Origin of the sequence: Komagataeibacter sp. SM21 (genome assembly GCF_041402665.1) — a bacterium.
GTDB lineage: Bacteria > Pseudomonadota > Alphaproteobacteria > Acetobacterales > Acetobacteraceae > Komagataeibacter > Komagataeibacter saccharivorans.
The window spans coordinates 171,413-227,972 of the sequence record NZ_JBGLOV010000002.1 but is presented as its reverse complement, the minus strand read 5'-3'; the positions used below and the strand labels follow the sequence as shown (position 1 = coordinate 227,972).

Below are 56,560 nucleotides of genomic sequence, written 5' to 3'. Positions count from 1 at the left end.
GAACACCGACCATACGCTTGAGGAAGTCGGCCAGCAGTTCAACGTGACCCGCGAACGTATCCGCCAGATCGAGGCGAAGGCGCTGCGCAAGCTCAAGCACCCCAGCCGCAGCCGCAAGCTGCGGTCCTTCCTTGATGATAACTGAGGTTCCATGTCCTGCCGCCCGTGATGAACCGGGCGGCGATGGAACGCGGATCGGTGTGGATGTAACCTTCCTGTGCATGGACAGGCAGCCGCCGGGATCGCCGCCAGCCCTGCCGGATGGCTATACGATCCGTCCGGTCACACATCCCACCGTGGGGTGGTACCGCGAAATGTACGACGCGGTGGGTCGCGATTACTGCTGGTGGCTGCGTCGTCTCATGTCGGATGCGCAGCTTGCGAACCTGCTGGCCGATCCGGGTATTGGTGTGCATGTGCTGTATGAGGGCGACAGGGTGGCCGGTTTTTGCGAACTGGACGCCCGCTACAGCCCCGATGTGAACATCGCCTATTTCGGCCTGCTGCCTGCATGGATAGGGCGCGGGGTCGGGCGGATTTTCCTGCACCAGATGATCGCGCGCGCATGGCAGGCGCATCCGGCCGCGGTCCGGGTCAATACGTGTTCGGCCGATCATCCGCGCGCACTGCCCAATTATCTTCGCGCGGGGTTCCTCAAGGTCAGGACCGTGCGCGAAATATGGGACATTCCCGATGCGCTGGGCCTGCCGCTACCCCGGCGGCTGCGCGTGGCCTGACGGGGCGGGCGCACTTTTCCCTTGTTTATTGGTGGGGTTTGTGTTTCAAACCGCTCCTTCCCTGCCGGATGCGTGGCATCGCGTCCGGCTATACCCGTGCCCCTCGGGGCGAAATGGCGGACCGTGTCCGTCCATGCGGGGTTGAAGTGATCCGAAGGGAGTACCAATGCCGTTGTATGAAATCGTGCTGATCGCACGTAATGACGTGTCGCAGCAGCAGGTCGAAGCCATTGCTGATGGCATCGCGACCCAGGCAGAAGCGGAATCCGGTTCCGTAAAGAAGCGTGAATACTGGGGCCTGCGTACGCTGGCTTACCGTATCAAGAAGAACCGCAAGGGGCATTACATGCTTCTGGGTCTTGACGCGTCTCCTGCCGCCATCAAGGAAATCGAGCGTCAGCTCGGCCTGAACGAGGACGTCCTGCGCGTGCTCACCCTGCGTGTGGACGAGATTGACGAAGCTCCCTCCGTCATCCTGTCGCGCAAGGGCGATGAGCGTGAGCGTGGCTTCCGTGGGCCCAAGCCCGCAGGCCGGTTCGAAAGCGGGCGTCCGCGCCGCAATTTCGATGACCGCGAAGAGTTCCGCGCCCGTAACGAGCGTGAAGAGCAGCAGCGCGCCAGCGCCAGCGCTGAAGCGGAGTAAGAGCTGATGTCCGAATCTACCGAGATCAATCCCGCCGCCCGCCGCGTTGCGGTTGGTGCGCGCCGTCCGTTCTACCGTCGTCGCAAGTCCTGCCCGTTCTCCGGCCCGAACGCGCCGAAGATCGACTACAAGGACGTGCGTCTGCTGAGCCGCTTCCTGTCCGAGCGTGGCAAGATCGTTCCCAGCCGTATCACGGCCGTATCCGCCAAGAAGCAGCGTGAGCTGGCCCAGGCCATCAAGCGTGCGCGTTTCCTGGCGTTGCTGCCCTACATTGTAAGCTGAGGGAGGCAGGAACATGTCCGCAGTAGAACTCATTCTGCTCCAGCGCGTCGAGAAGCTGGGCCAGATGGGCGAGATCGTAACGGTGAAGCCGGGCTATGCCCGTAACTTCCTCCTGCCCCAGGGCAAGGCGATCCGCGCCAACGCACATAACCGCGAGCGTTTCGAGCGTGAGCGCGTGCAGCTTGAGGCGCAGAACCTCAAGAACCGCGAGGAGGCCGAGCGCCTGTCCGAGCGCATGCACGGCCTGTCCGTCATCCTGATCCGTCAGGCTGGCGACAGCGGCAGCCTGTATGGCTCCGTCACTACCCGTGACATCGCAGAAGCCGCGACGAAGGCTGGTCTGACCATCACCCGTAACCAGGTGGTCCTGCCCGAGCCGATCAAGCAGCTTGGCCTGTATGACGTGCGCGTCGCCCTGCACCCGGAAGTGGCGATGCAGGTGACCGTGAACGTCGCGCGTTCCGAAGAAGAAGCGGAACGTCAGGCACGCGGTGAGGAAATCGGCGTCGAGCGCGACGACGAACCGGCACTGGTCGAAGAAGACACGCTGACCGAAGGCGGGGTTTCGGAAGAAACCGCCGTTGAGGAAGCGCCGGCTGAATAACTGATCCGTTCCGGCGCCCTGCGAGGGGTGTCGGATCTGGTTGCGAAAGCCCGGAAGAGGAAACTCTTCCGGGCTTTTGTCGTTTTCGGGGCGTGTGCGGTCCGCCCGTACGGACAGGCGGGGAGAAAGCCGATGGCGTCTGTATTGCTGGACCGGGCCTTTGCGCATTTCATCACGGTTGGGCGGCTGGATGTGTATTATCCCGGTGGCGACAGGCGGGTCTATACGGGCCAGCCCGGCCCCCATGCCGCCATGTGGATTGCCGACCCCGCTACCTGCCGCGCCCTGCTGCTGGACCCCGCGCTGAAGGTTGGGGAAGCCTATATGGCCGGTCACCTGCGTCCGGTGGACTGTTCGCTGTACGAATTGCTGCATGTGCTCATGCTCAACGTGATGCGGCGCAGCCCGGCGGGAGAACGTTTTTTCTCCTCGCTGCGCTACATGGCGCGCAAATGGCTGCAGAACAACACCCTGCGGCGCGCGCGGCGTAACGTCGCCCACCATTATGATCTGGACAGCAGGCTGTACCGATTGTTCCTTGATGAGGACATGCAGTATTCCTGTGGCTATTTTCCCACCGGCTATGAAACGCTGGCACAGGCGCAGGCCGCGAAGAAACATCATCTTGCCGCCAAGCTGCACCTGACACGACCGGGCATGAGCGTACTGGATGTGGGCTGCGGCTGGGGTGGAATGGCGCTTACGCTGGGGCGTGACTATGGCGCGCAGGTGACGGGCATCACCCTGTCGGTGGAACAGTTGCACATTGCACGCCGCCGCGCGCGTGAGGCCGGGCTGGATGACCGGGTGCGTTTTGAACTGCTGGATTATCGTGCGGTCAGGCGTCAGTACGACCGCATCATTTCCATCGGCATGTTCGAGCATGTCGGCGTCGCGCATTACGGTTCATTTTTTTCCACCATGCGCCAGGCCCTCAAACCCCGTGGTGTGATGGTGCTGCATTCCATCGGGCGCGTGGAGGGGCCAAATGTGACCAACCCATGGATAGATCGCTACATTTTCCCCGGCGGGTATTCCCCTGCGGTAAGCGAGGCGGTCGGGGCGGTTGAACGCGCGGGGCTATGGCTGACGGATTGTGAGATATGGCGGCTGCATTATGCCCGTACCATCGCCCACTGGCGCAGCCGTTTCGCCGCGCAGCGTGCCGCCATTGCACGGATGTATGATGAACGGTTCTGCCGGATGTTCGAATTCTACCTGTGCGTATCCGAACTCGCCTTCCGCGTGCAGGGGCATCTCAATTTCCAGTTGCAGCTAACGCGGGAGATTGATGCCGTGCCTCTGGCGCGGGATTACATGCTGGGTCCCGAACCGGTGGAGCAGCAGGTTTCCTGCCCCGTAATGGAGCCGGTATCCTATGCCGGGGCGGCAGTCCTGCGGGCATGAAGGCGGGCAAGCCTATCAAATTCCGCAATATCCAGTGTTTCCGCCCGGCGGCTGCCATCAATGCCTGCTTCAGTCAGCAGGGCTTCGCCCCCGACTGATTTCAGCGCCCCGCGCAGCATCTTGCGCCGCTGGCCAAAGGCCGCCGCCGTAATCTGTTCCATCGCGCGGAACAGGGTGGCGTCAGGCTGCTGTGCATGGGGGATCAGGCCCACTACGGCGGAATGGACCTTGGGCGGCGGTGAAAACGCACCGGGCGGGATATGCATAAGCATCCCGCAACGGCATGTCCATTGCGCCAGAACGCCCAGCCGCCCGTAATGGTCGGAACCGGGGGCCGCGCAGATGCGCTCCGCCACTTCCTGCTGGAACATGAGCGTCAGGCGCGACCATGCGCTGGCCTGCCGCAGCCAGCCAACCAGAAGCGGCGTGCCGACATTATAGGGCAGGTTGGCAATGATCTGGCGTGGCGCGGGGCACAGCGTGGTCAGGTCACGGCGCATGGCGTCGGCTTCGACCACCTGCAGGCGGTCCGGCATAAGGGCCGCCAGTTCCGTAATGATTGCCACGGCGCGGGTATCGACTTCCACCGCCGTAATGCTGGCGGCATCCGAGTCCAGCAGCGCGCGGGTCAGACCACCGGGGCCGGGTCCCACCTCAACGATATGCTGTCCCGCCAGATCCCCCGCCAGGGACGTGATCCGCGCCGTAATGGCCGGGTCCAGCAGAAAGTGCTGGCCCAGCGCCTTGCGTGCATCCAGTCCGTGCCGCGCGATCGTCTGGCGCAGCGGCTCAAGGCCCTTCAGCCCTTCCGGTAAAGTCATGTCCGCGTTCAGGACTTGGAGCGCATATCGATGATCGCGCGGCGCTGGAGGTCACGATTGAGCTGGCGCGATGTCTGTTCCACACGTTCGTTCAGCAGGTGGTCGGCGATTTCGCTGGGGGTCTGGATGGCGATGTTGCGTTCCTCACGTTTGCATACCATCAGCACGGCGATGCCATCTTCCGACACCAGCGGCTGGCTGGGCTGGCCGACGGGCAGGGGCTCAAGCACTTCACGCATGCGCGGATTGAGGCGGTTGAGCAGCAGTTCCCCCGGATCGGAAGGATGCTTTTCACCCAGCTTCTTGTTCTGGGCTTCCACCTGATCGCAGTTCTTGGCGTTGGCGACAAAGGCGTTGGCCGAATCCAGCATGCTTTTCTGCTGGTCTGTCGGGTTTTCCGGGTCAAGCGGGCTTTCGAAGGGGAAGAAAGCCTGACGCATGGACAGGATTGTCGCCATCTGGTGGCCCACCGTGCGGCGTTCGGCAATGGTGGCGATGACGTAGCCGCCCGCCACGCGGATGGCGTTGGAAATCGCGCCATCGGGCATCTGGCGTGCTACGGCCACGACCTGCGGGTCCAGCCCGTCTTCCTGCGTCCAGCCCATCATGCCACCTTCCAGCGCGCTCTGCCCCTGCGAAAACTGGGCGGCGACGATGGGGAACGGCGCGCCTTCACGCAGTTCCTGAATGATGGTTTCGGTGAATTTCAGTTCGTTTTCGGTGTGGCGTGGATCGTCAACGGGAATGAATATCTCGCTGATCATGTATTCCGGCTTGCCGTCCTCCCGCTTCAGCGCCTCGGTCCGCTGTTCGATCTCGGCTGCGGTGATGCGGCCACGTTCGCCCGTTTCCTGTCGCAGCACCTGCGACCAGCCAAGCTGCACGCGGATCTGGTCGATCAGTGTCGTCAGCGAGACGCCATCTTCCGCCAGTTTGTTGCGCAGCGCATTTTCCGGCATGCCGTTGCGCTGCTCGATCCCGGCGATGGCGTCGGCAATCTGCTTGATGGGCACGTTGATGTGGCGGTCGAGCATTTCCTGCATGCGCAGCCGTTCGTCAATCAGCTGCCGCACGATCTGCGGGCGCAGGCGCTCCATCACGTCATCGCTGACATCAAGGCCGGAGGAAAGGGCGAACAGCCGCCCGCGCGTATCGACATCACGCTTGGTCAGGACCGATCCGTTGACGGTGGCGATGATGGCGTCCTGTTCTTCCGCCGCCTGTGCCTGCTGCGCGATGGAGCGGGCGCTGCGTGCCGCCGCGGCCTGTTCATGCCCGGCCAGCGCCAGACAGGCCAGCAGGCCGGCGGTCAGCGCGCGGCCTGCACGCCTGCGTCGCGGTGCGGGGGAGGGTACGGCGCCACGGGTGGCGGGGAAGAAGGACATCCGGCTCGGTCTTTCACGCATCAGGTCAGCCATTCATACCAAATGTACCGATGGTTTTGAACGTAAGGGAGAACATTACGGTCGAATTGCTCTGTTGGCCACCAATGGTGGTGTACTGCTTGAGATACATGACATCCAGCCCGAAGCAGTCATTCTGGAACCCGGCGTCCCCACCCACCGACACGCTTTCCTTGCGCGACAGGCTGCGGCGCAGATAGGCGGCCAGATGCCAGTTCTGCCAGTTCGAGGCCGCGCCCACCGTCAGTTCGCTGACCGGTGTGTAATAAACGGCAGGCGGCGTGTTGGCGTAGGACCGCTGGGCATAATAGTAATAGGACGTCACCGGTTCATACAGATAGCCACCCGTCACGCGGAAATGGCGGAAACCCGTGCTGCCCAGCGCATCGGCGAAATCCACCTTCCCGGCGTATGGATCAAGCCGCATCTTGCCGTCGAAATCGAAAAACTGGTTGGGCACGACATGCGTGCCCATCACCAGATCCGACAGGTGATGGCTCAGGCCGGAATAGGGAATGCGGTCATGTTCGACATGTTCCTGAAAGCTTTCGCCAATCAGCATGTCGATCTGGTGGCCGTTCCATGTCCAGTTGTTGTGCAGCCCGATATTGGCGCGCAGCCCCCCGTCCAGCCGGTCGGTGCCCGGATAGCGGTTGATGGAGAACAGGGTCGAATCCGTGAATTCGTAGGTCAGGCTGTCCTCGTTGGGAATATTGCGCGAAGAACTGTTCCCCGTATTGGGCGCGGCAAGGATCTGCACGATCGGCTCCAGTATCTGGGTGCCGGTATTATGGTTGAAACTGCGCAGGAAGGGCCAGTTCATTTTCAGCCCGACCGTGGGCAGCACCTGTCCTTCGACCTGCGCGCGGGTGGCGGCGGCGTAATTGGGCTGCTGGTAAAGCGATGTGGCGCGGTGGATCGCAGATTCCACATGCAGCGTCAGGTTCCAGATCTGCCCCAGCGAGTTGTGGAAAGGCCGGTCCCAGTTAAGCGAAAGCTGCCCGCGCTGGTCTGACGTGCCATTGTCACGATAGACATAAAAATCGGTCGTATCGAGGCTGAACCGCCCGCCCCATGCGTCCGGTTTGCCAAAATAGCTGTAGGTGTAGCGCGGCAGGACCCATGGCAGGTCCTGATTGTGGATGATGCCCTGATTCAGGCCCTGATAGCCTTCGGCGTCGATGCGGGAATACGATCCGGTGCCGAAGCCTTCAAGATAGACATTGGAATTGAGCGTATCCTGCCCGTAGCCGCTTACGCGGTAGTCGCGCATGTAGTTGGGCGAACTGGCCCAGCGGATGTTCGCCCCCGCGCGCCATGTCTTGTTGATGGATACCTGTCCACTGCCGAAGAAGTAGCCCTGCACGCCATGGTTGTCGTTGCTGTCGACCGTCTGGCCGAAGGTGTTGACGTAATCAATGTCGTGATGCGTGTCATAGGCGATGCCGGCATTGATGTTGACGCGCGCATTGCGGAAATAGCGGCGGTAGACCGAACTGAGTTCAGGCCCCGTGCGGGTGGAGAACAGCCCTTCCAGCGTGATGTCCGACTGTTTGTCCAGCACCCAGTAATAGGGAATGGTGACATACGTGCCCAGGTAGCGGTTATGCGGCGTGAATCCCGGTGTCAGGAAGCCGCTCTGCCGCCGGACGGACGGATCGGTCATGGAGAAGGTGGGCAGGTAGAACACCGGCACGCCGAAGAAATCGACAAACGCATCGCGGAATTCCAGCCGCTTGTGCTGCATGTCATGCGTGGCGTCATAAGCGCGTAGCTGCCAGAACGGCGCGCGTTCGGGATGGCGGGCGCACACTTCGCACGCGGTATAGACCACGCGGGTCAGGTCGCTGAGCTTGCCGCCGGTGCGGCGCACCCCGTTGGCCGCCAGCCGGGCGTTATCGAACATCTGGGCATACATGCGCGTCATGATCCCGTCGCGCATGCCGTTGCTCAGTTCCGCGTAATCGGTGAACAGCACGGTTCCGTCCGGCTCGACCATCGCCACGTTGCCGCGTGCGGAAGCCACGCCGGTATTGCGGTCATATATGACCTTGTCCGCCCGCATGATCTGATCGTTCTGCCAGATCTGGACATTGCCGGTCCATGTGGCGATGCCGTTGCGGCTGTCATACGACACATGATCGGCCTGAAAGGTCATCGGGTCGCTATTGGATACCGTGCCGGAAAAACTGACCGGGGCCTGTGGCTGGCTTTTGGGGGCATGGATGGGCTGGGTGCGCTTGGGCGCGTCCGCACGGGCCGGGTTGCCCGTGCCCAGCCCGGATACGATCCCGCCCAGCATCGTCGCCGCAAGCAAAAACCCGCGCGGGAACCGCCGCATGGCGGCGATGGGCCGCCGGGTAAGCGGCGCGCGCGGGGAAGGGGCGGGACGGGACATTAACCGTCCTCTAGATGAAGAAGTAGCGTGACCGCAAGACAAAGCCCCGCCCCCGTTGGTGCCCAGGCGGCGAGAAGGGGGGGAAGTGCGCCCGTTTCACCAAACTGCGCCGCGATCTTGGATATGGCGAACAGCGCAAAACCGGCCGCCACGCCAAAGCTTATCATGCGCACGACCCCGCCGCGCCGCGCGGGCCGCATGGAAAATCCCGCCGCCACCAGCGCCATGGTACCCGACAGTACGGGCAGCGTCAGCAGGGTCTGGAAATGCAGCCGATGGCGGATGGTGGAAAAGCCTGAACGCTCAAGCTGGCGGATGAAACCCGGCAGCGCCCAGACAGACAGTGTATCAGGCGAGGCAAAGCTTTCCTCAACCCCCGCCAGTGTCAGGTCGGCGGGCAGCGTCATGTGGCCCATGTCCTGCGGCATTTCATCGGGGCGGAGCTGGCGCGTGGAATCCAGTATCCACCGGCCGCGGCCCAGATAGCCGCTTTCGGCCTCCAGCCGGGTCAGCAGGCTGTCATCAGGCCCCATGCGAAAGACCGTGACGCCGCCAAGGTGCAGCACGCCGCCGTGCAGCTTGACGCGTCGGGCGTGAATGATGTCCACGCCATGGTCCACCAGCCCGTTATCGCCCTGGCGCAGCCATAGCGTGCCACCGCTCAGGTTCAGGGACTTGCCGTTATTGTCGCGCAGGTACTGCCGGTCCAGCGCTTCCGCCCGCCGGTACATGACGGATGACAGGGGCGAGATGCAGGTGGTGGCCGTCGCCCCGATCAGGACCGCGCAGATGACGGGCCCCGCCAGGAACTGCCATGCCGAAATCCCCGCCGCCCGCGCCACGACCAGTTCCGATGTGCGCGCCAGCCGCCAGAAGCAGATGATCCCGCCCAGCAGCACGCCGAAGGGCAGGATTTCAAGGCAGGCGAAAGGCACATGCAGGAAGGCGATCTCACTGACCAGCGACGTGGGCACGTTGGGTCGCGTCGAAACCCGGCGCAGCAGGTCGATGAAATCGAACATCGTTATCAGCGCGGTCAGGAAGGCGATCACCGCCAGCGTGGCGAAAGTGAACTGCCGCGCGATATAGAACGAGAGGGTGAAGGCGGGTTTCATGCGCGCGGGCCACGCACGGCCCGGGCAGTCGGGCGGTCCGAACGGAATTCCGGCACGAACAGGATGGCCGCGCAGACCAGCCCCGGACCCAGCGTGCAGATCCACATGAGCGGCATGAGCTGCAGGTTGCGCGAGGCGAGGTTCTGCACCAGCAGCGTCAGCGCCTGCACCGCCACGACCCCGAGGATGGCCAGCACAGGGCGCAGGATGCTGGCCTGCCGGGAATAATTGCCGCCCATGGCGCCAACCAGCCCGATCATGGCGAAGGAAAAGGCGCAGAACGGCGTGCTGAGCCTGCGCCAGGCCTCGATGAACATCTTGCTTTCGTCACGTCGGGAATACAGGCGCATGTCGGGATGAAGTAGTTCCGCAATCGAAAGTTCATTGGCGTCCGGCTGGCGCGTATGCGACCCGTGCGGACTGGACAGGTCTATGGTGTTGCGCGCGAAGGTCAGCACGTTCAGCCGCCCGGTATGGCTGTCGATTTCCTGCCGTGATCCGTTGAACAGCACCACGCGGGGCTGATCGCCGGTGACGAGCAGGTTGCCGTCTTCCGCAAGGATCGTCGCTTCCGCTCCCGGCGTGCGGTCATCTTCCACCATGATGCCATGCAGCGTGCCGTCCTTGTCGCGTGCGCGGATATAGACGGTCATGTTGTCCGATACCTGCGTGAATACCCCATCCTGTATCAGGAAGGCGGCCATGCGGTTGCGTATCTGGAATTCGTACTGGCGGAAGGCGTGGTACGAAACCGGCACGATCCATATGTTCAGGATCAGGCACAGCCCCGTGGCAATGCTGGCGCACAGCAGTCCCGGCCGCGCCATCATGACGGGGGACAGCCCCGCCGCCTGCATGACGGTCAGTTCCCGGTCGGTGCCCAGGCGCTGGTAGATGAACTGCACCACCACGAAGGTCGTGATCGGCAGGATGACCGCGACGAAGGACGGAATAAGCAGGCTGGTCAGTTCAAGGAACACGCGCAGCGAAAGCCCGCGTCCCACCACCAGCGATACGAAATGCAGCGACTGCGTCAGCCAGATCAGCACCGCCAGCGCGCCCGTGCTGGCCACCAGCGCCAGCAGGAGCTGACGCAGTACGTAGCGGTCCAGAATCGACAGGCGCAGCGCAAGGCGGTCGGGAACGGGGCGGGCGACAGGCATGCCCCTGTCTAGCCCCGTTCCCGCCGGGGCAAAAGGGGTGATCCCCTGCGGCATGGGTGTGGGAACAGTCTGTTACGCGCGGTCGCGCGGGCCGTTCCGTCAGGCCCCCTGCGTGGCGGGGGGCAGGACCTTGCCGGGATTCATCAGGTTGCGGGGATCAAGCGCTGTCTTGATATGGCGCATGGCCGCCAGTTCCGCGCCCCCGCGCCACGACGGCATCATGTAGGGCTTGAGCTGGCCCACCCCATGCTCGGCGGAGAAGGAACCATCCAGTTCCTTCACGATCGCGGACACCGTATCCATGATGTCGTGGCTGCGCGCAAGGAAGGCTTCCGGCGCCATGCCTTCGGGCTGGACAAGGTTGAAGTGGATGTTGCCATCGCCCATGTGGCCGAACGGGGCGGGGCGGATGCCGGGTATCAGCGCCTCGCACGCGCTGGTGGCGCGTGTAATCAGTTCGGGCACATGGGTTACGGGAACCGAGACGTCGTTCTTGACGCTGGCGCCCGCGCGGCGCTGGGCTTCGGCATGTTCCTCGCGCAGTTTCCACAGCCCGGCGCGCTGGCTTTCGCTTTCGGCTATGACGGCATCGGTAATGATGCCTTCTTCCAGCGCTTCTCCCAGAACGGATTCCGTGAACTCACGCAGGTCGGCATCGGGGCGGGGGGTGGCAAGTTCAAGCAGTACATAGGCCGGGGCGGTTTCCTCCAGCGGCAGGCCTGCGCCGGGGATAAGGTCTGTAACCAGTTCCATGCCGGTGCCCGACATGAACTCGAACGCCTGCAGCAGTGACGGATCGCGCGAACGCAGCAGCCCCAGCAGGTCCAGCGCGGCGCTGGCGTCTTCCACCGCACACAGGGCGGCGTCGATTTCGCGCGGCTGGGGATGAAGCTGCAGGATGGCGGTGGTGATGAATCCCAGCGTCCCTTCCGATCCCACCAGCAACTGCCGCAGGGCGTAGCCGGTATTGTCCTTGCGCAGGCGGCGCAGCCCGTTGAATACGCTGCCATCGGGCATGACCGCTTCCAGCCCCAGCGTCAGTTCGCGTGCGTTGCCGTAGCGCAGCGTGTTGTTGCCCCCGGCATTGGTGGCCAGCACGCCGCCGATCTGGGCCGACCCTTCGGATGAAATGGACAGCGGCAGCATGAAACCGGCTTCCCACGCGGCGTCCTGTGCCGCTTTCAGCGTGACCCCGGCTTCGATTTCCATGGTCAGGTCGCGCGGGTCGATGCCGCGGATACGGTTCATGCGCGACAGGCAGATGACAACCTCGCGCCCCGTATCATCAGGCGTTGCACCGCCCACCATGCTGGTATTGCCGCCCTGCGGCACCATGGGAACATCATGCGCCACACACAGGCGTACGATGGCGGCCAGTTCGTCCGTGCTGGCGGGGCGCAGCACGGCCAGCGCGCGGCCATGGTACAGGCTGCGCCAGTCGGTGCAGAAGGGGGCGATATCCGTCGCATCCGTCAGCACGCCCGCAGGCCCCAGTATTTCGCTGAAGCGGGCGATCAGGTCATGACGTGCCAGTGCGGGGGAGGGAGATGCGGTCATGACAACATGCTTCCGGAATAGAGGGGATGGGAGAGCGGCATGAGAAAGGCCTGCCCGTTCTCCACCCCGTCATGGTGGACCGGGGGGTAGGCGGCGCTGGCCTGCGCGGGGCTGCTCGATACAAGGGTGTGCCACATTTCCGTCAGGGCAAAGCCGGTCAGCACGCCCACGGCCACCGCAACCACCAGCCCGCCCGACCGGCGCGGGGCCTGACGGGTCTGCACGATGGACAGGGCGGCCTGCGTTTCGGCCCGTGCCTGCTGCGTCTGGTACAGTTCCGAACGCAGGGCGGCGTTGTGGGCGCGCGCGTCGCGCAGCTCCAGATCCAGCTTGCGGATGCTGTCCGTCAGCTTGGAAATGCGCGCGTGCGACTCCTGTATTTCCTTTGCCGCCGCCGTGCCGGTCTTTGTGCTGCGGGGCGCGCGCGGCTTGGGCGGGGCCTTGGGCGGCGGGTTGGGGGCAATGGCTGAAAAAAGGTTCTTCAGTGCGCCGCCCGTAACCTGATTCTTCTTTGCCCGCGCCCGGATGGCGGCCAGTGCGTTTTCCGACTGGCCTGCATGTTCCTCCAGCACAAGTGCAAGGATATCCGAAAGGATTTTCAGTTCCTTGGGATCGAATGTGTCGCTCATTTCGGGCACCGGGGTCGGATCATGCGGTTAAAAACCATTACGGACGCGGACTGGCAGCACGGATCAGCCGGTCACGGATGGCACGGCCCAGACCATGTCCGGGTACATGCTGCACCGCAATCCTGACCAGCCCACGGCGGCGTCCCTCCATATCAAGAAACCGCAGCCCCGCGAAGAGGCGTGCCGCCGCTTCATGCAAATCGGCGGTTCTGCTCAGATTCCACACCAGCGGGCTGCCCGGCAGTTCGCTGCCAAATGCCAGCAGCGCCTCGTCACTGGCAACCGTATCGGCATCCAGCCGCACCGGCAGGCCCGGCGCATAATGCGACGAAAGCTGCCCGGGGGCGGAGGGATTGATGTCATTACTGCCCGCAGGAGTGACAAGTGGCGCGCCGCAGGCGTCTTCCAGCGCCTCAAGCGTGATGCCACCGGGGCGCAGCAGGACAGGGCGCTCCCCGCTCAGGTCGACGATGGTGCTTTCCACTCCCACCCGGCACGGTCCGCAATCCAGCACGGCGTCAATCCGGCCATCCAGCCCCGCCAGCACATGCTGCGCATCGGATGGGCTGACCCGGCCCGATGGATTGGCCGAAGGGGCGACAACGGGAAAGCCGCATGCCGCCAGCAGGGCCTGTGTGGTCGCCCCGGCGGGCACGCGCACCCCTGCCGTCGGCAGGCCGGCGGTCGCGATGGTGGAAATGGCGCATCCTTCCGCACGGGGCAGGACAAGCGTCAGCGGTCCGGGCCAGAACCGTGCGGCCAGCCTGCGGGCAAGCGGGCTGGCGGCCACCTGTTCAAATGCGGCATCGGCGCTGACGAAATGGCTTATCAGCGGGTTGATGCCGGGTCGGCCCTTGGCGGTGTAAATTGCGGCCACGGCCCGGTCGTTGCGCGCATCCGCGCCCAGCCCGTAAACCGTTTCCGTCCCGAAGGCGACAAGACCGCCTGCGCGCAGGATGGTGGCGGCGGCCTCAATGCCCTGCGGGTCATTATGCAGCAGTCGTGTATCCATCGATACGGCGCGACTACCGTGCGCCACGACAGATGAAATGCGGATTGCGCCAGCTGGGCTTGCCATAGGCCAGTGTCGCGCCATCGGGTGTGGTTACGCTGCCCCCGGCCGCTTCCACGATCGCCTGTGGCGCGGCGGTGTCCCATTCCATGGTGGTGCCAAGACGGGGGTACAGGTCGGCGATGCCTTCCGCCACGCGGATAAACTTGGCCGCCGAACCGATATTGCCCAGATGCGCGATGGTATGGCCGCCCAGAAAGTCCTTCAGCCGTGGATCATCCGCATAATGGCGCGACGCCAGCACGGTCAGTCCCTCGGCAGGGGGCGTGCGGACGTGAATGGCCTGTTCCCCGTTCGCATCGATGCGGAAGGCCCCACGCCCGGCACCCGCGCCATAAAGCTGGTGATAGGCCGGCAGCGCCACCGCGCCGATGACCGGGCGACCATCACGCACCAGCGCGATATTGACGGTGAAATCATCCCGTCCCGCCGCGAATTCACGCGTGCCATCCAGCGGGTCGACCAGCCAGAACTCGCTGCCGGTATCGGTGCGGATGCCAGCGGCCATTTCCTCTTCCGCCACCACGGGGATGGCGGGGGCATGGGCGCGAAGCCCCTTGAGGATATGGGCTTCCGCCGCGTGGTCGGCTTCCGTCACGGGGGAACTGTCGGACTTGACCTGTGTGGCGAAGCCGCGTGCGCGGATGTCCCGGATCAGGTCGGCGGCCTCATCGGCCAGGCGAAGGGCCAGATCCAGAAGGAATCTGTCCTCATATGCTGGGATGGATGGTGTATTCATGCTGTTCGCATTAGCTTACTCATGCCGCGCCGTCATGCCTTTATCGGTGTTGATGGCTTCGGATACGGATATTCCGGTCATGGCGATGCCGTGGGGTTACGGAAATTTATCCTGTCCGTCCCAAACCCTCGTAGCGGAGCCATGTGATCCATATGCTCGATATTGCCTTTTCCGACACGACCGCGCCCACCGGTGGCGCCATTGCCCTGCTGGCCGTATCCGGCGCGACACCTGCGGGCGCTTTCGCCACGCTGGACGCCGCCGTGGGTGGCGCGCTGGAACGCGCCATGAAGGCCGCCAGATTTGGGTTCGAGGCATCAAAGACCTGCGTCGTGCTGGCGCCGGGTGCGGGTTACGACCGTATTGTTCTGGTCGGGCTTGGCAGCGCGGATGAACTGGACGGGACTGTTGCGGAGCAGGCCGGGGCGACTGCCGCGGGTGCGCTGGCATCCGCCGCCGGGGCATCGACCGGCGTGATCGTGGCTGACGGGCTTGCGCCGTCACTGGCCGCCCATGTGGCGCTGGGTGCGGTGATGGGCAGCTACCGTTTCGATTCGTACCGGACACGTCCGCGCGCGGGCGAACCTACGAAACTGACCGCGCTGACCATCGCCTGTGCCGACACGGCTGCGGCGCAGGCCGCGTGGACGCCCCTTTCCGCCGTGGCGCGCGGGATTTATCTGTGCCGCGATCTGGTGTCCGAACCCGCAAACATGCTGCGTCCGCCCGAATTCGAGCAGCGTATCAACGCGCTGGCCGATCTTGGCGTCGAGATCGAGGTGCTGGACCGTGACGCGATGCTGGAGCTGGGTTTCGGCGCGCTGCTGGGCGTGGCGCAGGGCAGCGACGCCCCGCCGCGCACCGTCATCATGCGCTGGAACGGGGGGGCTGAGGCGGACGCCCCGGTTGCCTTCGTCGGCAAGGGCGTGACCTTTGATTCGGGTGGCATCTCCATCAAGCCCGCTGCGGGCATGGAGGAAATGAAAACCGACATGGCCGGTGCTGCCGCCGTGGTTGGCACCATCGCCGCGCTGGCGGGGCGCAAGGCGAAGGTCAACGCCGTGGGCGTCGTGGGGCTGGTTGAAAACATGCTGTCGGGCAATGCCCAGCGCCCCGGTGACGTGGTGCGCACGGCGGCAGGCCAGACGGTGGAAGTCCTGAACACCGATGCGGAGGGACGGCTCGTTCTGGCCGATGTGCTGTGGTACACCCAGCAGCGTTTCAATCCGCGCTTCATGATTGACCTCGCCACGCTGACCGGGGCGATCGTGGTCAGCCTTGGCAACGAGCGTGCGGGCCTGTTCTCCAATAATGACGAACTGGCGGCCCACCTGTCCGAAACAGGTGAAAAGACGGCCGAAAAGCTGTGGCGCATGCCGCTGGATGCCGTCTATCTGGAACGGCTGCGCTCGGACATCGCCGATCTCAAGAACATCGGCGGGCGTCCCGGCGGGTCGATCACGGCGGCCAAGTTCCTTGAATGCTTCGTAAACGACGTGCCATGGGCGCATCTTGACATCGCGGGCGTTGCCTTTTCCACCAAGGGCACGGCGCAGGCACCCAAGGGCGCGTCCGGCTTTGGCGTGCGGCTGCTCGACCGTCTGGTCAGCACGTATTACGAGGGGTAATGCCTGCCCCGCGTGGCAGGACAGGACAGAACAGGGAACTCCATGGCGCAGATCGGCTTCTATCACCTGACGCGTTCAAGGGCGGTGGAGGTGCTGCCCGCGTTGCTGGGCCGCACGCTCGATGCCCGGCGGCGCGCGGTGATCCGCTGCGCCTCGACCGAACGGGTGCAGGAACTCGACGATGGCCTGTGGCGGGCGACCGACCCGCTATGGCTGCCCCATGGCACGCAGGCGCTGGGCCATGGTCCCTGGCAGCCCATCTGGCTGACTGATGGTGCCGATGTGCCCAACGGGGCCACGTTCCTGTTCCTGCTGGACGGGGTGGAGGTTACGGACCTTTCCCCGTTCGAGCGGGTGTTCGACCTGTTCGACGGCCATGACGAAACCGCTGTCGCCGCCGCGCGGCGCCGCTGGGTCGCGGGGCGCGATGGGGGACATGATCTGAGCTACTGGCAACAGCAGCCCAGAGGCTGGACGCGCCGTAAATAGTCACTGCCGCACGGCCCGATGGTGCGGGGTGACGTGATGAAAGGCAGGTTCTGTAATGAAGACGGTTACTTTCCCCGATGGTCGCGTGGTGCCCGCTCTTGGCATGGGCACATGGAACATGGGGGACAGCGACAGCCGCCGCGCTGACGAGATACGCAGCATCCGCGCGGGTGTGGAAGCCGGTATCCGCGTGGTGGACACGGCGGAAATGTATGGTTCGGGCCGTTCCGAAAAACTGGTGGGTGAGGCGATCCGTGGCCTGCGGGACGAGGTTTTCCTTGTCAGCAAGGTCCTGCCGTCCAATGCCTCGCGCAAGGGGGTGCGGCGTGCCTGTGCCGCCTCCCTTGAACGGCTGGGCACGGACTGTCTGGATCTGTACCTGCTGCATTGGGAAGGGAGCGAACCGCTGGAGGAGACCATCGCCGGTTTTAACGATCTGGTCGAAGCCGGGATGATCCATAGTTGGGGCGTGTCCAACTTCGATACGGACGCCATGCGCGAAGTCAAAAGCGTCCATAGCGCCACGCCGTGCGCCGCCAATCAGGTGCTTTACAGTCTGGATTACCGTGGCCCGGAATTCGATCTGCTGGAATACGACCGCAAGGCCGGGATCGTGACCATGGCCTATTCCCCGCTGGGCCAGGGGGGCGATCTGCTGCGTGCGCCGGTGCTCAGGCGCGTGGCGCAGCGCCATGAAACATCGCTTGGTCCCGCATCCCCCGCGCAGATCGCGCTGGCCTGGGTGCTGCGGGATGAAAACGTACTGGCCATCCCCAAGGCTGGCAGCCTGCGCCACCAGCACGAAAACATCGCGGCGCAGGAGATCATCTTGACGCGCGATGATCTGGCGGAGATTGATGAAGCCATCGCGCCGCCGCGCCGCAAGGAGCCGCTGGCCATGATCTGACCCGCCCGTTTCGGGGCGTTTCAAGGGGACGCCACCATTCCTGTTCTGCTTGTTGCACTCCTGCTGCCGGTCGGGCTGGCTTCGGTCCTTCTGGCCTGCTGGTCACGGCAGGCGGACGGGATGGTTCCCTTCATCCGGGCGGGGTGGGCGGCAGTCTGTCTGCTGGCTCTCCTTGTCTGTCTGGGTGTGGCGCTGCCGGGTGGGGTTGCGCCGGGATCTGGCTTTTTCGCAGGCACCGGATCGGTCGCCCTGCTTGTGCCGCTGGCCGTGGCGGGGATGGTGGCCTGTGGTCGGTATGACCTTGCCGCCTGCGCCGGGGCGGCACTTGCGATAACAGGCGGCCCCGTGCCGTCGTGCATCGGGGCGGGATGGGTGCTGTGGGTATGCGATAACAGCCCGCATGCCCCACCACAGCGGGTACAGCATGCACCCGACAGGGTTGCCCTGCTGCTTCTGGCGGCGGGGACGGCATGGGCCGGTCGAATGGACTTCCTGCTGCCCGGCCTGTGCTGGATCGGCACGAGGGGACTGCTCGGCCTTTCTTTTTCCCCGCGTGTAGCGGCCCGCGCGATACGTCCTTTTCACATGATGGACATGGCGGCCCTGATCGCGGGCATGGCGCTGTGGCTGCATCTGCCTGCCGGGGGCATGGTGGCGGATACGCGCTGGGGCGGCATGCTGATCGTTGCGGGGTGCCTGCTGTATGGCACGGCTTCGTGGCGGGCGCTGTGCGCAGGCGACGGGCGCAGGGTTCTCGCGGGGCTTCTTGGCGGGACCGGGGCGCTGGTCATTGTCATTGCGGGTCTTACGCGTCTGGCGCAGGCTGATGACCTGCCTGCCATGACGGCCTGTGCCAGCCGGACATTCATGCTGGTCGCGGGCATGATGCTGACATGGGCGTTCATGGCGCGGGTCGTCACTGTTATGGAGCGGGAGGCGGGGCCGCTCATACTGCTCCGTCTGGGGGGGGTGGGCGTACTCATGCCCCGTCTTTCGCTGCTGTGCGCCATCGGCCTGCTGGCGGAAAGCGGCCTGCCGCCCCTTATCGGTTTTTCCGTTGTCTGGATGCTGTTGCGCCTGCTGGCAGCCATGCCGCATGGCGGCGGCCTGGCCGGGACCATACCGCTGCTGCTGGCCCTTCTGGCACTCGGGGTGGGGTGGGCTGTCCGCATGCTCGCCCTTGTCCGTATGGTTGCGGTCATGCTGTGCGGGCGTCCCCGTACGCCGCGCTGCGCGGGCGCAAGTGATCCGCGCGGGCGTGCGTTGTGGCCGGTCGTGCTGGCGGTGCTGCCGGTCATTGTGGTTTCCATCTGGCCCGAATACTGGCTGGGACTGATGGAAGGCGCTGGCCATCCGGCGCATGGATCGGAATGGCCCGTTCTGGCGGAGGTCGGGCTGCTGTCGCCAGATGGGGCCGCCATCCTTCATCCGGGGCGGTTATGCCTGCTTGTGGCCGCTGGGGGCGGGTGTGTAGCGGTATTGCGGCGTCTTGCCGTCCCCCGTCCGGCGCGGCAGGTGGCGGGCTGGCAGCAGGGCGCTCCCGCCGTGCCGCCATGGATGGTCTTTGGTGATCCGCTGACACAGGCAGGGCCGGGTACTCCAGCCCGTATCGTGCTGGACATGATGACGGGGCTGACACGGCGGCGGGCGTATATGTACGATTACGCGCGATTGCGGCGGCGCATCCGGCAGACGGTGTGCGAGGGCAGGCGGCGTCTGTCGGGACCGTGGCGTGAAAGTGCAGTTTATGGGCCGGTGATGATGGTCGCCCTGTGTATGGGTGGGCTGATATTTATTGCGTGGCATGGATAGGCGGCGGTGACGCTCTCCCTTGTTCTGCTGGCACGGATGCAGTCACTGCTGCTGCTGGCCTGTCATACGGTGCTGGTCGTGGTGACGGTGCCGTTATGGATCGGCCTGCTGCGCTGGATGATGGCGACCATGGATGGCGCACGCAGCCTGCCGGACCCTGCATCCTACTGGCGGCTGTTACGCCGGGCATGGCGGCAGCCGGGTGTGCGTTCGGCTGCCGGGGCGCAGATTACGGCGGTTGCGCCGTGGGTGGCGCTGGCGGCGGGGCTGGGGGCGGCCCTGCTCGTGCCTTCCTTTACCCTTGGCATGCCCGGTGGGGACCTGTCCGATCTGCTGGCTGTCGGTGGCCTGCTGGAAATGGGGTTTCTGGCGCTGGTGGTCGTATCCCTTGCTGCCGGACTGGCCCGACCGGGACAGGCGGGGCTGCGCACGGCGGTAAGAGGGATCATGGTCCAGCCCGTGCTGCTGCTTGCCTGTGCCGTGCTGGGCATGTGTCTGCCCGATGGCACGCTGGCCGGTCTGGTACGGCAGGCGCATGTGGCGGACATGAACATCATCCGCGTGCCGCTGGCGCTGGTTGCCGGTGCGCTGCTGCTGGTGGGGGTGACGGAGAGCAGCGGCCCGGATTCCGGCCCGTTTACCATCATGGTGGAGGATCTTGCAGGCCCCGACCGCGCCGTTGCCCAATATGCGCGGGATCTGCTGGTGGTTGTATGGATGATGCTTGCGCGTGATCTGGTCTGGCCGGAAAGTGTCATGGAGCCGGACATTCTGCCCCGCTCATGGCTGGTGGTGTCCATCGCTGCGGCGGTGGGGCTGTGGATGCTGCATATGCTGGTGGCCTGTGGCTGTGTGGCGGCCATGCAGGTCTTTATCGTATCGGGCAGGCGGCAGGCGGCGCGACGCGGAGGGCTGGCGCTGTTATGTGCCCTTATGGCGGGGGTACTGCTTTTCGCCGGACGGGGGATGGGCTGAACGTGCTGGTACTGCTGCTGGGCATGCTTGTGATCCTGTCTGTTTCCGGGGGGGCGGGTGGTGGTGGCGCGCTGTTGTGGCATGCCGCGCTTACGGCTGCGTGCATCTGCTTTTCATGCTGGGTGCGGGGACAGGGCGGCATGGTCGTGCCGCTGGCGCTGGTTGCCGCCGGTCTGGTTGGCGTGCTGGCCATCCAGATGCGGCAGGCCCCCGCCGTTCCCGATGGGCGGGGTGGTATCCGCCTGGCGGGTGGGCTTGTATGCGTTGCGGTGCTGGCGCAGGTGATCGTGTCCGAAGGGGCCGCGGACATGATGGCACGGCTTATGGGACTGGTCGGTCTGTCCGCCATTGTATGCGGGGTCTGGGCAGCGTGTGTGACACGCGGGGTGGTGGCCCTGTGCGCGGGGCTGGCCTGTGCCGTGGATGGCATGATGCTGCTGGGCGCGCAGGCAGACAGTATCCCGGTCATCATTGAGGCATTGGTGGTCGCTGCCGGCCTGAACTGGGTCATGGCCGATCTTTTCCGTGATGGTGGGGGGCCGCCATGACATCGGGGCTTTATATCGCCCTGCTGGCCGGATGGATGGCGCTGGCCACGACTGCCCTGCTGGGGGCGGGTGCTTCACCGCCCCTGCGGCGTCTGCTGGCTGTGCTTTTTCTTGGGTTATGCGCGGGCGTTGGCGGCGTGATCGCGCCCGATCCGCCACGCGCGATCATGGTGTTATGTCCGGCGCTGGCATTGTGCATTCATGTTTTCCGGCATGATGCGTCGGGTGCCGTGACGCCTTTCGTTACGTCGGGCAATGCGGCGCTAGCCCTTGCTTTCGGGCGGTGCGACCTGTTGTGGGTGTTTGTCGGGGCTTCATTGATTCTGCGACTGGCCGTGGCTCATGGGATCCGGGGGCTGGATCGTCAGGGGCAGCACCTGCTGCGTAGCGTGCTGGGTGGACTGATGATGGCGCAGGGGGGCCTGTTCGTGTTGCAGGCGGCATGGGGGCCGCTACAGGATCAGGCGGGCGCGGTTCTGCTGGTGGGTGGGCTGCTCATGGCCTGTGGTTTCCTGTCTCGGTCGGGGACAGGGAGAACAGGGTGGAATGTGGATGCCCTCGCGGTACTGCCTGTGCTGGCGCAGGCAGCCGTTTCATGGCCCGTATTACAGCCGGTGCTGACATTCATGGGGTTGACCGGCCTGCTGTGGAATTGCCTGCCGCAACCGGGCAGGACATCAGTTACGCCGGACTGGACGGCATGGGCGGTGCTGGCCGCTGGCTTGCCGGGCGCGGCATCCTCCATTCCCCTTGCAGCCAGCATGCTTGCACTGGCCTGCCTGCTTCCCGATGATTCGTCACCACAGATTGAGGCGGAAAGGCGCGGCACCATGCTGTTCTGGCCACCATTCCTGCCGGGTATGGCGCTGGTTCTTGTACTGGTGGCGGAAATGGGTCATGTCGTGTGGGTCGCCGTACTGGCGGGGATATCTTTATGGCCCATGTTTGCGCGGCAGGGATCGTCAGTTCCGGTCCGGCGGGCGGAGGTGCCCTTCCTGCTGCTGATGGGGTGTGTGGTACTGGGCATGGTGGTGCGTCAGGGCATGATCCAGCCGTGAACGGGGATGATGCAGCAGCCCTGATCCGTACGGGTGGGCGCACTACCTGTGCCGCACGTTTCGTGCTGACACCCGACCGGTGGTTGGATATGGCCCATGCCCTGTCCCGCACAACCATGCCGCTACTGGGGTTGTGGGCGGATGGCGTGCAGGTGCATGCCCTGTTCATGGATGGGGAAGTGCTGCTGATCGCGAGCGTGGCGGTGACGGATGGACGTTATCAGGCCCTGTCTCCCATGCGGGCCGGGGCGGCGGCGCATGAACGCATTATCCATGATCTTTGGGGAATCGCGGCCATGGGAAGCCATGATGACGCCCCCTGGCTGGATCAGGGACGCTGGCCCGTTACATGGCCCCTGCGCGATCGTCCGCCGCCTGCTTCTGTCGCGCCGGATGGGGTGGAGTTTACCGATGACATTGCCCTGCAACAGGCCGGGGGTGTCGTGCTGGGCTATGGACCGGCGGATGGAGGCTTTGATTCGCCCTTTCACCTCCGCCTCGGCATGCCGGGGGAACGTATCACGCAGGTTACGACCCGCATGGGATATGCCCATCGAGGATTGTGCGCGCGTATGCGGGGACTTGCGCCAGCACAGGCGGCGCAACTGGCCGCCCGGATTGATGCGACGGCGACCATGGCCCATCAACTGGCTTTTTTCCGTGCCCTTGCCGCAGCCACCGGGACTGCGATGGACGGGATCAGTGCTGCGGGCGTCGTGCTGGGGGAAGTGGAACGTATCGCTACCCATCTGGACTGTCTGATGCAGGCGGCCGAGCGGGTGGGGGATGTGCGTTTCGCCAGTCTTGCCGGGGAATTGCTGGAATATGTGCGTGAGACCTGTCGGGCGCAGTATGGCCGCCGCCTGCTGCTTGACCGGCTGCTGCCGGGCGGGGCGGTTCCCCCGCACGATCTGTCCCCGGCAGCGGAAATGATACGGGCGTTACAGACCGGCCGTGCGGAATTGCGGCGGCTTTTCCACCGTCCGCGTGGGCTCGCGACGCAGGGGCGTGATCTTGGCATCCTGTCAGCCGATCATGCCCGGCGGTGGGGGATCATGGGATGCGTGGGGCAGGCCAGCGGTATCGAATACGAACCACGTCCTTCCCTGTCTGGCTATCGGACACATCGGGTCGGTGATGTGGCGGAGGGCAGGGGCGATGTTACCGCCCGGCTTGCCATCCGCCTGCATGAAATCGGGTTGGGCGTGCAGCGCCTGTCCGCAGCCCATGAAACCGTCATGCCCGCATCCATTCCATCATTCAGTGATGGAACGGGCGAAGGCATAGGCCATGCGGAGGGACCGAGCGGGCCGGTCTGGCACTGGGTCCGTCTGGAAGGGGGGCGGATTGCCGCATGGTGGTGTGGCGATCCATCGCTGGCGCGGATACAGGCGCTGCCTGACATCCTGCGGGGTGCCACATATGATGATGTGGGACTGATCGTGACCTCCCTCGGCCTGTCAGCAGCCGGGGCGGATCTGTAGGGGGGACGGAAATGGCATACCTGCATCTGTTCGGTCCCGACGGGGTGGCGGTGCCACGTCTGGTGACACTGGATATTTTCCATATGGAAACGGGGGGCTGTACCGGTTGCGCGATGGAACTGCGCAGTCTGTCGCGGGCGCTGGTCGCGGCACGTGCCGCCATCCGTTTTGTGCCCACCCCCCGGCAGGCCGCCCTGCTGCTGGTAACGGGCAGTCTTACGGTCAGTATGGCTCCGGTCGTGGAGCAGGCATGGCAGGCCATGCCCGGTCCCCGCAGCCTTGCCGCCGTGGGTGACTGTGCGGTGGATGGGGGCCTGTTTCCGCCGAATTATGCCGTGCTGGGTGGCGTGGCGCGGCATGCCCATACCAGCCTGCTGCTGCCGGGCTGTCCGCCATCGCCCGCTGAAATACTGCGCGCTCTTGTAGACTGGCATACGTCAGGAGAACAGGCGGGGACCGTATAGCGGTTTCTTACGGTCCGTCTGTCTTATCGTATCCGCAGGGCGGCAGCCCTGTTCAGGCTGGCGTTGATGGTGCCGGTTCGTCGCTTTCCTGCAGGGCATCGGCTTCACGGCGCAGGCGGTGGAAGCTCATGCGGCTCATCGGTAGCAGCAGGATGTAGATGATGCCCGCCGCAGCCAGCGCACCCCATGGTTCGGCCACCAGAATGGCGGCATAGGCCCCCGTGCCCAGCATGGTGGGCAGGATCATGGGCGATGGGACCTTGAAATTCTTGAAGGACCATACCGGCAGGGTGGAAACCAGAAGGAACGCCGTGCCGCTTAACGTCAGTGCAGGCAGCAGCGGATCACGGGTGAAATTGTACAGCCAGTCCCAGTGCAGGTGCTGTGCTTCCAGCCCCAGGAAAAGCGGGAACAGCGCAAGGCCCGCGCCAGCGGGGGCAGGCACGCCGGTAAAGAAATTGCTGGCGTATTTCGGCTTGTCGGCGTCGTCATCCAGACTGGCGTTGAACCGTGCCAGCCGCAGCGCCATGCACACCGTGAACATGATGCACGGGATGTAGCCAAACCGCCCCCCTTCATGCAGCGCCCATAGGTAGAGCACGAACGCGGGGGCCACGCCAAAACACAGGAAATCGGACAGGCTGTCGAACTCGGCCCCGAAGCGGCTGGTCCCCCGCAGCAGGCGGGCGATGCGCCCGTCCAGCCCGTCGATGCACGCGGCGATCAGCAGGGCGGCGGCAGCGTTGCCGAAACGGCCTTCAAGCCCGAATCGCATGCCCGTCAGGCCCGCGCACAGGCCCAGCATCGTCAGCAGGTTGGGGATCATCCGGTTGAATGAAAGCCCCCGCACGCGTGGGCGCGGATGGGGGCGTTTCTTCAACCGTCGGATGCGGCGTGCAGGCTGGTTGGAAGGCGCGGCCATGCCGGGTCAGAGCCGCGCCATTACGGTTTCGCCACCAATCATCGTCTGCCCGACTTCCACAAGCGGGGTCACATCGGCGGGCAGGTACAGGTCGGTGCGGGAGCCGAAGCGGATCAGGCCGAACCGCTCGCCGGTTTCATACTGCATGCCTTCTTCCGCATCACACAGGATACGGCGTGCGATCAGCCCCGCGATCTGCACCACCGCAACCTGCCGCCCGTCATTGAGCGTCAGGCGTAGGGCGTTGCGTTCATTGAGTTCCGATGCCTTGTCGAGGCTGGCGTTCAGGAACTGCCCCGCATGGTAGGAAATGCGCGTCACCGTGCCCGCGACCGGCATGCGGTTCACATGCACATCCAGAACCGACAGGAACGTGGCAATGCGCCATACCGGGGTGTCACCCATCTCCAGTTCCGGCGGCGGGGCCACTTTTTCGATCGAGACGATATGCCCGTCCGCCGGGGCGACGGCCACGTTCGGCTCGGCCGGGGTGACGCGCTCGGGGTCGCGGAAGAAATACAGGCAGAAGCCAAAGAACAGCCCGCTGGCCGTGCCCAGCCATTTCGTGGCCCGGAACGGCAGCAGCCGACCGATGACAGCCCCCGCCCCGGAGGCGAGAAGGAAGGGACGCGCGGCCGGGTGCGGCGGGGCGATCACGAGCTTGAGGGATTGAATCAGCGACATGGGACCATGTTCATGAAGATTCCGGTAAAATTGGTCAAGTATTCTGCGCATCACCGGGCGGCGGGCGCGATGTGGGAAGCCGGGAAAAGACACCCGCCGCCCGCCCCATAAGCCCCGCGGGCACAAGGCTTAAGGGGCGGGCGGGAATACCTGCGTAGATGTCCTTTACGGCTTCTATCATGCACACCCCGCCCAGACGGGGAAACAGGTTGCGGCCCGTCCATTCGATCATGCGCGCGGGTGCTGCCGGGCACGGACCGGCAGGGGGGATATACAGCGCGTCTTCATGACGCTCCGCACGGAAGCAGGCGTCCCCCAGCCATCGGCTGATCTGGCGGCGCGAAAATGGTGTGCCCTGCCCGAAGGGGGAGTTATCCGCATGCGCCCACAACCCTGCCCGGTTGGGGACAACCAGCAGCAGCCTGCCGTCATCCTTGAGTATCTTCCATACCTGCCGCAGCAGGCTGCCCTTGTCCTCGCTGACTTCCAGCGCGTGGATCAGCACGATACGGTCGAATTTCAGGTCATCAAACGGCAGGTGCGTGCCATTGGCGATGCAGTCCCGTCCATGCCACGGTGGCGCATCGCGCGTTACATGCGTGTCCAGCCTGGCGGAAATGCACGGGGTTTCCGCCCCGTCCCATAACGGGAGGAAGGGCAGGGCGTAGCCAAGGCCAAGCGTATGCCCGAACGGCTTTTCAGGCCAGAAGGCAGCCATGCGCTGCGCCAGCAGGCGTGCGGTCACCCGCCCCCGGCGGGACGCATAGAAGCTTGCGGCGATGTGCATGTTGGATGGCATTGGTACACACTAGCACACAAGGCGGTCGGGACCATCATCCATGGCCCGGGGCCCATCATGTAGCGCAGGCGTGGAGGACAGACATGACACGGCACCTTTCCATCAAGGCGATTCCCATTCTGTCGGATAATTATGCGTGGTTCGTGCATGACGGCGCGACCGGGGCGGCTGGCATGATAGATCCGGCGGAAGAAGCGCCGCTGGTCGCCGCCATTGACGCGGCGGGCGGCAGGCTGGACATGATTTTCCTGACCCATCACCATGCCGACCATATCGCCGCCGCCGCTGCCCTGCGCCAGCGTTATGGCGCGCGGATCGTGGGGGCGGCAGCGGATGCCCGCCGTCTGCCCGCCCTTGATGTCGCGGTGAAGGACGGCGATGTCGTCACGCTGGGGCAGGCGCAGGCGCAGGTCATCGCGACGCCTGGCCATACATCGGGGGAGGTATCGTATTACTTTCCCGCCGGTCCCGCCCTGTTCTGCGGCGATACGCTGTTCAGCATGGGCTGTGGGCGACTGTTTGAGGGCACGCCTGCGGATATGTTCACAAGCCTTCAGCGTATCGCCACCCTGCCGGACGATACGCTGATATGCTGTGGCCACGAATACACGCAGTCAAACGCGCGTTTCGCCCTGCATGTCGATCCCGACAACGTGGCCGTGCAGGCACGCGCGCAACAGGTGGCCGACCTGCGTCGCAGGGGGCTTGCGACCGTGCCGGTACAGCTTGGGGTGGAACGGGCGACCAACCCCTTCCTGCGTGCCGCGGATGTGCCGACCCTTGCACGATTGCGAAAAGAGAAGGATAATTTCTGAAATAATATGTCACGATCAGGTTTTGCATTGAAACAGTCCCCTGCTGGTCTGTTCGTGCCTGTCATGTCGTGATGGGAAAAATGGCCCTGCCGGGCGGGCGGGGGCAGCATGATACCCGGTGCTGATCGTATCGGATCGCGTGGCACGCGTTGGCAGGGCGCTGCAATCCTGTGCGGGCCGTCTGTTAAAGTGTTTCAGGCTGCATGGTCCGCCCCTGTATTATGGGATACAGTAAGGCCGGTTTCCCTGTGGCACCCATTGCATGAAGCCGGTGTCACGGCCAATCGGGCGGCAGGCGCCTGTTTCACGCGGAAAGGAAGGCATTTGTCGGTATCTCCCGCTCCGGTCGTAATCAAGAAATATGCAAATCGGCGGCTGTACGATACCGAGCTTTCTGCATATATTACGCTTGAGAACCTTATGGATATGGTCAAGCAGGACCGGGGGTTTGTCATTCTCGACGCCCGGACCGGCGATGACATAACGCGCGGCGTTCTGGCACAGGTCATGCTGGAGGAGGAAACGCGTGGTCGCGCCATGCTGCCCGTGGCGTTCCTGCGGCAGCTCATACGCTGCTATGGCCATAGCCGGCAGGGCGAGGTTTCCGATTATCTGGAACGCATGATGGGCGAATTCATGGACCAGCAACCGCCGGGCGGCACGGTGGATGGGCTGGGACAGGAAAATGCCGCCGTCGTGCGACAGGCGATGTCGCTGTTTACATCGCTTTACGCGGTGGAGCGGACCGGTAACCGCACGGTGGAAAACCTGCTGCAGGAAATCATGGACCTGCGCCAGCAGGTTGAAACCCTTCAGACCCGGCTGGATAACGGGACCGATCGCGCGGGCACATCCGACTGACCCTGTCGGAAGGTGTTCGTGTAATCAGGGCGTCGTATCCGGTGCGGGACGCGGCAGGGCATGGTCCGCGCACAGTTCCCGCCATGCCGCGCCAATGGCGGGCAGAAGCTGCGCGCGACGCAGGCCATCGGGCAGCGGCGCACCAATGACGATGTGGATCGTGCCCGGCTGTTTGACCAGCGCATTGGGCCCCCAGTGCAGTCCCGCATCGGTAGCGACGGGAATGACCGGCACGCGGGTATGGCCGGACAGGGCGGCGATTCCGGGCTGAAGGGAAATCGGCGCGCCGGGCGGCCTGCGCGTGCCTTCGGGGAAGATGATGATCTGGCGATTGTCGCTTACGGCCCGATCCGCCTCGGCCAGCAGGGCGCGCAGGGCCCTGGCCTTGCCATCGCGGTCAACGGGGATCATGCCGCTCAGCCGCAGCATGGGACCGACCAGTGGAATGCGCTCCAGTTCCCGTTTCATCACATAGGTCGGGCGCGGCACCAGATTCATCCATACCAGCGTGTCAAACATGGACTGGTGCTGGCATGCCAGCAGGCACGGACCGGCGGGCAGGTTCTCCCTGCCGCTGACCTGTATGTCGATATTGCAGATACGGCACAGCCCGCGCAGGGTCAGCGCCGTCCACAGCTTGGCATAGGCAAGCGCGCGTCCCGGTGCGACCAGCCGGATGGGAAAGGCCATGATCCCCATCACGATGGTCAGCAGTATGAAATACAGGTTGAATGCAAACGCGCGCAGTACGGTCATCACAAACGGGTCCATCAGTGCGGAAGGCGGCTACCCTAACACCAGAAAACCGCCCGCAGGACAAGCCATCCGCCCTGTCAGCCCATATGGGGGCCGATGCCGGGGCGGGTATCGCCATGGTTGAACAGGGTATGCACCGGACGGGTCAGTCGCGCCATGTCCAGACAGGCCAGCAGCCATTTATCATATTCCAGCACCATAAGCCGCAGCGTGGCGGGGTGCAGCAGGTGACGCAGTGCGGGGGATCGGATCGGGTAGGCGTGGAGTCGGACATCGGGCGCGGTGCGCGAAATCTCCAGCATGGCGCGGCGGATATGATAGCCCGCCGTGACGACGATCAGACTGTGAATGTCATGGTCACGCACCCACGCCGCCGTTTCATCCGCATTGCCCAGCGTGGATGTGGCGCGGCGGCCCAGCGTGGTACGTGACCACAGCCGCAGCGGCACGGGTTGCGGCTGGTGGCGCAGGAAATCCCCTAGTGTCGCATGCAGGTCCACGCCCGAAATAAGCAGCCTGTCGGCATCGCCCTGAGCCAGCAGGCGCAGGGATTCCTCGATCCGGCCCTGTCCACCCGTCAGCGCCACAATCCCGTCCGAATGCGGTGGCGGGGCAGGGGCGCGCATCGCGTCATGGATGAACCACCCCAGTCCGCTGACCCATGCGATGATGGCCACCAGCAGGCCGGTCCCGATCACCCTGTGACGAAGCCGGGTGCGTACGCGCAGGCGCGATTTCATGGCAGGCGACGCAGCCACGCCCGGACCGTCAGTTGCGTCGTGATCCATCCCGTAAGCCCGGCCGCGGGGGGCAGGGCCAGCAACATCCATAACAGCGCATGCGGCAGCAGATCGAGCAGCATGCGCGGATTGCGCCACTCCATGCCCATGGTGGGCAGGGTATCGGTCGTGGCGGTGAAGGGCGCTGCGAGATGGGACATGGCCAGCAGCATAGGCAGGGCAAGGACACCCCCGCATAACCCGCCGCCAAGGGCCAGCAGCCCCACACGGCTGGAAAACCGGCCGGATATGTACCCATCGGTCGCACCCAGCGAATGGATCAGCGCAATGGCCTGTCGCCGGGTCTGAAGCCCCGCGCGGGTGGCGGCCATGACCACGCATACCGCAACCGTCATGACAATCAGCACCGCCAGCAGCGCACAGGCCTGAAGACTGCCCGCCAGGGCTGCAAGCCTGTCACTCCATACGCTGTCATGCTCCACCATGGTTCCCGGCGCGCTGGCCTGCAACCGCGCCAGCAGGGCATTGTCGGGGTTGCGTGTGGGGGCGATATGGACCTCGATCACGGCGGGAAGCGGCAGGCTGCCATCACCGGTCTGTTCGATCCATGGGGCCAGCAGCGCGCGCAGTTCCGCATCCGTCAGGCGGTGGGCGGCGGTAATGGCGGGCGTGGTGGCAAGGATGTCCTGCACGGCGTGGATGCGCGTCGCGGCGGGGGAAGCGCCCCCGGCATTCGCGGCCGCAGGGTCATCGGGGTTTGGTACCTGTACGGTCGTGACCGCGCCCGCGCCATGCGTCCAGCGTTGCGACAGGGCATGGGCCGCGATGCCGCCCGCCAGCGCAAGGGCCGCAAGAAATGTCATGGCCCCGACAAGGAAGGGCAGGAAACGCCCCGGCAGCGCCTGATGCAGGGCCAGTCCGTCATGGTAGCGCTGCCGGGCCATTAGCGGTAATCCCGCACCAGATGACCATGCGCCAGTTCGATGGCGGGGGCAGGGTATTTGCGCACGATGGAATCGTTATGGGTCGCAACCACGATGGTGGTGCCCAGTTCCGCCAGACGGTGGAACATCGCAAGCAGGCGCGCGGCCTGACGGTCGTCAAGCGCGTTGGTCGGTTCATCCGCCACCAGAAGGGCAGGGCGGTAGATCACCGCGCGCGCGATCGCCACGCGCTGCTGCTCTCCGCCCGAAAGCTGCGGCGGCAGGGCGTCCAGCCGGGTTTCCAGCCCCACCCATTTCATGATGGCATGTACCTCGTGGCTGATTTCGGCTTCCGCGCGGTGCTGCAGCCGCAGCGGCAGGGCCACATTGTCAAATACGTTCAGGTCGGGCAGCAGGCGGAAATCCTGATACACGGCGCCAATGCGCCGCCGTAGCCGCGCAAGCGCACCGCGTCGCGCCTGCATGACGGGCACGCCCAGTATTTCCACCATGCCCGCACTGGCCTGCGCCTCCAGCGCCAGAATGGACAGAAGGGACGATTTTCCCGCCCCCGATGGCCCCAGCAGCCAGCGGAATTCACCCTGCGGCACATCCAGGCTGATATGCGACAGCGCGGCTTGCGCCGTGCGGCTGCCACCATAGGCGTAACTGACATCGTGCAGGCGGAACATGGGGATGTGTCCCTGATGGGCTTACATGGTACGCGCGGCGATGGTCGACAATGTGGCGCACAGGGCGGCGGCGGCCATGAGCAGCAGCCCGTCGAATACCAGCGATGACGGTGTAAGCAGGTGCGATCCGAACTCCACATGGTCGGGAATGGAATGCGCCACGCGCGCGATCATGTCGCGGGTCTGCGGGTCGCCACCCGCGGCGCTGCTGACGATGCCCACGATATGGGGCAGCGCGCTCCATCCAATGCCAAGGATCAGGACAAGCGGGGCCACCAGTTCGGATACCTGCTGCACCAGATAGAACAGGAAGTAGAAAACGGACCACACCGCGACCCGCACGATACGCGCCACGCCCCACCCTTTTCCGCTACCGGTTTCGGGTGGCAGCGCACGGTCCTGGGAACGGTTGGAAAAGGAACTGTCCATCAAAACAAGACTCCGGCCACGGGGCAGCTTCCCCGGATTGTAGGAAACGCATTCCTGACCGAGGTAGCGACGGCTTGTATTAAATGCAAACTTCTGCCTTGTGCATATGGGAAACAGCAGGTTGCGGCACCGGCATGGATCACGCCAGAACACATAACGGCAGCGGGCAGGAACATGCCCGCGCCAATGCAGCGCCCGTCATGATCTTTCGGTTGGGCGCGCGGCAGTATGGGCTGCCTGCGGGGCTGGTGGTGCGTGAATGCATGCCGGTACCCGAACTGCTGCCCATGGCAGTCATGCCGCCGCATGTATCGGGCTGGTTCCGGCTGGGGGCGGCAATGGTCGTGGTGCTGGATCTGGGCGTCCTGCTGGGGGAGCGGACGCAGGCGCTCAGCCAGCCGGTGGACCTGCTCTACCGTCCGCTGCTTCTGTGCAGCCTGCCCGGTGGCGGGCAGGTGGCGCTGCTGGTGGACATGGCGTGCGATGTCGCGCACCCTGCAACCGTGTCGCCCGGCATGTTGGACGGCGGCCCGCAGGGCGCACATGCCACGGGGCAGGAACTGGAACTGAAGGATGGCAGTATTGCATTTATGCTGCATATGTCCGACATCCTGAGCCGGGATGAGCGCATGCGCCTTGATGACCTGATGGAACGCACGCGTGCCCGCGCCGCATTATGGGCGGCTGACGAAGGGGAAGGGGAATGCAGGCCATGACCGGATCGGTGGCCTTTCCGCCTGCGGGTTTCCGGCGGCTGGTCAGTGCCGTGACCCAGCGCACCGGGCTGCATTACTACGTGGACAAGACCGACCTGCTGAAACAGGCGGTGGGCGCGCGTATGCTTCTGCATGGCTGTGCCACGTGTCATGACTATCTCGCGCTCCTGTCCGATGGTGCGCGCGGGGATGCCGAATGGCAGGAACTGGAATCCGCCATCACGATCGGGGAAACATTCTTCTTCCGTTATGCCGAGCAGTTTCAGGCGCTTGAACATACCATCCTGCCGCAACTGATCCGCAGGGCTGCCGCAACCCGCCATCTGCGGATATGGAGTGTCGGCTGCTCCAACGGGGCGGAACCCTATTCCATCGCCATCCTGCTGACCCGCCTTCTGGAAGAAGCGGGGATGGAGCCATGCGACTGGCATATCGAGATCCTTGGCACCGACATAAGCAGCCGTGCGCTGGAACAGGCCCGGCAGGCGGAATTCAGTGCATGGACCCTGCGCGACATTCCCCCCGCCCGGCGTCAGGGCTGGTTTACCCCCGTAACCCCGCGCACATGGCGACTGCATGAGCGTTACCGCCGCATGGTCCGCTTCCGCTACAGCAACATCCTTGACCTGCTGCAGCCCGATTGCGGGCCTGCCGGTCCCTTCGATCTGATCCTGTGCCGCAATGTGCTGATCTATTTTGAACAGGCGCAGGTGGCGGCCCTGATAAAAGCCATGGCCGGTCGGCTTGCGCCCGAAGGCTGGCTTCTGCAGGGGCATTCCGAACCGCTATGCGATTTCGCGCCGCTTCTCGAAACCGTGCGCCTGCCCGGCACGCTGGCTTTCCGCGTGCCGCCAGCGTGTGAACCAGCCCCGATGCCGCCAGCGCCTCCCGCCGTCCCCCGGCGCAGGCCGGTGCACGACGCGCCGCCCGCACAAAGCGTGGACAGCGCCGGCATCGCCGCCGAGATCAGGCGTGTGGCCGATAGCGGCCATGTCCGGCGCGGCATGCAGATGTGCCGTGACTATCTGGCGCGCAATCCCGTCGATGCCAGCATTCACTTCCTGTTCGCCGTGCTGGCATGGGGCGAAGGTTCCTGCCTGCAGGCCGAGGAATCGTTCCGCCGGGTCATCTATCTGTGCCGCACCCATGTCATGGCGCATTGCTACCTCGCCCGCCTGCTGGAAGAAGCCGGTGGGCGGGCGCAGGCGCGCAGGCTGCGCGAGCAGATGATCGCACTGGTGCGCCGCTGCCCGCCCGACACGATCCTGCCCGATGGGGGCGGGCTGACCGCGGGCGGCCTGCTCCGGCTGGCGCAGCAGGTCGGTGACATGCCGGTGGCGCGGGATGCGCGGGTCTCCTCATGATGGGGAATGACGGGGAGACGCAGCCCATCGGCCGGGACGATTTTGCCCGCCGCGTCATGCATGCCCGCGCGCGCAGCATGGCGGCGCGGGGCGGGGATGACCGGCATGCCATGACGGCCCGCCCGCTTGTCATGCTTGATCTGGCGGGGCAGGCGTGCGGGGTGGACCTGCATGCCGTGCTGCGCGTGACCGACCCGGTATGGAGCGATATGCCCCGCCGCCCGGACTGCCCCCCCGGCGTGCGGGGCGTGCATGGTTATCAGGGTGATCTGTATACCGTGTTCGACCTGTCGGTGCTGCTGGGTGGGGCGCGGCTGGAAAAGCCGGGCGTGATGCTGCTGCTGCGCTCGGTTTCCAGTATCCCGCTCGGTCGCATCGCCCTTCTGGCCACATCGGCGGCCGGTACGGTGGACGTGGCCGGAACGCCCGCGCCGCTGACCCCGTCCGGCTTTCCGCAGGTTGGCCTGCCCGACGGGCGCAGCCTGACGGTCATCGACCCCGCGCGCCTGTTTTCTTCCCGTTATGTCGGAGTGTGAAATCCCGTGACAATCGCCAATCGCCTGCTGTTCGGCTTCATGGTCGGTGTCCTGCTGCTGGTATCGCTGGGTATCTACGCGCTGGGGCAGATCCGGGAGGTGCGCGATGAAATGACCATCATCGTCACGCGCGACCTGTCGGTCTATCGTGAACTGACCCATATCCGTGCGAACGAAAACGATCTTGTCGCCCGGCGTCTCGCCATTCTGGCGCATTATTACGCGCGTGATTTCCAGACCGCGCCTGCCGTGCTGGAAGATGCCATTGCAAGCTGGGACGAAAAGGCGCGCGAGGAAGAAGGGCTGCTGGCAGGCGTGCTGTCACGCGCGGAAGAGGCCGGACGCCTTGCCCGCAGCGATGACCAGCGCGAGATGTTCAATACCGTAGCCAGCCAGCTACGTGATATTTCCAGCCAGTTCCAGATGGATACCCATGGCGCGGGGCTGCTGTTCCAGGCCATGCGGGCGACGAATGATGACAGCGTGCGCGAGCAGGCATCGCGCATCGACAGCCGCGAACAGTCGATCGACATGCTGGTCGGGCGGGCGGCGTCCCTGCTGGATCACGGGGTGCAGGTGGCGGAAACGCAGGGGGCGGCATCCTATGATTACAGCCGCCGTTCGCTTGCCATTGGCATGGGGGTCGCGGTTGTGGTGGCGCTGATCGTCACCTTCTGGACCCGCCGGTCGATCATGGAGCCGATATCATCCATCATGCATGTAATGGAACGTGTGGGGCAGGGCGACCTTGCCACCCGCGCCAAGGTTGGCGGCATGGGCGAGGAACGTGACGAGGTCGCGCGCCTTGCGGCGGGACTGAACCGGATGATCGACGGGCTGCGCGAAATCGCCCGGCAGAGCGGGGAAGTCACCCAGAACCTTGATGCCGCCGTGGCGGAGATCCGTGCATCCACCCAGCAGCAGGCCGCGAGTGTGGAAGAACAGTTCGCCGCCGTGCAGGAAACCGCCGCAACCGTGGATGAGATCACCCATTCCGGCGCCCAGATCAGCAAGCGCGCGCGGGAAGTGATTTCCTCGGCGGAGGTGATCGTCCACAGTTCCGCCAGCGGTCTGGAAGCGGTGGAGGAAACCGCCCGCGCCATGGCCCATACCCATGACGGGGCCGAAGCGGTGGCGTCGAACATCGTGGCGCTGTCCGAACGCACCGAGGCGATCAGTGAGATCATCGCCACCGTCAATGACCTGTCGGAGCGTTCGCACCTGCTCGCACTCAATGCCGCGATCGAGGCGGCTGCGGCGGGCGAGCATGGCCGCTCCTTCGCCGTGGTGGCGGCCGAGATGAAGATCCTCGCCGACCAGTCGCGCGATGCAACGCAGAACGTGCGCGCCATACTGGGCGACATCCAGCGCGGCATCAACACATCGGTCATGCTGACGGAAGAAGCGGTCAAGCGCGTCTCGGCGGGCAAGGAGCGGACCGACATCGCCTACCGCACCATCGAGCGCATGACCGGCGGGATCGAGGAAGGGGTCCACGCCTTCCAGCAGATCGTGGCGTCAACCAACCAGCAGCAGATCGGTATCGAGCAGGTCATGACCGCGCTGCAGAGCATCCGTCAGGCCAGCCAGCAGACATCGGCGGGCACCCGTAATCTGGAAGTGTCGGCCAGCAACCTTGGCAAGCTGTCCAAGCAGCTCCTGACCATTTCCGCGCGCTACCGGACCTGACGGCCGGGCCGTGGACAATCTCAGGGACGAACTGCTGGCGGTATTCGATGCGGAATACCGCGACCACCTCCGCGCCATACGGGGCATTGTGGCGGCAGGCTGCCCGGATGCGCGGGCGGTTGCGGAAATCTTCCGTCGTGTCCACTCCCTCAAGGGGGCGGCCCGCGCGGTGGAACTGCCGGTTGTCGAAGGCGTGGCCCATACGCTTGAAAACCGTCTTTCAACATTGCTGGCGGCGGGATCGCTGCCTGATGCTGCCGACCTGAAGGCCATAACCGACACGCTGGACGAAATCGACCTGCTCATGACCTCCGCCCCGCCGGATACGGATGTGGTGGAGGATGTTTCCGTGCAGGTGGACAATCCGGCCTATGTGCAGGTGCCGGTGGCGCGGCTCGATGCGCTGGCATCCGCCGTGCATGATCTCATGTCGGTGGCGGACCGGCATGAACGGTTGTGGGGGCAGGTCATGGACCTGCTGGCGGACCAGCGCGCGGTGATGCACGCGCCCGAACACATGCGCGCCGACCCGGTGGCCGAATTCGCCCGCATGACCCGCAGGCTCATGGCGGTGGGGCGCGAGCGCGAACTCATGGCCGGGCAGATCGACCGCGCGCTGCTGCGGCTGGGGGAGGAAGTGCATGCGGTAACCCTGGTGCCCGCCGAAAGCGTGTTCGGTTCGCTTGCGGCCATGGCGCGGCGTATCGCGCGCGAACATGGCGGCCCGGAAGCCGGTGTGGAAGTACACATGTCGGGCATGGGGGTGCAGACCGAACGCCGGGTGATGCAGGCGCTGCGCGATCCGGTCATCCACCTGGTGCGCAACGCCATTGTCCACGGGCATGAAACCCGTGCCCAGCGGCTGAAGGCGGGCAAGTCGGAACGCCTCAACATTACCATTTCCGTCACCCTGACCGGGGTGCGGCTGCAGGTTGCGGTCAGTGATGACGGGCGCGGCCCGGACCTGCGCGCCATTGCCGCGCGGGCGGCGGGGCAGGGGCTGGTCCATGCCGATGCGCCGCTGGATGCGCGGCAGTTGCTGGCGCGCGTGTTCGAGCCGGGATTTTCCACGCGCGGACAGGCGGACAGTCTGGCCGGGCGCGGGGTCGGCCTGTCGGTCGTGGCCGAGGCGGCGCGCGCACTGCACGGCACCGTGCGCATGGAACAGCGCCAGCCCGCGGGCACGACCGTAACCCTGACCGTGCCGGTATCCCAGCGACAGCGCACCGTGCTGCTGGTGGAAAACGCAGGCCAGACGCTGGGTCTGCCCGGTCGGGTCATACGGCACCTGCTGCGCATAAGGCGCGAGGAAATCCGCATGCTCAACGGCATGCCGTTCGGCGTGGTGCCCCATCCCCCCGATGGAACCCGCCCCGAGATTGCCCCCCCTGCGGAGGAGGAGCTGGTGGCGCTGGTCCCCCTCCACGCCTTTGTGGGGGATGAGGATGCCGCCCTGCCGGTCCGTGACGGCGCGGTCAGCGTGGCGGTGATGGAAGTCGATGGCGTGCGCTGCGGGTTCGCGGTGGAACGGATGCTGGATGTGCGCACCCTGCTGGTATCCGATGCGACCGCCGTGGGGCTGGACAGTGAACTGGTGCCCGGTATTGCGTGGGCACGCGACGACCAGCCGGTTTTCGTCCTCAGTCCCGACCGGCTTTTCGCGCGCTGGCGGCTGCGCGGCAATGCCGGTGTCGTGCGCTTCAGCGATGTGGACAGCGCCGCCCCCATCGTGCCCGTGCGTCATGCGCCGCTGGTGATGGTGGTGGATGATTCGATCACGACCCGGACATTGCAGAAAACGATCCTTCAGTCCCACGGTTACGATGTCTGTCTGGCTGTCGACGGGGAGGAGGCGCTTGCCCTGCTCCAGCAGTCCTCGCGGCATGTCGATGTGGTGGTGACCGATGTTGAAATGCCGCGCATGGACGGGTTTGGGCTACTGGCGGCCATGCAGGCCGATCCGCATCTGGCGGGCATTCCGGTGGTGCTGATGACATCGCGCGATGATGGCGATGACGTGCGCCGTGGTATGGAAGGGGGCGCGCGGGCTTATCTGACCAAGCAGAAATTCGATCAGGGCGAACTGATCGACACCATCAGGGGCCTGTTGTGAGCACCATCACGGACCAGCGCCCCCGCCGGGTCCTGGTTGTCGAGGATTCGGCGGTGCTGCGCCACCTGCTGACGCGCGTGGTCGCGGGCGATCCCCGGCTTGAACTGCTCGAAGCCGTGGAAACGGCGGAGGAGGCGCTGCGGCTTGTCCCGCTCCTGCGACCGGACGTGATTTCGATGGATATCTGCCTGCCGGGCATGGACGGGCTGGAAGCCACCCGCCAGATCATGGCGCATTTCCCCACACCCATCGTCATTGTCAGCGATACGGTGGGTGGGGAAGCCACGCGGATATCCATGAACGCACTGCGGTCGGGGGCACTGGCGGTGATCGAGAAACCGCAGGGCCTGTGCGGTGCCGCAGGGGGTACGGGGGCGCATGCGATCGCGACCCAGCTTTATATCATGAGTCAGGTGCCGGTCATCCGGCGCAGGCTGCTACAGGCCGAACCCTTCCGGCATAAGGGCATGTGGACGCGCCCGCTTGATATCCGCCCGCGGATTCTTGCCCTTGCCGCCTCTACCGGCGGGCCGACCGCCTTTGCGCGCGTGCTGGGCGACCTGCCCGCCGATTTCGGGCTGCCGGTCGTGCTGGTGCAGCATATGGGCCACGCCTTCATGGAAGGGTTCGCGCAATGGCTGGACCAGCAGGTGGCCCTGCCGGTCACGCTGGCGCGGCACGGGATGCCACTGGAACGCGGTCGCGTTCTGGTGGCGCCGGGCGACCAGCACATGACGCTGGGCACGCGCGGCGAGATCGTGCTGCATGATGGCGCCCGCGTACAGGGGCAGCGCCCTTCAGCGGACGTGCTGTTTTCTTCCGTGGCACAGGTCTTTGGCTCCGATGGTCTGGGCGTGCTGCTGACCGGCATGGGGGAAGACGGCGTGGAAGGGCTGGGCCGCATCCGCGCCCGCGGCGGCTATACGGTGGTGGAAGACCGCAGCACGGCGGTCATCCATGGCATGCCCGGTGCGGCGGAACGCGCGGGTGCGGCCTGCATCAGCCTGCCGGTGCATGAGATCAGCCCCCATATCATGAGGATTATGGCCGGTGGCCAGACCCTTGCCGACACCCCCCTGAAAGGATGACCGCACGCTGATGCCCCTGACGAACGGAGAGGATCACCCCGACACGCTGCTGCTGGTCGAGGATTCGGACACGCAGGCCCTGCGCATCCGCCGCATGCTGGAAGGTCACGGCTTTCACGTCCATCGCGTGGCCAGCGGGGAGGCGGCGCTGGATACCCTTGATGAGGGTCTGCCCGGTCTGGTGATCGCGGACTATCACCTCCCCGGCATGAATGGCGGCCAGCTTGCCCGCCAGCTTCGCATGAATGCCGTAACGCGCACGATCCCTGTCCTGATCCTGACCGAAGGGATCGAGCCGGGGCTTGAGCGCGAGGGACTGGAAAGCGGGGCGGATGCGTATATCCCCAAATCATCCGATCCGGCGCTGATCGTCTTTCGTATCCGCGCGCTGCTGCGCGAACACGCAGCCCATACCCCCACGTTACGGCCGGAGCGGGTCTTCCGCCGCGCGCGTATCATGGTGATCGCACCCGAACCCGCGCGGCAGCAGGCGGTGCCTGAACTGATCGGGCAGTTGCGGCGTGACGGGCATATCGTGACCCTGTGTCATGATCCCGCCCTGCTGGACCCGTCCGTGCTGCATGACCCCGAACATGTGCCCGACTGCGTGGTGATCGACCTTGCGTGCCGGGAATTCGACGGGCTTGAAGTCTGTCGCAGGCTGGATGAATGGCGGCAGGAGGATCTGCTGTCGGGCAATGTGCCGCTGCGCATACTGGGCGTGGATGGCGCGGCGCGGCCCGATGCACGGGAATTCGCGGCCCGTGTGTTCGAGGCGGGGATAGATGATCTCGTCTCACGCGATGTGGGGCCTGCCGCGCTGGCGTTGCGTATCCGCGTTCTGGTGCGGCGCAAGCTGCTGCAGGATGACGTGCGCCGGATCGAGACGGAACGTCAGGCGCGTGAAATCGCGGTCAAGAGCGCGCGCGCGGAAGCCGCCGCCATCGCATCCAAGGCATCGCTGGCCGAAGCGCTGGAACAGGCCAACCGTGAACTGGCCGATGCCAACCACAAGCTGATCGAGACACAGGCCAAGCTGGTGCAGACCGCCAAGATGGCCTCGCTGGGTGAACTGGTGGCGGGTATTGCACATGAAATCAACAACCCGCTGGCCTTCATCCTTGCCCACAAGGATACCGTGGCCAGGGGGCTGGATCGCGTGCTGGGGATGGAAGCCGCATGCACTGACCCCGCGCATGAGGCGCGCGAGACCGTCCTGACCAAATGCCGCGACCGGGTGGGGTCCATGAACATGGGGTTGCGGCGTATCCAGAACCTCGTGCTGAACCTGCGCAAATTTTCCCGGCTGGATGAAGGGCTGTTCCAGTTGATCGATGTGCCGGAAGCACTGGAAACGGTGATGGCGCTGCTGACCCAGAAACTGGGCAGCGGGATCGTGGTCAGGCGGCGGTATGAAGCGCCGGAACGACTGTACTGTCAGGCGGCGCTGCTCAATCAGGTCATCATGAATATTATCAGCAATGCGGCGGATGCAATTCTTGCGGCCCAGCCTGATGATATGTCGACAAGAAGCGGCATCGCGGAAGGGGAAATCGATATCCATACATTCCTGACGCATAACGGGGAGGGACAGGACAGCTACGTCTTTGTCATCACCGATAGCGGCCCCGGTATTCCGCCCGATGTGCAGGAACGTATTTTCGAGCCGTTTTTTACAACCAAGCCGGTGGGGGCGGGAACCGGGCTGGGGCTGGCCATCGCCTACAGTGTGGTGCAGGCCCATCATGGCAGCCTGTCGGTCGGCACGGCCCCGCAGGGTGGCGCGCGCTTTACCATTTCCGTGCCGTGGAACGCGGGGCCGGGTGGTGAAAGCCTGCCACCGGCCCAGTCCCCCGCAGGGGCCGGATACCTGGCGCGCAATGAACCCCCGCAGCACGGAGGTGCAGATCAATGAATACCGATCCCACGGTACAGGCGCGTCCTGTCGTCCTGCTGGTGGATGACGAGGCGGAAATCCTTGTCGCCCTGACCGACCTGCTGGAAGACGCCTTTACCGTCGTGTCCACCACATCCCCCGCCAGGGCGCTGGAGATCCTGTCCACCCGCAATGATGTGGACGTGATCGTATCCGACCAGCGCATGCCCGAAATGGGCGGGGACGTGATGCTGGCCCGCGCGCGTGAAAAATGTGACGCGCAGGCGATCCTGCTGACGGGCTATGCCGATATCGGCGCCGTGGCGGCGGCCCTGAATCAGGGGCGTATCTCGTTCTATTCGCACAAGCCATGGGACCCCGACGCCCTGCGCGCCATGATCGTGCAGGCGGCGGACTACCACCGGCTGGAACGTGAACTGCGCACCGAACGCAGGCTGGTGCACGGGCTGCTGGACAACCTGCGTTCCGGTCTGGGCTTCAAGGACGCGCAGGGACGCTTCATCCGCATCAACCAGCAGGCCGCCGATTTCTATGGCCGCGACATCGCATCCTGTCTGGGCCGGACGGAAGCGGAACTGTGTGACGCGGAACTGCTGCCGCTTATCCAGGCGGCGGAAGAACGCCTGCATACCGAAGGACGGGATGAGGAAACCCTCGAACTGCCCGCCCATATCCGTGGCGGCGCGCAGGGCCGGTGGCGGGAAATCACCCGCGTCGTGCTGGGGGCGCTGGGTGATGGCACGGCGTGTTCCGTCGTCATCAACCGTGACGTGACCCGCCAGCAGGAAATGGCCGCCCGGCTGCGGCAGGCGGAAAAGATGCAGGCGCTGGGAACACTGGCCGGTGGCATCGCGCATGATTTCAACAACCTGCTGACCGCCGTGCTGGGTTCGCTTGAACTGGTGCGCGACATGGGGCCGGAAACGGGGCCGATGGCGCGGCTGCTGGATAATGCCTCCGCCGCGGCACAGCGCGGTGCGTCCCTTACGCGACGGCTGCTCAATTTCAGCCGCCCGCGTGACCTGAGTCTGGAACCGGTGGATGTCAATGCCCTGCTGCATGGCATGAACGACCTGCTGGCCCAGACCGTCATATCCCGGCAGGGCAAGGGTGGTGGGGTGCCCTGTACCATCGTGGTCGATACGGGCGCGTCCGAAGGCGGATTGCCGCCGGTCAATACCGATGCCGGCCAGCTTGAACTGGCGGTGCTCAACCTGTGCATCAACGCTGTGGACGCCATGCCCGAAGGCGGCATGATCCGGGTATCCACGGCGTTGAAGCGGGTGAAGGAAATCGTGGCGGGCACCAATCTGGTGCCGGGCGATTATGTCATGGTCTCGGTTACGGATCAGGGTATTGGCATGTCGCCCGAAACGCTGGCCCGCGTGTTCGAGCCCTTTTTCACCACCAAGGATGTGGGGCGCGGCACCGGGCTGGGCCTGTCGATGATCTATGGTTTCATCCGGCATGTGGGTGGCGAGGTGCAGGTCCGCAGCAGGCCGGGCGAGGGGACGCGCGTTGATCTGTGCCTGCCGGTGCCTGCGGGCGCGGTGGAAGCCTTGCCTGCAGGTGCGGGCACGCCCACCGCAACGGGTGGAGTCACGACCGGGCGGCCGCTGCATGTCATGGTGGTGGATGATGAACCGGGCGTGCGGGCGGTGACGGCGGGTTTCCTGCGCGCGCGCGGGCATGACGTGGTGGAATACGGCAGTGGTGCCGCCGCCGTGCAGGCCATGGAACAGGGGCTGGAACCGGTTGATCTGGTCATCATGGATGTGATGATGCCGGGCATGGGCGGACTGGAAACGGCGCATCGCCTTCAGGCGCTACGACCGGGCCTGCGGGTCCTGTACCTGACCGGCTACGCCAATGCGGGTGCGCTGCCCGCCGGTAGCGCCGATGTCATGCACAAGCCCTTCACCCGCGCGGACCTGGCCACCCATATCGACCGTATCATGAACCGTGCCCCGCAGGGGGCATAGCAGGGCGGGGGTGATGTCCGTGCTGCCCCCTTGTGCTGGCGGAAGAAGGTTTTATCTCTATTATCATGCAAGATCATCATTCATCTCCCCATGACCCGGTCGGGTGGCATGGTACGACCATTCTGTGTGTCCGGCGTGAAGGCCAGGTGGCCATGGCCGGTGATGGACAGGTGACGCTGGGCGCCACCGTCATCAAGGGCAACGCCCGGAAGGTCCGCCGCATCGGTCCCACCGGGCAGATACTGGCAGGTTTCGCGGGTGCGACCGCTGATGCCTTTACCCTGCTCGAACGGTTGGAAAACAAGCTTGAACGCTATCCCAACCAGCTTGAACGCGCCTGCGTGGAACTGGCCAAGGACTGGCGGACGGACCGCTACCTGCGCCGGCTTGAGGCGATGATGGCGGTGGCGGATGCCGAACATTCCTATACCCTGACCGGCAATGGCGACGTGCTGGAGCCGGAAGACGGGATCATCGCCATCGGTTCGGGCGGCAATTACGCCCTGTCCGCTGCGCGTGCCCTGCTGGGGGTTGATGGGCTGTCAGCGGTTGATATCGCACGGCGGTCCATGAAGATCGCAGGTGATATCTGTGTCTACACCAACCATTCCGTCATTGTGGAAACACTGGGTGCGGACGCGCAGGATGGAGTGGCGTAATGGACATTCCCAATCATTCCCCGCGTGAGATCGTATCCGAACTCGACCGCTACATTATCGGGCAGGGCGATGCGAAGCGCGCCGTGGCCATCGCGTTGCGTAACCGGTGGCGCCGTGCGCAGCTTACCGATGCGATGCGTGACGAGGTCGTGCCCAAAAACATCCTCATGATCGGTCCGACGGGCTGCGGCAAGACCGAGATCGCACGCCGTCTGGCCAAGCTGGCGCAGGCCCCGTTCCTGAAGGTCGAGGCCACCAAGTTTACCGAAGTCGGCTATGTCGGGCGCGACGTGGAAAGCATCGTGCGTGATCTGGTCGAGGTTTCGATCAACATGCTGCGCGACCTGCGGCGCAAGGATGTGGAAGCGAAAGCCGAACTGGCTGCTGAAAATATCCTGCTTGATGCCTTGGTGGGCGAAGGGGCCTCGGCCGATACGAAGAACAAGTTCCGGCGTATGCTGCGTAATGGGGAGCTTGAAAACAAGGAAGTCGAGATCTCGATCGCCGAGGGCGGAAACCCCGCGCAGACGGACATGCCGAACATGACGCCGGGCACCGTCATCAACTTTTCTGACATGATGAAGGGCTTCATGAACCGCATGCCGCAGCAGCGGCGCATGACGGTGGCAGCCGCGCGCATCGCCCTGATCCGGCAGGAAGCGGACAAGATGCTCGACACCGACGCCCTGACGCGTGAGGCGGTGGCCCACGCGCAGGATCATGGCATCGTGTTCCTTGATGAAATCGACAAGGTCTGCGCCCGTTCGGCGGAAGGGGGCGCGCGTGGTGGCGATGTCTCGCGTGAAGGGGTGCAGCGCGATCTGCTGCCGCTGATCGAAGGGACAACCGTTTCCACCAAATATGGGCCGGTGCGCACGGATCATATCCTGTTCATTGCATCAGGGGCGTTCCATATCGCCAAGCCGTCCGACCTGCTGCCCGAACTGCAGGGGCGGTTGCCGATCCGCGTGGAACTTGCATCGCTTACGCGCGACGACCTGCGCCGTATCCTGACGGAGCCCGAACACTCCCTGCTGCAGCAGTATATCGCCCTGCTGGGGACGGAACAGCTTACCCTGACCTTTACCGATGATGCGATCGGAGCACTGGCGGAACTGGCGGCTGATATCAATGAACGGGTGGAGAATATTGGCGCGCGGCGGCTCGCTACCGTTCTGGAACGCCTGCTGGAAGATGTATCCTTCACTGCCGCCGACCGCGCCGGACAGAATGTGGAGATTACCGCCGCCGATGTGCAGGAAAAGGTGGCTCCGCTGGCCCGCAAGGGTGATCTGAGCCGCTTTATCCTGTAACAGGCCGGGACTGGAGCCTGCGCAGGGGGCCGTGCCTGAAGGCGCGGCCTTTTGCACGTTGACCGATATCCGCCCAACCGGGCCGCGCGTAACAGGAAAGATGATGACCGACCCCTTCGTGAAGCCAGAGGACGATACCGCCGCAGATGCCATTGCCGAGATCGGTGATGAACTGGCCCTGTTCGATGACTGGATGCAGCGTTACCAGTATATTATCGAACTGGGCCGCAAGCTGCCGCCTTTTCCCGCCGAATGGCAGGATGACGCCCATCGCGTGCCGGGATGTCAGAGCCAGGTCTGGATGGAAGTCCAGCCAGAGGATGGCGTCCTGTATCTGGCCGGGACATCGGATGCGGCCATCGTATCCGGTCTGGTGGCGCTGCTGCTGCGGGTTTATTCCGGTCGCAGCCGCGATGAAATCCTGAATACGGACCCGAAATTCCTGCGCGATCTTGGGCTGGTGCAGGCATTGTCCACCAACCGGGGCAATGGCGTGGAAGCCATGGCGAAGGCCATTCGCAAGGCCGCCGCCGCACTGCCGGTGGAATAATCAGGTCAAGGGTGGGGCAGGCACCGATGGCCTGCCCACCACGTCTGCCTTATGGGGAGACGTCAAATCCCGCATCTTCAACCGCCGAGATCAGGTCGGCAGGATTGGTGCTGCGGCCATCGAAGGTGACACGGGCGGTGCCCTGTTCCAGCGAGACATCCGCCATCGCCACGCCCTCCACGCCTTCCAGCGCGCGCACCACGTTGGCGACGCAGCCATCGCAGGTCATGCCGCTTATGTGCAATGTTAACGTTTCCATTGTCTGGCTACCTTTTTTTCTGTGTTGCCAATCATAATGTGCGCATGTGACCGGGCAACGCAAAAACGGTTTACGCGCAAGGAAGCCCCGCAAATATCCCGTATGGCGGGACTGGGGACGATGGGTAACGGTGTTCCCCGTAGACGTGACCGACATAGGGAACTCCTCAGGCCGAGGCTGCGGCGTGTATCCCCGTTCGTCCATATGGTGGTGGTCAGTCAATGGCTTGCTGTCCCGCTCCCTGCTCTGCGCCGAAAACGTGTGTAAAAAGGAGAAGGTGCGTAGAGTCTCGTTCACGGATGTATTTTATTATCGCTCCTGATGTTAATAAAAATATCCTGTTAGGCAGGAGAAGGCCCTAATTCCACTTTCTGCCACCAGCATTGTGGACGGACAGTTGCGTTGGCGCTGTTTCGTTATGGGTGTCCTGTCTGGGCCTGATGGCGAGATGGAAGCTGCAAATCGCAGCAGATCAGGTCCATGGCGGGGTTGGTATAGGCTGTTCCCGCCTGATCGAAGTGTTTCGTGGCATGTGAATATGAATACGACAGACCGGCAATCATTATAATCACGGGTTGCATTCCCTTCATGGGGAAGCGGTCAACCTTTTACATAATGGGGTATAGGTCCGTGCGGGTGACGCCTTGAACCTTTCTCGCAGCACTGCGTCATGGCCGGGTCACCGCACCCTGCGGTTTTCGACGGGGGCCGCAATCAACGGGCGTAGCTTCCAGACCCGTATCGAGCAGTTTCTGCTTCCAACGCTCAGGGTTGGAGGTGTCGTCATGCTGGAAACAGTTTCGGCAGTCACAAGGGTGATGTTGTTCGCAAGGTAACCCGTACCGTCAGCGCGAGGGTGATCTTTCTGCCGCCCTTACAGTTCGACCTCAGTCCGATCGAACAGGTATTCGCCAAACCTGCTGCGCAAGGCGGCAGGGTGATCCGTTGGGGCGGCATGAAAATGTATGGGTTCACTCCTCAAAAACTCAGGAGATGTCTCCACCTGACTACATAATGGTCTAGGGAGAAGGACGTGCAACTGTCGCGCTATGACATGATATAACGCGGGGCAGGGCGGGGAAGGTGGTAAAAGTTCGTCGTCGGTTGTAGGCGACTCCCTCCGAAAAACCGTCTCCTGAGGTATTGTCCGCAGTGATGGTGACCCCGGCATACTCAATTTCTTCGGGGTATTGGTCATACATACCCGGTCCTGCCGATTCCCGTTTGCGGCTCCTGCAAAGGAAAAAGGGCCAGTGCGTATGGCACCGGCCCTTTTCGTGGTCGTGAATATGGTTCTGCAGGCTGTCGGTCAGTCAACCGTGCTCATGCGGGTTTCATCGACAAACTTTTCAGTGTCATCGTCCAGCTTGCGCGATTTGCGACCGGCAGGCCCATGCACATACAGTGTCTTGCGATCAATCTTCTGGTCGCTGCCCTGGGGCTTGAGTGGCATTTCGTATTCCGGCTTCTGCGCGTGGTCCGCCATCTGCAGGTCGGGATTGAAGACCGAATTGAACTTCCAGATCATGGTCAGGAAGTTGGTCTGTCCACGCAGCGCCAGACGCAGGGCGATACCCAGCGTGTCCTTGATCGCGCTCCAGCCCAGATGCTTGTTGTTCAGGATCTGCTGGGTCTTGACCAGTTCCTCGTAGAATTCACGAAGCGGCAGGGTGGTGGGCATGACGGCATGCTGGATGTCGAACAGGCGGTAGTCGCGTGTCGTCAGCTTGCGGGACTCGCTTTCCCAGATTTCGGTGCCGGGGTAGGGAGTCGTGACGGAAATGTTCACGATATCGGGAATTTCCAGGCACCACTGGCGAATGACCTCGAAGCGTTCGCGGTCCCACGACGGATCGGCAATCAGGTTGATCGCAACGATCAGGTCCAGTGACCGGGCGTAGTCCAGCGCCTCGAAATTGCGGTCCATCGACACGCGCTTGCGGAAACGTTTCAGCCCTTCGGCATCCACCGCTTCCAGCCCGATGAAGATGTAGCTCAGCCCGATTTCTTTCCAGACCGCGAACACTTCCTTGTTGCGCAGCAGAACGTCCGCGCGGGTTTCAAGGTAATATTCCTTCTTGATGTTGCGGCGCTTCACCTCTTCGGCGATGGCAAGGCCGTGTTCGGCATGCACGAAGGCCACATCATCCACGATGAAGATGCCGGGTTCCTTGATTTCCTGCAGTTCCTCCCCGATCACCTTGGCGCTCGCGGTGCGGTAGGAGCGGCCGTAGAAGGTCCATGCGCTACAGAACGTGCAGTCCCACGGGCAGCCACGGGCGAATTCGATGGAAGCGGCGGGATCGAGCGTGCCGATGAAGTATTTGCGGCGGTGACGCAGCAGGTCACGTGCGGGACGGACCTCATCAAGGGATTCGACAAAGATCGGCGGCGGGCCTTCGCCGTCCATCGTCACCACGCCGGGCACCGTTGTCAGGTCCTTGCCCTGTTCCCATGCCTCGAGCAGCAGGCCGACCGTCGCATCGCCTTCGCCCTTCAGGACGCAGTTGACCGCGCCATCCGACAGCGCCAGCACGTCGCGTGCGATGAACGAGATGGAGTGACCGCCAAGGAACAGCAGCACGTTGGGCAGGCGCCGGCGCGTTTCCTTGCACAGGTCGATGATTTCAGGAACGTTTGCCAGATAATTGCCGGAAAAGCAGACGGCATGGGGGCGGAATTTTTCGATCCGTTCCCAGTAATCGGCATGTTTTTCGACCTGCAGGTCGATGATGTCTACCTCATGTCCCTTGTTGCGCGCGGCACCGGCAACCAGTTCAAGCCCCAGCGGTTCAAGACGCAGGAAGACCTTCGTGTACATGAGTGAGCTTGGATGGACGGCCAGTAATCTCATTCTTTTACCTCAGGCATCGATGGGGACAGGGGCGACAGGCATACGCAATCATGGAACAAATTTACAGCCATGCGAGCATGTATTTGTAATTCTTATATATCGCACTCGATTTAAAAAAAATCAGAATAACGAGTGAGGGTGACAATATAACCGCCATCTGTCATCCAGTTCACGGTAATATCACCTATGCAGTCAGATAATACCTATGCATCCTGCATGGTATTTCCTGTCTGGCATGCTTCTTTTTCATGCCCGGCACTCAGGGTAGGGCACCTATGCATTCAGGGCGATGCAGCGACGGCAGTGTCGTCTTGTCCCCTATCGCGGACCGCACTTTCGTGGCAGTGTCGGCACCGCTTAAGCGACGGGGTCGAAATGAAGCTGAACATTGTGGAAAAACTGTCCGCTCGGCTCGGGCTGATGGCATGCGGTCTGGTTGTGCTGGGCGGATGCACCGCCGAAATCGGGCGTATGCCTTATGACAGCGATGTAAAGTGCCTGCGCCAGCAGATGGGTTCCGCCGTGCAGCTCAGTTTTCCCATTGCCGCCAATACCTGCCAGCGTATGAGCGACCACAACTTCATCTTCGGGTCGAAGAAGCATCCGGCCCACCCGCTGCCGCTTAACCTGCGCGGCGCGCCGGACCTTCAGAAGCTGGCGGATGAATACGATTACAGCTACACAAAATAGCGTGTGCGCCGCGAACGGGCGGCGTCAGTTTTCCAGTTCGGTATCCCAGTAAAGATAGTCGCGCCAGCTTTCATGCAGATAGTTCGGCGGGAAAGCCCGTCCGTTTTCCTGCAATCTGCGGCTGGAAGGGCGTGCGGGGGTGCGGCTGGGATACATGCGGATCTGGTGTGGCATGTACGATCCCTTGATCAGGTTGCACGGGCTGCATGCGGTCACGACGTTTTCCCAGCTTGTGCGCCCGCCCTTGCTGCGTGGAATGACGTGGTCGAATGTCAGTTCCTGTGTGGGGAAGCGGGTATTGCAGTACTGGCAGGAAAAGTTGTCGCGCAGGAAGACATTGAAGCGGGTGAAGGCAGGCTTGCGTGCGGCGGGAATATAGTCCTTCAGCGCAATCACGCTGGGCAGGCGCAGACTCCGGGTAGGGGAGCGGACGACGGTGTCGTATTCACTCAGTACCGATACGCGGTCCAGCCAGACGGCGCGGATGGCATCCTGCCATGACCACAGGGAAAGCGGGAAATAGGACAGTGGCCTGAAATCGGCATTCAGGACCAGGGCAGGCAAGTATTGACTGTCACAGGGCACGGACGCATTCCTTTCCGAATGCCGCCGCACGATACGCAGGCGTACTCTGCTATGTTCCGAAGCGAACGCCTGTGATGTGCGTCGTCGTCAGGTAACTGTTGAATCTATTGCAGACCCCGCATGGTGTGGCAAGACATGGCGGAACGGCCGTATGGTTCCCGTCATCGTGCTTCTGGAACGCGCAACAGGAACAATTTTTCCCTACACGCCTGTTATTGATTGAATAATGACAGAAATTACCCGTTTTGCCCCCAGTCCCACGGGCCATCTGCACCTTGGCCATGTCGCATCCGCCCTGGCGGGCTGGCGTGCGGCTACGGAGTCGGGTGGTCGCTTCGTGCTGCGGGTGGAAGATATCGACACGGTACGGTGTCGGCCTGAGTTCATTGCGGACCTGTATGCGGATCTGGACTGGCTTGGCCTGTCATGGCCGCAGCCCGTGCGGCGTCAGTCCCTGCATATGGATGACTATCGCCGCGTGCTGGATGCGCTGGATGCGAACGGGCTGCTTTATCCCTGTTTCTGTACGCGGCGCGATATTGCGGAAGCCGCCAGCGCGCCGCACCGTGCGCCCGATGGCACCATGGTCTATCCCGGCACCTGCCGCCACATGGACCCGGGCCGCCGTGCCGAACTGCTGGCGGCAGGAATGCCTTATGCCCTGCGGCTGGATATGACGCGCGCACTGCAATGGCCCGGTGCGACCGCCCTGACATGGCATGAAATGGGCCGTGGCCCACAGCCCTGCCAGCCACAGCATTTTGGGGACGTGGTACTGGCGCGCAAGGACGTGCCTGCTTCCTATCATCTGTGTGTCACCCATGATGATGCGCTGCAGGGGATAACACTTGTCACGCGTGGGGCGGACCTGATGGCGGCCACGGCGCTGCACCGCCTGCTGCAGCACATCATGGGCTGGCCCGCGCCGCGTTACCGCCATCACCCGCTGTTGTGCGATGCCGGTGGCAGGCGGCTGGCCAAGCGTGACGGGGCGGTATCGGTCCGCGCCATGCGCGTGGCGGGCTGGACACCGGCGCAGGTATGCGCCGCAGCCGGGACGCCGGATCACATATCTGCTGTTTCCTCCGCACCGGGTTCGCACTAGGCTACGCGACCGTTGCCCGGCATCGTGCCGGATGTCTTTCACTGTTTATGGATCTCGATATCATGGATCTCACCGCCGCCCGGCTGGACCGGATCAGCCCCAGCCAGACGATCGCCATTTCAACCAAGGCGCGTGCGCTCAAGGCGGCAGGGAAGGATATTATCAGCCTTTCCGCCGGTGAGCCGGATTTCGACACGCCGGATACGATCAAGCAGGCGGCCATACGCGCCATTACGGCGGGTGAGACCAAATATACCGATGTGGCCGGGACACCCGCGCTGCGCCGGGCCATTGCCGAACGTTTCCGTGCCGATAGCGGGCTGGATTACACATGGGACGAGGTGATCGTTTCCAACGGCGGCAAGCAGATCATCTATAACGCCATGGTGGCGACCATCAATCCGGGTGATGAAGCCATCATCCCGGCACCGTGCTGGGTATCGTATCCCGATATCGTATCGCTGGCCGAAGGCACGCCGGTCATCGTGCCGTGCAGCGCGGAAAACGGCTTCAAGCTCCAGCCTGCCGAACTGGAAGCCGCCATCACGCCGCGCACGAAATGGCTCCTGCTCAACTCCCCCAACAACCCGACAGGCGCCGCCTATTCCGCCGAGGAAATGCGCGGCCTGTGCGATGTGCTGCTGCGCCATCCGCAGGTGTGGATCCTGACGGACGATATCTACAACAAGCTGGTTTATGACGGCTTCCGCGCCCCCACGGTGGTGGAGGTCGAACCGCGGCTGCGCGACCGGACCGTGACCATGAACGGCGTGTCGAAGGCCTATGCCATGACGGGCTGGCGTATCGGCTATTCCGCAGCCCCGGTGCAACTGACCCGTGCAATGAACAAATTGCAGAGCCAGTCCACATCCGGTCCCGGTTCGATCAGCCAGGCTGCCGCTGTCGAGGCGCTGACGGGGCCGCAGGACTTCATCGCCTCCATGGTTGCGACCTATCAGGCGCGGCGGGATCTTGTCGTCGGCATGCTGAACGGGGCGAAGGGCCTGCACTGTGCCGTGCCGGAAGGGGCGTTTTATGTATTCCCCTCAATGGTTGGATGTATGGGCAAGACCAGTGCTGGCGGCACGCTGATCGATACGGACGAGGCCTTCGTGACCGCCCTTCTGGATGAGGAAGGCGTGGCCGCCGTGCATGGCAGCGCGTTCATGTTCGCGGGGCATTTTCGTATTTCATACGCCACTGATACCGAAAGCCTGAAGGAAGCCTGCCTGCGTATCCAGCGCTTCTGCGCGGCGCTGCGCTAGAATGGGCGTGATGGACAAGGGCGGGGACACCGCCCATCCGCTGTTCGCGCAGCGTATGGACCGTCTGGGCGTGCCGGCAACCATCGCCATGGCGCAGCGCGCGCGTACCCTGCGCGCACAGGGGGAGAAAGTGCTCTCCCTCGCCTTGGGAGAACCGGATTTCGCGACCCCTGCCGCCGTGATCGAGGCTGCCCACCGTGCGGCGCTCGACGGGCAGACAAAATATCCGCCCGTGGATGGCACGCCCGCGCTCAAGGCAGCGATTGCCCGCAAATTCGCGCGCGAAAACGCGCTGGAATACGCACCTGCCGAAATTATGGTGTCCAACGGCGGCAAGCAGGTCATTTTCAATGCCTTCATGGCGACCGTGCAGCCGGGGGACGAAGTGGTCATTCCCCGGCCGTACTGGGTCAGCTATCCGCTGATCGTGCAGATATTCGGGGGTACGCCGGTCTATGCCGACTGCCACGAAGCCGATGGTTTCCGGCTGACGGCAGCGGCCCTTGAGGCCGCGATCACTCCGCGCACAAAATGGCTTGTCCTCAACTTCCCCAACAATCCAACCGGTGGCACGATGGGGCGGGCGGATCTTGAAGCCATAGCCGAGGTGCTGCGGCGGCATCTGCATGTCCATGTGCTGTCGGATGAAATATATGAACACCTGATCTATGACGGTCAGCGCCATGTCTCGCTTGCCGCCGTTGCCCCCGACCTGAAGGATCGTATCCTGACACTTAACGGCGTGTCGAAGGCCTATGCCATGACAGGCTGGCGCGTGGGTTACGTGGGCGGTCCAGTCCCCCTTATCCGCGCCATGACGGCCATTCAGGGCAGTGCGACATCAGGGATCTGTTCCATAAGCCAAGCCGCCGCCGCCGCCGCCCTTGACGGGCCGCCGGATATTATCGCGCAGATGTGCGCGGTATATGACCGTCGGCGCAAGCTGGTTGTGTCCACCCTGCGGAACATACCGGGGCTGACCTGTGCCATGCCGCACGGGGCGTTTTATGCCTATCCGGGTATTGCGGCCTGCATGGGGCGCACGACTGCTGGGGGGCAGTTGCTGAAAACGGATGAGGATTTTGCCATCGCCCTGCTGAACGAGCAGCATGTGGCTCTGGTGCATGGCAGCGCCTTCGGGCAGGGGCCTTATCTGCGCCTGTCCTATGCCACCAGTGATGATATCCTCAGGGAAGCCTGCGCACGGATTGCGCGGCTGGTTGACGGACTGACCGGATAAGCGGGCAAGCCTAGTCCGGGTCGGGCGTGGGGGGGCAGAGCAGGAAGACCCCCTCCGTCACGATGGCGGGCAGGAGAGGTGTGCCCAGCGGCAGGCCGGACAGGATGATGGCCCCGACAGAGGCAAGGCAGGCCCCCATGTAGCCGGTGCGGCCACCCAGCCGTTCAGCAATGACAAACAGGAAAACTGCCACCAGTTCCAGCACGGCCGCCGCGACCAGCCGCCATGGATGCATCTGTGTCTGCATGCCCATGTCGGACAGCAGGCGCAGCAATGCGGGGGACTGTCCCACCGGGTTGCCCAGTCCGAACATGAAGGAAAAGGGCAGGATCAGTACGCCCAGTATGTCACGCAGCAGGTTCACCAGCCCGCTGACCAGCGGTAGCAGTATTTCTATTGCCAGACTGGCGCTGGTGCAGGCCGCGACAATGACAAGGCCGACCTGCCGCTGGCGTGCCGCCGCGTTCTGTCGCGGTTGATTACTGTCCATATGCGCTGGGTACCGGCTGTGTCGAAAGGCGGGGTGTTAGCGCAGCCACCATTTGACGGGTTCCGGCTCGTCCTGTTCGGTTTCCTGCGTCATGGCGGGGGCTGGAGCCGGGGTGGGCGCCGGGCGTGCCTCTGCGGTGCGCTGCCGGCTTTTCTGGCGGCTCAGTTCTTCACGCAACTGGGCGATTTCTTCGCGTGCCGTGTACAGTTCGGCGCGCAGGGCCAGCATTTCCGCATCACGGGTCGCCAGCTTTTCCTTGTGTTCGGCGGCGATGACATCGGCATGGCCGATGCGGGTGGTCAGGGAACGGATCTGGGCCTGCGCTTCCGACAGGCGCAGTTCCGCCTGTTCGCGCAGCTTAAGCTCAAACTGGACCTTGTGGCGCAGATGGTCGGTTTCGCTCCGGTCTTCCTGCTGGGCGTGCATGACACGCGGCGTGGCGCGGCCCGTTACCAGCGACTGGTGTTCGACCCGGACTTCGCCATCCTGCACGAACTTGCGGCGGCGCTGCGTGGGATCGGCCTGGCGCGGGGGACGCTGCTTGGCCTGGGCGGGTTTGTTGCCGCCGCCCGCATTGCGGGGCGCGGGCTTGCCTTTGCCCAGTCGCTCAAGCGCCTGCCGGAATGCAGATTCGTTTACTTCTTCTCGGTGGGAATTCTGGTCTTCTTCCTTCGGGAAGGAAAGAAAATCGTTATAAGATGACACAGCGGAACTCTCGATAACTCAATGCACCATGAAGAATGTGACTGAAATCGCATTTTAGGAAACTATTCCTAATGCCGATATTCCAATGGTGCCCGTTTTTTGGTAATTCTGTTTATATAATTCATTTTCATAAGGGAACGCAAGGGTATAAATAAGATTACAATAATCGGATGCTCCAGTTGTTGTTACATAATATTTTTTTAAATAAACTATCTGTGCGTATCCTGTCGCATCCGGGAACGATAAATAGATTTGCCCGTTGTGGTTGAAAATATTTTCACTCCCTTTGTAATGACGGAAGTGGCACGCTCTGTATTGGCAGGCATGGTCATGACCGGCACTTGCATTAGACCTGTCCCGTGGTCCAGATAAGGGCCGATGATTTTCCCCGATAATATCCGGCAGATACGGAATGTGTGACGTTAGTCAGAATATGGATACGGTTTCCCTCTCACGCAGGCTCAGGCAGGCAGGGCGTCCCTGTGTACTGATCGTCATGGGGGTGTCCGGCTGTGGCAAGAGCACGGTCGCCCACCTTATTGCCGAGCGTCTGGGCTGGCCGGTCATCGAAGGTGACGACCTGCACACGGAAAACAACATCGATCTCATGAGCCGTGGCATCCCGTTGACGGATGCGGACCGCGCGCCCTGGCTTGACCGGATCGCGGATCAGGTCAAGGTATGGGGCGCCCAGCGGCAGTGCGGTATCGTGACGTGTTCATCCCTGAAGCGGGAATACCGTGAGCGTATCGCCAACGGCAGTCAGGATGTGTGTTTTGTCTACCTCAAAGGTAGCAAGGAAGACATCGCGCCGCGCCTGCAGCAGCGCACCGGCCACTTCATGCCCGCAACCATGCTCGACAGTCAGTTCGAGACGCTGGAAGAGCCGGACATGCATGAGGAAGTGGTGATGGCGCTCGACGTTACCGCCCCGCAGGAACATCTGGCTGAACAGGCCTGCGCCCATCTGGCCCAACTGCCTGCCTAAAACGGATGTAGCCCGTCAGTCCGTTCCGGGTGGCGGGGAGGCGGGCGCCCATGTCAGGTCATCCATCCCGTTATTGTTCAGGTGACGGCCCAGTACGAACAGGTAGTCGGACAGCCTGTTCATGCATGCTGGAATATCCGCCCCGATATCTTCCCGTCGCGCAAGGGTGGTCAGCCGCCGTTCCGCACGGCGGACGACCGTGCGTGCAAGATGGGCATGGGCCGCCGCCGTGGTGCCACCGGGCAGGATGAAACTGCGTAAGGGAGGCACCTGCGCGCGCAGGACTGCGACTTCGTCTTCCATCGCCTGCAGGGCTGCGGCAGCGTGGGGCAGGGCGCGTGGCGGGTTGGCGGGAATACATATCGCGCCGCCCACATCAAACAGCAGTCCCTGCACCCATGCGATGAACCGCGCATTGCGTCCCGCGGGCAGGGTGGCGCGCAGCAGGCCGATTACGGCATTGGCTTCATCAAGTGCGCCAAGGGCTTCGATCCGGATCGAGTCCTTTGCAACCCGCTCCCCATTGCCTAGCGAGGTCTGGCCCGTATCGCCGCCGCGCGTCACGATCTGGTCAATGCGGATGCTCATGTCTTTGCCTGTATGAAGTCGGGAGTGAGGCTGGAGGATGCTCAGCGGCTCGGCTTGCTGGCGCCCAGCTTCATGGTATCGGCCAGATGGGTCTGGAGGGTGTCCGCCGTGCTGGATGCATAAGCTTTCAGGTCAGGGTCGGAAGCGGATTCCGCTTCGTTCTGGAACATGGCCAGCGCGTCGCTTGTGGCCTGTGCCTCGATATCCAGGAAGTCCCGTTCGAATTTGGCGCCGCTTTCGGTTTTGAGGGTATCGGCAATCTGCTGCTCGTCCGGACTCATTTCCTCATGCAGCGTAAGTCCGTGCTTGCGGGTCAGGGCGAGGAGGG

57 protein-coding genes (2 of these 57 cut by a window edge) are annotated in these 56,560 nt (G+C 63.8%); 33 read left to right on the top strand and 24 right to left on the bottom strand.

Annotated features, from left to right (window positions below):
- The 6 genes from rpoD to ACBR42_RS03050 form a co-directional block, all read left to right on the top strand.
- On the top strand, positions 1–145 hold the 3' portion of the coding sequence (gene rpoD, locus ACBR42_RS03075; RefSeq protein WP_102323216.1) for an RNA polymerase sigma factor RpoD. The gene continues 1,844 nt to the left of window position 1, outside the view; the window shows 145 of its 1,989 coding nt (coding positions 1,845–1,989); its start codon lies off the left edge, out of view; its stop codon occupies positions 143–145.
- Positions 135–737, top strand: a complete 603-nt coding sequence (locus ACBR42_RS03070; RefSeq protein ID WP_102323217.1) for a GNAT family N-acetyltransferase — start codon at positions 135–137, stop codon at positions 735–737. Before rpoD ends, ACBR42_RS03070 begins: the two co-directional genes overlap by 11 nt.
- Positions 738–903: 166 nt before the next feature.
- The gene (gene rpsF, locus ACBR42_RS03065) at positions 904–1,380 is read left to right on the top strand and encodes a 30S ribosomal protein S6 (protein ID WP_102323218.1); all 477 of its coding nucleotides are present in this window, start codon (positions 904–906) and stop codon (positions 1,378–1,380) included.
- 6 nt (positions 1,381–1,386) lie between these two features.
- Complete coding sequence (gene rpsR, locus ACBR42_RS03060; protein ID WP_007399693.1) at positions 1,387–1,662, top strand: 30S ribosomal protein S18; 276 nt, start codon at positions 1,387–1,389, stop codon at positions 1,660–1,662.
- Positions 1,663–1,675: 13 nt separating this feature from the next.
- Positions 1,676–2,266: a 50S ribosomal protein L9 gene (gene rplI / locus ACBR42_RS03055; protein WP_371207252.1), complete on the top strand. Its 591-nt coding sequence runs from the start codon at positions 1,676–1,678 to the stop codon at positions 2,264–2,266.
- Positions 2,267–2,398: 132 nt separating this feature from the next.
- Positions 2,399–3,673, top strand: coding sequence for a class I SAM-dependent methyltransferase (locus ACBR42_RS03050; RefSeq protein ID WP_371207251.1), 1,275 nt, complete (start codon positions 2,399–2,401; stop codon positions 3,671–3,673).
- Here the strand turns inward: ACBR42_RS03050 and rsmA are convergent.
- The 9 genes from rsmA to cysQ form a co-directional block, all read right to left on the bottom strand.
- Positions 3,643–4,494, bottom strand: a complete 852-nt coding sequence (gene rsmA, locus ACBR42_RS03045) for a 16S rRNA (adenine(1518)-N(6)/adenine(1519)-N(6))-dimethyltransferase RsmA (RefSeq protein ID WP_371207250.1) — start codon at positions 4,492–4,494, stop codon at positions 3,643–3,645. The two genes, ACBR42_RS03050 and rsmA, sit on opposite strands and share 31 nt — an antisense overlap.
- Before the next feature lie 8 nt (positions 4,495–4,502).
- Positions 4,503–5,900 (bottom strand): peptidylprolyl isomerase, encoded by a 1,398-nt coding sequence (locus ACBR42_RS03040; RefSeq protein ID WP_371207249.1) that lies wholly within the window; start codon positions 5,898–5,900, stop codon positions 4,503–4,505.
- Positions 5,901–5,904: 4 nt separating this feature from the next.
- Positions 5,905–8,295, bottom strand: coding sequence for an LPS-assembly protein LptD (locus tag ACBR42_RS03035; protein ID WP_371207248.1), 2,391 nt, complete (start codon positions 8,293–8,295; stop codon positions 5,905–5,907).
- Positions 8,295–9,410, bottom strand: coding sequence for an LPS export ABC transporter permease LptG (lptG, locus tag ACBR42_RS03030; protein ID WP_102323224.1), 1,116 nt, complete (start codon positions 9,408–9,410; stop codon positions 8,295–8,297). Before lptG ends, ACBR42_RS03035 begins: the two co-directional genes overlap by 1 nt.
- Positions 9,407–10,573: an LPS export ABC transporter permease LptF gene (lptF, locus tag ACBR42_RS03025; RefSeq protein WP_102323225.1), complete on the bottom strand. Its 1,167-nt coding sequence runs from the start codon at positions 10,571–10,573 to the stop codon at positions 9,407–9,409. The genes lptG and lptF overlap by 4 nt, the downstream gene beginning before the upstream one ends.
- 99 nt (positions 10,574–10,672) lie before the next feature.
- Positions 10,673–12,130, bottom strand: coding sequence for an FAD-binding oxidoreductase (locus ACBR42_RS03020; RefSeq protein WP_118962964.1), 1,458 nt, complete (start codon positions 12,128–12,130; stop codon positions 10,673–10,675).
- Complete coding sequence (locus ACBR42_RS03015) at positions 12,127–12,759, bottom strand: hypothetical protein (protein ID WP_102323227.1); 633 nt, start codon at positions 12,757–12,759, stop codon at positions 12,127–12,129. The genes ACBR42_RS03020 and ACBR42_RS03015 overlap by 4 nt, the downstream gene beginning before the upstream one ends.
- A 37-nt stretch (positions 12,760–12,796) precedes the next feature.
- Positions 12,797–13,771, bottom strand: a complete 975-nt coding sequence (locus ACBR42_RS03010; protein ID WP_371207319.1) for an L-threonylcarbamoyladenylate synthase — start codon at positions 13,769–13,771, stop codon at positions 12,797–12,799.
- A gap of 13 nt (positions 13,772–13,784) precedes the next feature.
- The gene (gene cysQ / locus ACBR42_RS03005) at positions 13,785–14,570 is read right to left on the bottom strand and encodes a 3'(2'),5'-bisphosphate nucleotidase CysQ (protein ID WP_371207247.1); all 786 of its coding nucleotides are present in this window, start codon (positions 14,568–14,570) and stop codon (positions 13,785–13,787) included.
- 152 nt (positions 14,571–14,722) lie between these two features.
- Between cysQ and ACBR42_RS03000 the strand changes: the two genes are divergently transcribed.
- From ACBR42_RS03000 to ACBR42_RS02960, 9 genes are all read left to right on the top strand, one after another.
- Positions 14,723–16,198 carry a leucyl aminopeptidase gene (locus tag ACBR42_RS03000; RefSeq protein WP_371207246.1) on the top strand — a complete coding sequence of 492 codons (1,476 nt, stop codon included), beginning with the start codon at positions 14,723–14,725 and terminating at the stop codon, positions 16,196–16,198.
- Positions 16,199–16,240: 42 nt separating this feature from the next.
- Positions 16,241–16,687 (top strand): DNA polymerase III subunit chi, encoded by a 447-nt coding sequence (locus tag ACBR42_RS02995; RefSeq protein WP_371207245.1) that lies wholly within the window; start codon positions 16,241–16,243, stop codon positions 16,685–16,687.
- Between the two features lie 55 nt (positions 16,688–16,742).
- On the top strand, positions 16,743–17,594 hold the full coding sequence (locus ACBR42_RS02990) for an aldo/keto reductase (RefSeq protein ID WP_371207244.1): 852 nt from the start codon (positions 16,743–16,745) through the stop codon (positions 17,592–17,594).
- 120 nt (positions 17,595–17,714) lie between these two features.
- Positions 17,715–19,406, top strand: coding sequence for a hypothetical protein (locus tag ACBR42_RS02985; protein ID WP_371207243.1), 1,692 nt, complete (start codon positions 17,715–17,717; stop codon positions 19,404–19,406).
- A 6-nt stretch (positions 19,407–19,412) separates the two neighbouring features.
- A complete protein-coding gene (locus ACBR42_RS02980) occupies positions 19,413–20,381 on the top strand; it encodes a hypothetical protein (RefSeq protein WP_371207242.1) in 969 nt (322 codons plus the stop codon).
- Between the two features lie 2 nt (positions 20,382–20,383).
- Entirely contained in the window at positions 20,384–20,929 is a 546-nt protein-coding gene (locus tag ACBR42_RS02975; RefSeq protein ID WP_371207241.1) for a hypothetical protein, read from the top strand.
- Positions 20,926–21,987, top strand: a complete 1,062-nt coding sequence (locus tag ACBR42_RS02970) for a hypothetical protein (RefSeq protein ID WP_371207240.1) — start codon at positions 20,926–20,928, stop codon at positions 21,985–21,987. The genes ACBR42_RS02975 and ACBR42_RS02970 overlap by 4 nt, the downstream gene beginning before the upstream one ends.
- Complete coding sequence (locus ACBR42_RS02965) at positions 21,984–23,471, top strand: NADH-quinone oxidoreductase (protein ID WP_371207239.1); 1,488 nt, start codon at positions 21,984–21,986, stop codon at positions 23,469–23,471. The genes ACBR42_RS02970 and ACBR42_RS02965 overlap by 4 nt, the downstream gene beginning before the upstream one ends.
- A gap of 11 nt (positions 23,472–23,482) precedes the next feature.
- The gene (locus ACBR42_RS02960; RefSeq protein ID WP_110546471.1) at positions 23,483–23,935 is read left to right on the top strand and encodes an NADH-quinone oxidoreductase subunit B family protein; all 453 of its coding nucleotides are present in this window, start codon (positions 23,483–23,485) and stop codon (positions 23,933–23,935) included.
- Positions 23,936–23,987: 52 nt separating this feature from the next.
- On the opposite strand, the gene ACBR42_RS02955 is transcribed toward ACBR42_RS02960, so the two are convergent.
- Genes ACBR42_RS02955 through ACBR42_RS02945 form a run of 3 tightly spaced genes read right to left on the bottom strand, consistent with a single transcriptional unit; the run spans position 23,988 to position 26,328 of the window.
- Positions 23,988–24,857, bottom strand: a complete 870-nt coding sequence (locus ACBR42_RS02955) for a phosphatidylcholine/phosphatidylserine synthase (RefSeq protein ID WP_174234105.1) — start codon at positions 24,855–24,857, stop codon at positions 23,988–23,990.
- A 6-nt stretch (positions 24,858–24,863) separates the two neighbouring features.
- A complete protein-coding gene (locus ACBR42_RS02950) occupies positions 24,864–25,592 on the bottom strand; it encodes a phosphatidylserine decarboxylase (RefSeq protein ID WP_257997491.1) in 729 nt (242 codons plus the stop codon).
- The gene (locus ACBR42_RS02945) at positions 25,576–26,328 is read right to left on the bottom strand and encodes a methyltransferase domain-containing protein (RefSeq protein ID WP_110546744.1); all 753 of its coding nucleotides are present in this window, start codon (positions 26,326–26,328) and stop codon (positions 25,576–25,578) included. The genes ACBR42_RS02950 and ACBR42_RS02945 overlap by 17 nt, the downstream gene beginning before the upstream one ends.
- Before the next feature lie 95 nt (positions 26,329–26,423).
- On the opposite strand from ACBR42_RS02945, the gene gloB reads away from it, so the two are divergent.
- Positions 26,424–27,155, top strand: a complete 732-nt coding sequence (gene gloB, locus ACBR42_RS02940; RefSeq protein WP_371207238.1) for a hydroxyacylglutathione hydrolase — start codon at positions 26,424–26,426, stop codon at positions 27,153–27,155.
- A 324-nt stretch (positions 27,156–27,479) separates the two neighbouring features.
- Positions 27,480–28,016, top strand: a complete 537-nt coding sequence (gene phaR / locus ACBR42_RS02935) for a polyhydroxyalkanoate synthesis repressor PhaR (protein WP_102323239.1) — start codon at positions 27,480–27,482, stop codon at positions 28,014–28,016.
- A 24-nt stretch (positions 28,017–28,040) separates the two neighbouring features.
- Here phaR and ACBR42_RS02930 read toward each other — a convergent pair whose 3' ends face one another.
- The 5 genes from ACBR42_RS02930 to ACBR42_RS02910 form a co-directional block, all read right to left on the bottom strand.
- Positions 28,041–28,772, bottom strand: a complete 732-nt coding sequence (locus tag ACBR42_RS02930; RefSeq protein WP_371207237.1) for a lysophospholipid acyltransferase family protein — start codon at positions 28,770–28,772, stop codon at positions 28,041–28,043.
- Between the two features lie 77 nt (positions 28,773–28,849).
- Positions 28,850–29,530 carry a YdcF family protein gene (locus ACBR42_RS02925; protein WP_371207236.1) on the bottom strand — a complete coding sequence of 227 codons (681 nt, stop codon included), beginning with the start codon at positions 29,528–29,530 and terminating at the stop codon, positions 28,850–28,852.
- A complete protein-coding gene (locus ACBR42_RS02920; RefSeq protein WP_110546460.1) occupies positions 29,509–30,456 on the bottom strand; it encodes an ABC transporter permease in 948 nt (315 codons plus the stop codon). The genes ACBR42_RS02925 and ACBR42_RS02920 overlap by 22 nt, the downstream gene beginning before the upstream one ends.
- Positions 30,456–31,127: a cell division ATP-binding protein FtsE gene (locus ACBR42_RS02915; protein ID WP_110546456.1), complete on the bottom strand. Its 672-nt coding sequence runs from the start codon at positions 31,125–31,127 to the stop codon at positions 30,456–30,458. The genes ACBR42_RS02920 and ACBR42_RS02915 overlap by 1 nt, the downstream gene beginning before the upstream one ends.
- Before the next feature lie 21 nt (positions 31,128–31,148).
- The gene (locus ACBR42_RS02910; RefSeq protein WP_102323244.1) at positions 31,149–31,556 is read right to left on the bottom strand and encodes a hypothetical protein; all 408 of its coding nucleotides are present in this window, start codon (positions 31,554–31,556) and stop codon (positions 31,149–31,151) included.
- 134 nt (positions 31,557–31,690) lie between these two features.
- On the opposite strand from ACBR42_RS02910, the gene ACBR42_RS02905 reads away from it, so the two are divergent.
- The 11 genes from ACBR42_RS02905 (at position 31,691) to ACBR42_RS02855 (ending at position 45,463) form a co-directional block, all read left to right on the top strand.
- Complete coding sequence (locus ACBR42_RS02905; protein WP_371207235.1) at positions 31,691–32,272, top strand: chemotaxis protein CheW; 582 nt, start codon at positions 31,691–31,693, stop codon at positions 32,270–32,272.
- Positions 32,269–33,636, top strand: a complete 1,368-nt coding sequence (locus ACBR42_RS02900) for a CheR family methyltransferase (RefSeq protein ID WP_371207233.1) — start codon at positions 32,269–32,271, stop codon at positions 33,634–33,636. The genes ACBR42_RS02905 and ACBR42_RS02900 overlap by 4 nt, the downstream gene beginning before the upstream one ends.
- Positions 33,633–34,172: a chemotaxis protein CheW gene (locus ACBR42_RS02895; protein WP_371207232.1), complete on the top strand. Its 540-nt coding sequence runs from the start codon at positions 33,633–33,635 to the stop codon at positions 34,170–34,172. The genes ACBR42_RS02900 and ACBR42_RS02895 overlap by 4 nt, the downstream gene beginning before the upstream one ends.
- 6 nt (positions 34,173–34,178) lie before the next feature.
- On the top strand, positions 34,179–35,861 hold the full coding sequence (locus ACBR42_RS02890) for a methyl-accepting chemotaxis protein (RefSeq protein WP_102323246.1): 1,683 nt from the start codon (positions 34,179–34,181) through the stop codon (positions 35,859–35,861).
- Between the two features lie 10 nt (positions 35,862–35,871).
- Positions 35,872–37,974 (top strand): response regulator, encoded by a 2,103-nt coding sequence (locus ACBR42_RS02885; RefSeq protein ID WP_102323247.1) that lies wholly within the window; start codon positions 35,872–35,874, stop codon positions 37,972–37,974.
- A complete protein-coding gene (cheB, locus tag ACBR42_RS02880) occupies positions 37,971–39,062 on the top strand; it encodes a chemotaxis-specific protein-glutamate methyltransferase CheB (RefSeq protein ID WP_371207231.1) in 1,092 nt (363 codons plus the stop codon). The genes ACBR42_RS02885 and cheB overlap by 4 nt, the downstream gene beginning before the upstream one ends.
- Positions 39,063–39,072: 10 nt before the next feature.
- A complete protein-coding gene (locus ACBR42_RS02875) occupies positions 39,073–40,977 on the top strand; it encodes a response regulator (protein WP_243705322.1) in 1,905 nt (634 codons plus the stop codon).
- Positions 40,974–42,941, top strand: coding sequence for a response regulator (locus tag ACBR42_RS02870; RefSeq protein ID WP_371207230.1), 1,968 nt, complete (start codon positions 40,974–40,976; stop codon positions 42,939–42,941). Before ACBR42_RS02875 ends, ACBR42_RS02870 begins: the two co-directional genes overlap by 4 nt.
- 65 nt (positions 42,942–43,006) lie before the next feature.
- Positions 43,007–43,600 (top strand): ATP-dependent protease subunit HslV, encoded by a 594-nt coding sequence (gene hslV, locus ACBR42_RS02865; RefSeq protein ID WP_118963631.1) that lies wholly within the window; start codon positions 43,007–43,009, stop codon positions 43,598–43,600.
- On the top strand, positions 43,600–44,913 hold the full coding sequence (gene hslU, locus ACBR42_RS02860; RefSeq protein WP_371207229.1) for an ATP-dependent protease ATPase subunit HslU: 1,314 nt from the start codon (positions 43,600–43,602) through the stop codon (positions 44,911–44,913). The genes hslV and hslU overlap by 1 nt, the downstream gene beginning before the upstream one ends.
- Before the next feature lie 103 nt (positions 44,914–45,016).
- Entirely contained in the window at positions 45,017–45,463 is a 447-nt protein-coding gene (locus ACBR42_RS02855) for a SufE family protein (RefSeq protein WP_371207318.1), read from the top strand.
- A gap of 49 nt (positions 45,464–45,512) precedes the next feature.
- Here the strand turns inward: ACBR42_RS02855 and ACBR42_RS02850 are convergent, their stop codons facing one another.
- Together ACBR42_RS02850 and hpnR are read right to left on the bottom strand one after the other, a co-directional pair.
- The gene (locus ACBR42_RS02850; protein WP_102323252.1) at positions 45,513–45,722 is read right to left on the bottom strand and encodes a heavy-metal-associated domain-containing protein; all 210 of its coding nucleotides are present in this window, start codon (positions 45,720–45,722) and stop codon (positions 45,513–45,515) included.
- Between the two features lie 1,309 nt (positions 45,723–47,031).
- A complete protein-coding gene (gene hpnR, locus ACBR42_RS02845) occupies positions 47,032–48,576 on the bottom strand; it encodes a hopanoid C-3 methylase HpnR (protein ID WP_102323253.1) in 1,545 nt (514 codons plus the stop codon).
- 375 nt (positions 48,577–48,951) lie between these two features.
- Between hpnR and ACBR42_RS02840 the strand changes: the two genes are divergently transcribed.
- Entirely contained in the window at positions 48,952–49,266 is a 315-nt protein-coding gene (locus ACBR42_RS02840) for a hypothetical protein (protein ID WP_102323254.1), read from the top strand.
- 24 nt (positions 49,267–49,290) lie between these two features.
- Here ACBR42_RS02840 and ACBR42_RS02835 read toward each other — a convergent pair whose 3' ends face one another.
- Positions 49,291–49,851, bottom strand: a complete 561-nt coding sequence (locus tag ACBR42_RS02835) for an HNH endonuclease (protein WP_110546438.1) — start codon at positions 49,849–49,851, stop codon at positions 49,291–49,293.
- A 226-nt stretch (positions 49,852–50,077) separates the two neighbouring features.
- On the opposite strand from ACBR42_RS02835, the gene gluQRS reads away from it, so the two are divergent.
- From gluQRS to ACBR42_RS02820, 3 genes are all read left to right on the top strand, one after another.
- Positions 50,078–50,956, top strand: a complete 879-nt coding sequence (gluQRS, locus tag ACBR42_RS02830) for a tRNA glutamyl-Q(34) synthetase GluQRS (protein WP_371207228.1) — start codon at positions 50,078–50,080, stop codon at positions 50,954–50,956.
- Positions 50,957–51,018: 62 nt separating this feature from the next.
- The gene (locus ACBR42_RS02825) at positions 51,019–52,221 is read left to right on the top strand and encodes a pyridoxal phosphate-dependent aminotransferase (RefSeq protein ID WP_371207227.1); all 1,203 of its coding nucleotides are present in this window, start codon (positions 51,019–51,021) and stop codon (positions 52,219–52,221) included.
- A 10-nt stretch (positions 52,222–52,231) separates the two neighbouring features.
- Positions 52,232–53,461, top strand: coding sequence for a pyridoxal phosphate-dependent aminotransferase (locus tag ACBR42_RS02820; RefSeq protein ID WP_371207226.1), 1,230 nt, complete (start codon positions 52,232–52,234; stop codon positions 53,459–53,461).
- Positions 53,462–53,471: 10 nt separating this feature from the next.
- Here the strand turns inward: ACBR42_RS02820 and ACBR42_RS02815 are convergent, their stop codons facing one another.
- A complete protein-coding gene (locus tag ACBR42_RS02815; RefSeq protein WP_110546432.1) occupies positions 53,472–53,951 on the bottom strand; it encodes a hypothetical protein in 480 nt (159 codons plus the stop codon).
- 36 nt (positions 53,952–53,987) lie between these two features.
- Positions 53,988–54,656: a hypothetical protein gene (locus tag ACBR42_RS02810; RefSeq protein WP_110546430.1), complete on the bottom strand. Its 669-nt coding sequence runs from the start codon at positions 54,654–54,656 to the stop codon at positions 53,988–53,990.
- A 412-nt stretch (positions 54,657–55,068) separates the two neighbouring features.
- On the opposite strand from ACBR42_RS02810, the gene ACBR42_RS02805 reads away from it, so the two are divergent.
- Positions 55,069–55,644, top strand: coding sequence for a gluconokinase (locus tag ACBR42_RS02805; RefSeq protein ID WP_371207225.1), 576 nt, complete (start codon positions 55,069–55,071; stop codon positions 55,642–55,644).
- A 15-nt stretch (positions 55,645–55,659) separates the two neighbouring features.
- Here ACBR42_RS02805 and ACBR42_RS02800 read toward each other — a convergent pair whose 3' ends face one another.
- Entirely contained in the window at positions 55,660–56,232 is a 573-nt protein-coding gene (locus ACBR42_RS02800) for a cob(I)yrinic acid a,c-diamide adenosyltransferase (RefSeq protein WP_371207224.1), read from the bottom strand.
- A gap of 41 nt (positions 56,233–56,273) precedes the next feature.
- On the bottom strand, positions 56,274–56,560 hold the 3' portion of the coding sequence (locus ACBR42_RS02795; RefSeq protein WP_102323261.1) for a DUF4142 domain-containing protein. The gene runs 256 nt beyond the window's last position; only the last 287 of its 543 coding nucleotides appear in the window; the start codon falls outside the window, past its right edge — the gene reads right to left on this strand; its stop codon occupies positions 56,274–56,276.

Bases quoted from the DNA above. Each gene is read 5' to 3' on its own strand.
- ACBR42_RS03070 (WP_102323217.1), top strand. From the start codon at position 135: ATGATAACTGAGGTTCCATGTCCTGCCGCCCGTGATGAACCGGGCGGC.
- rpsF (WP_102323218.1), top strand. From the start codon at position 904: ATGCCGTTGTATGAAATCGTGCTGATCGCACGTAATGACGTGTCGCAG.
- rpsR (WP_007399693.1), top strand. From the start codon at position 1,387: ATGTCCGAATCTACCGAGATCAATCCCGCCGCCCGCCGCGTTGCGGTT.
- rplI (WP_371207252.1), top strand. From the start codon at position 1,676: ATGTCCGCAGTAGAACTCATTCTGCTCCAGCGCGTCGAGAAGCTGGGC.
- ACBR42_RS03050 (WP_371207251.1), top strand. From the start codon at position 2,399: ATGGCGTCTGTATTGCTGGACCGGGCCTTTGCGCATTTCATCACGGTT.
- rsmA (WP_371207250.1), bottom strand. From the start codon at position 4,494: ATGACTTTACCGGAAGGGCTGAAGGGCCTTGAGCCGCTGCGCCAGACG.
- ACBR42_RS03040 (WP_371207249.1), bottom strand. From the start codon at position 5,900: ATGCGTGAAAGACCGAGCCGGATGTCCTTCTTCCCCGCCACCCGTGGC.
- ACBR42_RS03035 (WP_371207248.1), bottom strand. From the start codon at position 8,295: ATGTCCCGTCCCGCCCCTTCCCCGCGCGCGCCGCTTACCCGGCGGCCC.
- lptG (WP_102323224.1), bottom strand. From the start codon at position 9,410: ATGAAACCCGCCTTCACCCTCTCGTTCTATATCGCGCGGCAGTTCACT.
- lptF (WP_102323225.1), bottom strand. From the start codon at position 10,573: ATGCCTGTCGCCCGCCCCGTTCCCGACCGCCTTGCGCTGCGCCTGTCG.
- ACBR42_RS03020 (WP_118962964.1), bottom strand. From the start codon at position 12,130: ATGACCGCATCTCCCTCCCCCGCACTGGCACGTCATGACCTGATCGCC.
- ACBR42_RS03015 (WP_102323227.1), bottom strand. From the start codon at position 12,759: ATGAGCGACACATTCGATCCCAAGGAACTGAAAATCCTTTCGGATATC.
- ACBR42_RS03010 (WP_371207319.1), bottom strand. From the start codon at position 13,771: ATGGATACACGACTGCTGCATAATGACCCGCAGGGCATTGAGGCCGCC.
- cysQ (WP_371207247.1), bottom strand. From the start codon at position 14,570: ATGAATACACCATCCATCCCAGCATATGAGGACAGATTCCTTCTGGAT.
- ACBR42_RS03000 (WP_371207246.1), top strand. From the start codon at position 14,723: ATGCTCGATATTGCCTTTTCCGACACGACCGCGCCCACCGGTGGCGCC.
- ACBR42_RS02995 (WP_371207245.1), top strand. From the start codon at position 16,241: ATGGCGCAGATCGGCTTCTATCACCTGACGCGTTCAAGGGCGGTGGAG.
- ACBR42_RS02990 (WP_371207244.1), top strand. From the start codon at position 16,743: ATGAAGACGGTTACTTTCCCCGATGGTCGCGTGGTGCCCGCTCTTGGC.
- ACBR42_RS02985 (WP_371207243.1), top strand. From the start codon at position 17,715: ATGGTTCCCTTCATCCGGGCGGGGTGGGCGGCAGTCTGTCTGCTGGCT.
- ACBR42_RS02970 (WP_371207240.1), top strand. From the start codon at position 20,926: ATGACATCGGGGCTTTATATCGCCCTGCTGGCCGGATGGATGGCGCTG.
- ACBR42_RS02960 (WP_110546471.1), top strand. From the start codon at position 23,483: ATGGCATACCTGCATCTGTTCGGTCCCGACGGGGTGGCGGTGCCACGT.
- ACBR42_RS02955 (WP_174234105.1), bottom strand. From the start codon at position 24,857: ATGGCCGCGCCTTCCAACCAGCCTGCACGCCGCATCCGACGGTTGAAG.
- ACBR42_RS02950 (WP_257997491.1), bottom strand. From the start codon at position 25,592: ATGCGCAGAATACTTGACCAATTTTACCGGAATCTTCATGAACATGGT.
- ACBR42_RS02945 (WP_110546744.1), bottom strand. From the start codon at position 26,328: ATGCACATCGCCGCAAGCTTCTATGCGTCCCGCCGGGGGCGGGTGACC.
- gloB (WP_371207238.1), top strand. From the start codon at position 26,424: ATGACACGGCACCTTTCCATCAAGGCGATTCCCATTCTGTCGGATAAT.
- ACBR42_RS02930 (WP_371207237.1), bottom strand. From the start codon at position 28,772: ATGACCGTACTGCGCGCGTTTGCATTCAACCTGTATTTCATACTGCTG.
- ACBR42_RS02920 (WP_110546460.1), bottom strand. From the start codon at position 30,456: ATGGCCCGGCAGCGCTACCATGACGGACTGGCCCTGCATCAGGCGCTG.
- ACBR42_RS02915 (WP_110546456.1), bottom strand. From the start codon at position 31,127: ATGTTCCGCCTGCACGATGTCAGTTACGCCTATGGTGGCAGCCGCACG.
- ACBR42_RS02910 (WP_102323244.1), bottom strand. From the start codon at position 31,556: ATGGACAGTTCCTTTTCCAACCGTTCCCAGGACCGTGCGCTGCCACCC.
- ACBR42_RS02905 (WP_371207235.1), top strand. From the start codon at position 31,691: ATGGATCACGCCAGAACACATAACGGCAGCGGGCAGGAACATGCCCGC.
- ACBR42_RS02900 (WP_371207233.1), top strand. From the start codon at position 32,269: ATGACCGGATCGGTGGCCTTTCCGCCTGCGGGTTTCCGGCGGCTGGTC.
- ACBR42_RS02895 (WP_371207232.1), top strand. From the start codon at position 33,633: ATGATGGGGAATGACGGGGAGACGCAGCCCATCGGCCGGGACGATTTT.
- ACBR42_RS02875 (WP_243705322.1), top strand. From the start codon at position 39,073: ATGCCCCTGACGAACGGAGAGGATCACCCCGACACGCTGCTGCTGGTC.
- ACBR42_RS02870 (WP_371207230.1), top strand. From the start codon at position 40,974: ATGAATACCGATCCCACGGTACAGGCGCGTCCTGTCGTCCTGCTGGTG.
- hslV (WP_118963631.1), top strand. From the start codon at position 43,007: ATGCAAGATCATCATTCATCTCCCCATGACCCGGTCGGGTGGCATGGT.
- hslU (WP_371207229.1), top strand. From the start codon at position 43,600: ATGGACATTCCCAATCATTCCCCGCGTGAGATCGTATCCGAACTCGAC.
- ACBR42_RS02855 (WP_371207318.1), top strand. From the start codon at position 45,017: ATGACCGACCCCTTCGTGAAGCCAGAGGACGATACCGCCGCAGATGCC.
- ACBR42_RS02850 (WP_102323252.1), bottom strand. From the start codon at position 45,722: ATGGAAACGTTAACATTGCACATAAGCGGCATGACCTGCGATGGCTGC.
- hpnR (WP_102323253.1), bottom strand. From the start codon at position 48,576: ATGAGATTACTGGCCGTCCATCCAAGCTCACTCATGTACACGAAGGTC.
- ACBR42_RS02840 (WP_102323254.1), top strand. From the start codon at position 48,952: ATGAAGCTGAACATTGTGGAAAAACTGTCCGCTCGGCTCGGGCTGATG.
- gluQRS (WP_371207228.1), top strand. From the start codon at position 50,078: ATGACAGAAATTACCCGTTTTGCCCCCAGTCCCACGGGCCATCTGCAC.
- ACBR42_RS02825 (WP_371207227.1), top strand. From the start codon at position 51,019: ATGGATCTCACCGCCGCCCGGCTGGACCGGATCAGCCCCAGCCAGACG.
- ACBR42_RS02820 (WP_371207226.1), top strand. From the start codon at position 52,232: ATGGACAAGGGCGGGGACACCGCCCATCCGCTGTTCGCGCAGCGTATG.
- ACBR42_RS02815 (WP_110546432.1), bottom strand. From the start codon at position 53,951: ATGGACAGTAATCAACCGCGACAGAACGCGGCGGCACGCCAGCGGCAG.
- ACBR42_RS02805 (WP_371207225.1), top strand. From the start codon at position 55,069: ATGTGTGACGTTAGTCAGAATATGGATACGGTTTCCCTCTCACGCAGG.
- ACBR42_RS02800 (WP_371207224.1), bottom strand. From the start codon at position 56,232: ATGAGCATCCGCATTGACCAGATCGTGACGCGCGGCGGCGATACGGGC.